Origin of the sequence: Olsenella profusa F0195, assembly GCF_000468755.1 — a bacterium.
GTDB classification, from domain to species: domain Bacteria; phylum Actinomycetota; class Coriobacteriia; order Coriobacteriales; family Atopobiaceae; genus Olsenella_F; species Olsenella_F profusa.
In genome coordinates this window covers 1-41,872 of the sequence record NZ_AWEZ01000056.1, presented here as the reverse complement: position 1 = coordinate 41,872, position 41,872 = coordinate 1, and the positions used below count along the sequence as shown (strand labels likewise).

Annotated in this window: 37 protein-coding genes; 27 read left to right on the top strand and 10 right to left on the bottom strand. The window is 62.2% G+C overall.

The annotated features are described in order from the left end of the window. The coding region (locus HMPREF1316_RS08160) for an IS1634 family transposase (RefSeq protein ID WP_021726475.1) at positions 1 to 1,688 on the top strand (1,688 nt) is incomplete at its 5' end. A gap of 384 nt (positions 1,689 to 2,072) precedes the next feature. On the opposite strand, the gene HMPREF1316_RS08155 is transcribed toward HMPREF1316_RS08160, so the two are convergent. The 4 genes from HMPREF1316_RS08155 to HMPREF1316_RS08140 all read right to left on the bottom strand — a co-directional run bounded on the left by HMPREF1316_RS08155 (position 2,073) and on the right by HMPREF1316_RS08140 (position 4,881). After that, positions 2,073 to 3,011, bottom strand: coding sequence for a 1-phosphofructokinase family hexose kinase (locus HMPREF1316_RS08155; RefSeq protein WP_021726496.1), 939 nt, complete (start codon positions 3,009 to 3,011; stop codon positions 2,073 to 2,075). A gap of 9 nt (positions 3,012 to 3,020) precedes the next feature. After that, on the bottom strand, positions 3,021 to 3,545 hold the full coding sequence (gene lacB / locus HMPREF1316_RS08150) for a galactose-6-phosphate isomerase subunit LacB (protein ID WP_021726493.1): 525 nt from the start codon (positions 3,543 to 3,545) through the stop codon (positions 3,021 to 3,023). 62 nt (positions 3,546 to 3,607) lie between these two features. Then, a complete protein-coding gene (gene lacA, locus HMPREF1316_RS08145) occupies positions 3,608 to 4,030 on the bottom strand; it encodes a galactose-6-phosphate isomerase subunit LacA (RefSeq protein WP_021726481.1) in 423 nt (140 codons plus the stop codon). A gap of 83 nt (positions 4,031 to 4,113) precedes the next feature. After that, complete coding sequence (locus HMPREF1316_RS08140; protein ID WP_021726489.1) at positions 4,114 to 4,881, bottom strand: DeoR/GlpR family DNA-binding transcription regulator; 768 nt, start codon at positions 4,879 to 4,881, stop codon at positions 4,114 to 4,116. A 594-nt stretch (positions 4,882 to 5,475) separates the two neighbouring features. Between HMPREF1316_RS08140 and HMPREF1316_RS08135 the strand changes: the two genes are divergently transcribed. The 7 genes from HMPREF1316_RS08135 to HMPREF1316_RS08105 all read left to right on the top strand — a co-directional run bounded on the left by HMPREF1316_RS08135 (position 5,476) and on the right by HMPREF1316_RS08105 (position 12,626). Further along, the gene (locus HMPREF1316_RS08135) at positions 5,476 to 5,787 is read left to right on the top strand and encodes a PTS lactose/cellobiose transporter subunit IIA (RefSeq protein ID WP_021726508.1); all 312 of its coding nucleotides are present in this window, start codon (positions 5,476 to 5,478) and stop codon (positions 5,785 to 5,787) included. A gap of 66 nt (positions 5,788 to 5,853) precedes the next feature. Next, on the top strand, positions 5,854 to 7,629 hold the full coding sequence (locus HMPREF1316_RS08130) for a lactose/cellobiose PTS transporter subunit IIB (RefSeq protein ID WP_021726476.1): 1,776 nt from the start codon (positions 5,854 to 5,856) through the stop codon (positions 7,627 to 7,629). A 1-nt stretch (position 7,630) separates the two neighbouring features. After that, the gene (gene lacG / locus HMPREF1316_RS08125; protein ID WP_021726488.1) at positions 7,631 to 9,052 is read left to right on the top strand and encodes a 6-phospho-beta-galactosidase; all 1,422 of its coding nucleotides are present in this window, start codon (positions 7,631 to 7,633) and stop codon (positions 9,050 to 9,052) included. Positions 9,053 to 9,458: 406 nt separating this feature from the next. Then, positions 9,459 to 9,947, top strand: coding sequence for a PTS sugar transporter subunit IIA (locus tag HMPREF1316_RS08120; protein WP_036576379.1), 489 nt, complete (start codon positions 9,459 to 9,461; stop codon positions 9,945 to 9,947). Between the two features lie 107 nt (positions 9,948 to 10,054). Continuing rightward, positions 10,055 to 10,366 carry a PTS sugar transporter subunit IIB gene (locus HMPREF1316_RS08115; RefSeq protein WP_232204484.1) on the top strand — a complete coding sequence of 104 codons (312 nt, stop codon included), beginning with the start codon at positions 10,055 to 10,057 and terminating at the stop codon, positions 10,364 to 10,366. A 34-nt stretch (positions 10,367 to 10,400) separates the two neighbouring features. Beyond that, positions 10,401 to 11,882: a PTS galactitol transporter subunit IIC gene (locus tag HMPREF1316_RS08110; RefSeq protein WP_021726509.1), complete on the top strand. Its 1,482-nt coding sequence runs from the start codon at positions 10,401 to 10,403 to the stop codon at positions 11,880 to 11,882. A gap of 81 nt (positions 11,883 to 11,963) precedes the next feature. After that, positions 11,964 to 12,626: a DUF4867 family protein gene (locus HMPREF1316_RS08105; protein ID WP_021726514.1), complete on the top strand. Its 663-nt coding sequence runs from the start codon at positions 11,964 to 11,966 to the stop codon at positions 12,624 to 12,626. A 331-nt stretch (positions 12,627 to 12,957) separates the two neighbouring features. Here HMPREF1316_RS08105 and HMPREF1316_RS08100 read toward each other — a convergent pair whose 3' ends face one another. Beyond that, positions 12,958 to 13,809, bottom strand: a complete 852-nt coding sequence (locus HMPREF1316_RS08100) for a class II fructose-bisphosphate aldolase (protein ID WP_021726491.1) — start codon at positions 13,807 to 13,809, stop codon at positions 12,958 to 12,960. A 286-nt stretch (positions 13,810 to 14,095) separates the two neighbouring features. Here HMPREF1316_RS08100 and HMPREF1316_RS08095 point away from each other — a divergent pair, with 286 nt between their 5' ends. Further along, entirely contained in the window at positions 14,096 to 14,875 is a 780-nt protein-coding gene (locus HMPREF1316_RS08095) for a DeoR/GlpR family DNA-binding transcription regulator (RefSeq protein WP_040651907.1), read from the top strand. Positions 14,876 to 14,898: 23 nt separating this feature from the next. On the opposite strand, the gene HMPREF1316_RS14910 is transcribed toward HMPREF1316_RS08095, so the two are convergent. Together HMPREF1316_RS14910 and HMPREF1316_RS14905 are read right to left on the bottom strand one after the other, a co-directional pair. Then, positions 14,899 to 15,030 carry a ribose-5-phosphate isomerase B family protein gene (locus tag HMPREF1316_RS14910; RefSeq protein ID WP_021726490.1) on the bottom strand — a complete coding sequence of 44 codons (132 nt, stop codon included), beginning with the start codon at positions 15,028 to 15,030 and terminating at the stop codon, positions 14,899 to 14,901. Positions 15,031 to 15,051: 21 nt separating this feature from the next. After that, complete coding sequence (locus tag HMPREF1316_RS14905; RefSeq protein WP_269594518.1) at positions 15,052 to 15,210, bottom strand: hypothetical protein; 159 nt, start codon at positions 15,208 to 15,210, stop codon at positions 15,052 to 15,054. Positions 15,211 to 15,543: 333 nt separating this feature from the next. Here HMPREF1316_RS14905 and HMPREF1316_RS08085 point away from each other — a divergent pair, with 333 nt between their 5' ends. The 5 genes from HMPREF1316_RS08085 to HMPREF1316_RS08070 all read left to right on the top strand — a co-directional run bounded on the left by HMPREF1316_RS08085 (position 15,544) and on the right by HMPREF1316_RS08070 (position 20,049). Continuing rightward, a complete protein-coding gene (locus HMPREF1316_RS08085; protein WP_021726504.1) occupies positions 15,544 to 16,614 on the top strand; it encodes an ABC transporter substrate-binding protein in 1,071 nt (356 codons plus the stop codon). 12 nt (positions 16,615 to 16,626) lie between these two features. Continuing rightward, positions 16,627 to 18,069 carry an ATP-binding cassette domain-containing protein gene (locus tag HMPREF1316_RS13310; RefSeq protein WP_198009629.1) on the top strand — a complete coding sequence of 481 codons (1,443 nt, stop codon included), beginning with the start codon at positions 16,627 to 16,629 and terminating at the stop codon, positions 18,067 to 18,069. Between the two features lie 107 nt (positions 18,070 to 18,176). Further along, entirely contained in the window at positions 18,177 to 18,344 is a 168-nt protein-coding gene (locus HMPREF1316_RS14105) for a hypothetical protein (RefSeq protein ID WP_021726497.1), read from the top strand. A 155-nt stretch (positions 18,345 to 18,499) separates the two neighbouring features. Then, entirely contained in the window at positions 18,500 to 19,054 is a 555-nt protein-coding gene (locus HMPREF1316_RS08075) for an NADPH-dependent FMN reductase (protein WP_021726495.1), read from the top strand. Positions 19,055 to 19,107: 53 nt separating this feature from the next. Then, on the top strand, positions 19,108 to 20,049 hold the full coding sequence (locus HMPREF1316_RS08070; RefSeq protein WP_021726478.1) for a 3-hydroxyacyl-CoA dehydrogenase: 942 nt from the start codon (positions 19,108 to 19,110) through the stop codon (positions 20,047 to 20,049). 292 nt (positions 20,050 to 20,341) lie between these two features. Here HMPREF1316_RS08070 and HMPREF1316_RS08065 read toward each other — a convergent pair whose 3' ends face one another. Continuing rightward, positions 20,342 to 21,931, bottom strand: coding sequence for a RecQ family ATP-dependent DNA helicase (locus tag HMPREF1316_RS08065; protein WP_084620906.1), 1,590 nt, complete (start codon positions 21,929 to 21,931; stop codon positions 20,342 to 20,344). Positions 21,932 to 22,129: 198 nt separating this feature from the next. Here HMPREF1316_RS08065 and HMPREF1316_RS08060 point away from each other — a divergent pair, with 198 nt between their 5' ends. Next, the gene (locus HMPREF1316_RS08060; RefSeq protein WP_021726503.1) at positions 22,130 to 23,500 is read left to right on the top strand and encodes an ATP-binding protein; all 1,371 of its coding nucleotides are present in this window, start codon (positions 22,130 to 22,132) and stop codon (positions 23,498 to 23,500) included. 26 nt (positions 23,501 to 23,526) lie between these two features. Here the strand turns inward: HMPREF1316_RS08060 and HMPREF1316_RS08055 are convergent, their stop codons facing one another. Continuing rightward, entirely contained in the window at positions 23,527 to 24,486 is a 960-nt protein-coding gene (locus tag HMPREF1316_RS08055; RefSeq protein ID WP_021726505.1) for an aldo/keto reductase, read from the bottom strand. Between the two features lie 158 nt (positions 24,487 to 24,644). Between HMPREF1316_RS08055 and HMPREF1316_RS08050 the strand changes: the two genes are divergently transcribed. Then, positions 24,645 to 25,718: a metallophosphoesterase family protein gene (locus tag HMPREF1316_RS08050; protein ID WP_021726500.1), complete on the top strand. Its 1,074-nt coding sequence runs from the start codon at positions 24,645 to 24,647 to the stop codon at positions 25,716 to 25,718. 973 nt (positions 25,719 to 26,691) lie between these two features. After that, entirely contained in the window at positions 26,692 to 28,383 is a 1,692-nt protein-coding gene (locus tag HMPREF1316_RS08040; protein WP_232204486.1) for a sulfatase-like hydrolase/transferase, read from the top strand. A 51-nt stretch (positions 28,384 to 28,434) separates the two neighbouring features. On the opposite strand, the gene HMPREF1316_RS08035 is transcribed toward HMPREF1316_RS08040, so the two are convergent. After that, positions 28,435 to 30,435 (bottom strand): DUF6541 family protein, encoded by a 2,001-nt coding sequence (locus tag HMPREF1316_RS08035; protein WP_156901036.1) that lies wholly within the window; start codon positions 30,433 to 30,435, stop codon positions 28,435 to 28,437. A gap of 345 nt (positions 30,436 to 30,780) precedes the next feature. On the opposite strand from HMPREF1316_RS08035, the gene rffA reads away from it, so the two are divergent. The 10 genes from rffA to HMPREF1316_RS07985 form a co-directional block, all read left to right on the top strand. After that, positions 30,781 to 31,911 (top strand): dTDP-4-amino-4,6-dideoxygalactose transaminase, encoded by a 1,131-nt coding sequence (rffA, locus tag HMPREF1316_RS08030; RefSeq protein WP_021726487.1) that lies wholly within the window; start codon positions 30,781 to 30,783, stop codon positions 31,909 to 31,911. Positions 31,912 to 31,924: 13 nt separating this feature from the next. Continuing rightward, entirely contained in the window at positions 31,925 to 32,314 is a 390-nt protein-coding gene (locus HMPREF1316_RS08025; protein WP_021726483.1) for an EamA-like transporter family protein, read from the top strand. After that, positions 32,307 to 32,657: an EamA family transporter gene (locus HMPREF1316_RS08020; RefSeq protein ID WP_021726506.1), complete on the top strand. Its 351-nt coding sequence runs from the start codon at positions 32,307 to 32,309 to the stop codon at positions 32,655 to 32,657. Before HMPREF1316_RS08025 ends, HMPREF1316_RS08020 begins: the two co-directional genes overlap by 8 nt. Positions 32,658 to 32,872: 215 nt before the next feature. Beyond that, a complete protein-coding gene (locus HMPREF1316_RS08015; RefSeq protein ID WP_021726510.1) occupies positions 32,873 to 33,823 on the top strand; it encodes a glycosyltransferase family 2 protein in 951 nt (316 codons plus the stop codon). A gap of 9 nt (positions 33,824 to 33,832) precedes the next feature. Next, positions 33,833 to 34,852 carry an NAD-dependent epimerase/dehydratase family protein gene (locus HMPREF1316_RS08010; protein WP_021726482.1) on the top strand — a complete coding sequence of 340 codons (1,020 nt, stop codon included), beginning with the start codon at positions 33,833 to 33,835 and terminating at the stop codon, positions 34,850 to 34,852. Positions 34,853 to 34,872: 20 nt separating this feature from the next. After that, complete coding sequence (locus tag HMPREF1316_RS08005; protein WP_021726484.1) at positions 34,873 to 36,015, top strand: ATP-grasp domain-containing protein; 1,143 nt, start codon at positions 34,873 to 34,875, stop codon at positions 36,013 to 36,015. 83 nt (positions 36,016 to 36,098) lie between these two features. Next, positions 36,099 to 38,924, top strand: coding sequence for a YfhO family protein (locus HMPREF1316_RS08000; RefSeq protein WP_156901034.1), 2,826 nt, complete (start codon positions 36,099 to 36,101; stop codon positions 38,922 to 38,924). 177 nt (positions 38,925 to 39,101) lie between these two features. Next, on the top strand, positions 39,102 to 40,256 hold the full coding sequence (locus HMPREF1316_RS07995) for a glycosyltransferase (RefSeq protein WP_198009626.1): 1,155 nt from the start codon (positions 39,102 to 39,104) through the stop codon (positions 40,254 to 40,256). 3 nt (positions 40,257 to 40,259) lie between these two features. Beyond that, entirely contained in the window at positions 40,260 to 41,315 is a 1,056-nt protein-coding gene (locus tag HMPREF1316_RS07990; protein ID WP_021726480.1) for a glycosyltransferase family 2 protein, read from the top strand. A 216-nt stretch (positions 41,316 to 41,531) separates the two neighbouring features. Beyond that, a partial coding sequence (locus HMPREF1316_RS07985; RefSeq protein ID WP_021726516.1) for an IS256 family transposase occupies positions 41,532 to 41,872 on the top strand: 341 nt, incomplete at its 3' end.

The following is a 41,872-nucleotide window of genomic DNA, read 5'->3' as shown; positions in this document are numbered from 1 at the left end:
GATACCGGGACGAGAACGGCAGGTCCAAGTCCAGGCACGTGCGGTCGCTGGGCTACCTCGACGAGCTGGAGAAGCTCTACGACGACCCGATCGTCCACTTCAAGGCCGAGGTGGAGGCCGAGAACGGGGCCGCGCGGGCGGAAGTGGCGCCCATGACGGTGACGCTGCGCCCGCTCAGGAAGATCGACAAGCGCCGGGAGAGCCGCGTCGAGATGGGGGCGGCGGTGCCGAGCGCCTACTTCCACCGCGACCTGGGGATATGGGACTTCTTCGAGAGGAGGAGGACGGCGCGCGGCTTCGCCTTCGACCCGTGCAGGATACTCGAGCTGCTCGTGTGGGACAGGGTGGCCCACCCCTCCTCGAAGTCGGCGGCGTGGGAGGCAGGGGACGCGTTCCCGAGGAGGTGCGCCTTCACGCTCGACGACGTCTACCGCAGCCTCGACTACCTCGCCGAGAGGGCCGACGCGCTGGTCAGGCACATGAACGCCTCGATCGAGGCCGCCCGCGGCCCCAGGGACCGCACGCGGCTGTACTACGACGTCACGAACTACTGGTTCGAGATCGACGGCGAGGACGAAGAGGGGCTGCGCAAGAGGGGCGTGTCTAAGGAGCACCGCCCCGAGGCGATCGTGCAGATGGGGCTCTTGCTCGACGCGGGCGGCGTCCCGCTCGGCTACGAGCTGTTCCCCGGCAACGCCGACGACATGTCGACCATGCTCCCCATGATGGGGAAGGCGGGCCTTCGCGACGCGTCCGACCCGGACGGGGGGCGCGTGGTCGTGGTGGCCGACAAGGGGCCCGACACCTCCAGCAACATCGCCGCCTGCACGCTCGACGGGAACGGGTTCGTGTTCAGCCAGTCCGTGCGCAGGGCGACCAGGGGGCTCAGGGCCTGGGTGCTCGACGACGAGGGCTACAAGGAGAGCGGATCCGGGCGCTTCAAGGTCAAGAGCAGGATCGCCGACAAGGCCGTCTACGTGACGGGCGAGGACGGAAAGAGGAGGCGGGTCATGGTGCCCGTCAAGGAGGTCGCCTTCTGGAGCCGCGACTTCTTTGAGAGGAGCCGCCGCGAGCGCGCCAAGGTGGTCGAGAGGTCGAGGGCCGCCATCGAGCGCGGCGACTGCTCCGGCGCCGCCTCCCGCAGCTCGGTCAAATACGCCAAGGACGTGCCCGTGGTGAGGGCGACCGGGGAGAAGGCCGACCACAACTGGGTTCTCGACGAGAGGAGGACAGCGGCCGACGCGGCCATGGACGGCTACTACTGCATCGTGACCTCCGAGCAGGAGTGGGCAGAGAAGGAGATCATCGAGGCCTACCGGGGGCTGGCGAGGATAGAGGACTCGTTCCGCGTGCTCAAGGGCACGATGGATGCGCGTCCCGTCTACGTGTGGACCGAGCCGCACATCCGGGCGCACTTCCTCGTCTGCTACGTCGCGCTCACGATCATGCGCCTCATGCAGGCCGACGTGGAGCGCATGACGGGAACCCGGCCCTCGGCCGAAGCGGTCGCCGAGGCGCTCTCCAACATGACCGGCCACCGCCTGGACGCCAACGTCTACCACTTCGACTACCGCACCGACCTCACCGACGCTCTCTGCGGCGCGGTCGGGATCGACCTGTCCCGCGAGGCCATGACGAAGTCCCAGATGAACAAGGTGATGTCGGTTGTGAAGAAGCCGCGTAACTAGGCTGTTGCACTACAGGGAGTGTCACTGGAAAAGATGCCGTTTGCCCAGTTCATACAGGGCAAACGGCCTCCCCCTACTGCCAAAGTCAGGTTGTACCAAGGTGACGGGCGCCCTCCGGTCGTGCTCGGTTTCCCACCCATCGTGCTAGGTTTTTTGGCCGATATTGTCTCGCATGCGGACTCAAGTCAGCACGCGAGGCAGTTTTGGCGAGAAAACCTCGCACGACGGGAGGGGAGCCTCGCACGACCGGATCGGGTGGCGTCCGCCGTCACGCCTTCGGCCCCCTGTGCCTGCACGACCAACTCTGGGGCTTGGGTTGCCCCAGGATGGCCGCAGGCCCCGCCCAAAACGGGACGGGACCTGCGAGAGGGCACGAGGATGATCCTAGCGGACGGGTTCCACCACCGTCCGGGCGAGCAGGTCGTCTGCGGTGTCGGCATCGAAGCGTCCCGTCTCGGGGGAGAGGCAGTTGGCCGTTGCCCTGCTCATGGCATAGCGCAGGCGCTCCGGGGCAGGGAGCCCACGCTCCATGGCCACGGCATAGGCGCCGACGAGCGTGTCGCCCGAGCCAACGGGATTCAGCACCGTGATGGAGGGCGACGACCCACGGAACGCCCCCTCGTCGGTGACGAGGACGGCCCCGTCTGCGCCAAGGGAGACGATGACGTCGCGGATGCCCTCGCCGTGCAGGCGCCGTGCCGCATCGACGACCTCGGGGATCGACGCGATGCGATGGCCGACCAACTGGGAGATCTCGTCGACGTTGGGCTTGATGACGGTGGGCTTGGTGGCTGCACGCACGGCGCGCTCCAGGGATGCGCCCGAGCTGTCCAGGATCACGGGCACGCCCTCGGCGCGCACGGTGGACACGAGCTCTGCCCAGGCGGTCTTGGGAAGGCCCGCGGGGACGCTGCCGCTCATGGTGACCACGCCGGCACGCCCCGCCTCCTCACGGACGAGCATGACGAGCTGCCTAAACTCCTCGCCGGTCACGGAGGCGCCAGGCTCGAGGAACTCCGTCGAGCGCCCCTGGCCCTCGAGCACGTTTATGCACGAGCGGGTCTCGCTCCCCACGCGCACGAAGCGCTGGGGAATGCCATCCCGCCCCAGGAGGTCCAGGAGCAGGCTCCCGTTGTGGCCGCCGACGAATCCCGTCGCCAGTACGGTCGCCCCGCACGAGGCGACGGCGCGCGAGGCGTTGAGCCCCTTGCCACCAGCGCTGTTCGAGCAGCGGGCGACGCGCATCACGGTGCCCGCCTCCAGGGCACCGTCGAGCTGGTAGGCCTTGTCGATGGAGGTGTTGAGGGTAACGGTGAGTATCATGGTCGTGCCCTAGTCGTGGTACTCGCCGCGGTCCCACTTCTCGAGGAACTCGTCAAAGAAGCGGGGGTCGGACTGGTTGGGGTCGGCGTGCTCGACGGCATCGATCTTGGCGACGAGCGCATCGGACTGTGGCGTGGGCTCGTACTCTGCCTCGAGGAAGGCGTTGGCGATGTCGTTGATGAGAAACTCCCCGGTGATGCGCCCACCAAAGCCGCAGACGTTGGCGCCCAGGTGCCTGCGGGCGAAGAGTGCGGAGGTCATGTCGCGCACGAGGGCGCAGCGCGCGCCGGGCACCTTGTTGACGGCCTCGCTGATGCCGATGCCCGTTCCGCACAGCACGATGCCCGCGTCCGCCTTCCCGGAGGCGACGAGCTCGCCCACCCTCTTGCCATAGATGGGGTAGTGCGTGCGCGTGGTGTCGTACGTGCCACAGTCGATGACCTGATAGCCGTGCGCCTTGAGTGAGTCGGACAGGTGCATCTTGGTGTCCGTGACGATGTGGTCACAACCGATGGCGACGATCTTTGTAGCCATGGTGCTCCCTTCTCTGGGGGATGCCCCCAGCTGCTGGTGATGGGATGGTTTCGAGCGTGGCGCTATGCCATCTTGTCGAGCATGTCCACGCGGATCTGGTGACGGCCGCCGTCATAGTCGGCCGCGAGGAACTCGCGGGCGATGCTCTTGGCAAGCCCCGGTCCCACGATCTGGGCGCCAAGGCAGATGACCTTGGCATTGTTGTGCTGGCGGGTCATGTAGGCGGAGCGCTCGTCGGAGATCTCGGCGCATATCATGCCCTTGACCTTGCTGGCGGCCATGTAGCTTCCCGCACCATAGCCATCGACCACGATGCCCCTGCTCGCGGGGTCGTCGAGGACGGCGTGGGCAACCTTCAGTGCGGCGTCCACGCAATCCGCCTGCTCGCCTTCGTCGGCCACCTCGTGGCCCTGCTCCTCGAGGTATGCCGCAATGTCGTCCTTGAGGGCGGAGCCCTCGGGGTCTGAGGCCAGTACGACTCTCATCGTGCCTTCCCTTCTCTGTCTTTGCTGTCAGATGCTCGTTCGCGCACGTCCGGGATGCGCGGTGGGGAGTTGTGCGAGGGCGGCTATCCCGTCACGACCTTGGTGTACTGGGAGAGGTCGGCCTCCTGCTCGGGGGTGATGAGTCGGTCGGTCATGAGGGCGTCCACGTTGACAAGGTCGTAGAACCCATAGAAGTCCCGTCGGTCCAGCTTGCTGGAGTCGGCCAGGAGATAGCGGAGGTTGGCGCGGTCGAGTGCGATGCGCTGCAGCCTGCCCTCCTGGGTGTTGGAGGTGGAGGCGGTGTGGTCGAAGATGCCGTTGAGCCCGATGAAGGCGGCGTCGATTCCCAGATGAGAGAGCACGTCCTCGGCGATGGCGCCAACGAAGGCGCCGGTGCTGGGCCGGTAGGTGCCGCCGATGCAGCAGAGGTCGATGCCCTCACGGTTGCAGAGCGCATCGACGACGGGCAGGCTGTTGGTGATCACCCTGAGGCGGATGAGGGGCAGCAGCCGGGCGAGCAGCTCCACGGTCGTGCCCGTACCAAGGAAGATGGTGCCGCCCTCATCTATGTAGGCGAGCGCCGCACTCGCCACCTGCGCCTTCTCATGCTCGTGTGCGCTCATCTTCTCATGGTGGGCGAACTCGCGCGGGATCGCCGTCCCCCGTGCGCCCAGGACGCTGCGTGCCCCTCCATGGACGCGCACGATCCGTCCCATGTGGGCAAGGTCGGCGAGGTCGCGTCGGACCGTCATCTCCGAGACCGCAAGCGCGCTGGCGAGCTCCACCGTGGTGATGGTGTTGCGCTTGTCCACCAGCTTGCAGATGGTTTCGCGTCTCTCGGTCTTGAGCATGGCGTCCTCCTCTGTTTGCGCGAACGATACCGATGGTTACGCGTGCGCGCAAGGTCTGGGAGGGAGCGTGTGGCCCAGACGTGGGGCGACTGTCAGTCGAGTGAACAGTTGGCTGCTTCTGACAACGCGGATCCTGTTCGAACCGACCATGCAAACGAACAGGGCGCGCTGCCGTCCGGGGACCATCTCCCGTGTCCGTGACACCTGGAAAATGGGGTGGGGCCCTGGCGCCTCACCCCGCGCACCCGCGACCCTGTCGCCCCAGCCTGCGTGCGCATGCGCGGGGTTTCCCGCCCTCGTGGAATGATGGTGACGGCCCTGTTGCCCCTCCGAACGGGGCGGCTCCCTTCGTGCCCGTTCCCGTGGGCGGCGCTGTGCGTTTGGGCCTTTCGTTCGATCAGCGCAGCACATGGCCCCACCATGTGCTCTCGCGCGCGAGGATGTTCGCAGCAAACAGAAAACCGCATATCACCGCACGCTACCTGTGGCTTACCACCACATCCGTGGCCTAGTCGGGGATCAGCGGAAGGCCCCTACCGGGAGGGGACGACCGTCTCACATAGCAGGAGTTGAACGCACGAGAGAGGAGTTCGTATGGACAAGGAGCAAGTTGCCAACATCGGGTTCGAGATCGTTGCCTACTCAGGTGATGCACGGACCAAGCTGCTCTTGGCGCTCAAGGATGCCAAGGCGGGAAAGTTTGACGAGGTGGACGCTCTCGTCGAGGAGGCGAAGGGCCTGCTCAACGACGCGCACAAGTCGCAGTTTGACCTGCTGAGCCGCGAGGCCAAGGGGGAGAGCGCGGAGCTGGGCTTCATCATGGTCCACGCCCAGGACCACCTCATGACCACGATGCTCCTGGCAGACATCATCAACACGCTTCTGGACATCTATCGCACCCGCTAGCACAGCTCTGGGGCGGACATGCGCCGCGTGTCCGCCCCCCACTCACCGTCACAGGAAAGGATTGTCATGGAACGCCTGATCGCGCTCATTGAGAGGGGCAAGCCCTTCTTTGACGCCGTCGCACGTAACAAGTACCTCAAGGCCATTCGCGACGGCTTCATCTCGGTCATGCCAATCATCATCTTCTCGTCGCTCTTCCTGCTGATAGCCAACATCCCCATCATCTTTGGCTACCAGTGGCCCCAGGAGGTCAACGACTTCCTCATGAAGCCGTACAACTACTCCATGGGCATCGTGGGCCTGCTCGTCGCGGCAACCACGGCCAAGCACTTCACCGACGGCCTCAACCGCGAGATGCCCAAGACCAACCAGATCAACTCGGTCTCCACGATGCTCGCGTCCGTCGTGGGCTTTGCCATCCTGGCGTCGGGCGACATCGTGCAGCAGCTGGCGGACGGCACGTCCCTCACGGGTCTCGACACCTCCTATCTGGGTTCGAAGGGACTGCTCACGGCCTTTTTGACCGCGTTTGTGGTGGGTGGCATCTACAAGGTGCTCATCAAGAACAACGTGACGCTCAAGATGCCCGAGCAGGTGCCGCCCAACATCGCCCAGACGTTCAAGGACATCATCCCGTTCGCTGCCACCACGATCGTGTTCTGGCTGTTCGACCACCTCTTCCATGGGGTGTTCGGCTTCTGCTTCGCCGAGGGCGTCATTCGTGCCTTCCAGCCGCTCTTCTCGGCCGCCGACACCTATGCCGGCCTGGCGGTCATCTACGGCGCCATCGGCCTCTTCTGGTTCGTGGGCGTGCACGGCCCCTCCATCGTGGAGCCGGCCATCGGCGCCATCGCGTTCTACAACGTGGCCAACAATCTCACGCTCGTCCAGGCGGGGCAGCATGCCTCCAGCGTCATCACGCCTGGCACGCAGTACTTCGTGGTCACCATGGGCGGCACGGGCGCCACGCTCATGATCACGCTCATGATCGCCTTCATGGCACGTTCCCAGCAGCTCAAGGCCATCGGCCGCGCCTCCGCGGTGCCCGTGCTCTTTGGTGTCAACGAGCCCATACTCTTTGGCGCGCCGTTCGTGCTCAACCCCGTGTTCTTCCTTCCGTTCGTGCTGGCGCCCGTCTTCAACGTGTGGGTCTTCAAGGTCTTCGTGGACGTCCTGGGCATGAACAGCTTCACCTACGTGCTTCCCTGGGTGACCCCTGCGCCTCTGGGCATCTTCCTGGGATGCGCCATGCAGCCACTCTCGCTGCTCTACGTCGCGGTGGCCCTTGGCGTCGACTTCGTGGTGTACTACCCGTTCTTCCGCGTGTATGACCGCCAGCTGCTCGACCAGGAGGACGCCGACGAGGCGGCGCTCGAGGCGGCACGTGGGGAGGCGCCGGCAGCCGAGGGCGCAACGCCCGCTCCCGCACGCGAGGAGGCGGCTCCCGCCCCCGCGCCTTCCCCCGCGCCCACCGCTTCTCCCGCACCCGCCGCTCCCGCGGCTGCGGGCGCATCCCTCGACGGCAAGCGCGTGCTGGTGCTCTGCGCCGGTGGCGGCACGTCGGGCCTGCTGGCCAACGCGCTTGCCAAGGCGGCCGAGGAGCATGGCGTGGACCTTGAGGCGGCCGCCGGTGCCTATGGCGCGCACCTGGACATCATGGGTGACTACGACCTCGTGATCCTGGCGCCGCAGGTTGCCTCCTACCTGCCCGACCTCGAGAAGGACGCCGCGCGCATGGGCGTCGCCACGGCGGCCTGTGGGGGCAAGGAGTACATCGACCTCACGCGCGATGGCGAGAAGTCACTGCGCTTCGTCGCCGACGCCCTCAAGGGAGGCGAGTGACATGACGCAGGAGGACGCACGCTTTCCCAAGGACTTCGTGTTTGGCGCGGCGACGGCGGCCTACCAGTGCGAGGGCGAGACGCGCACGCACGGCAAGGGCAAGGTTGCCTGGGACGACTACCTGGACGAGAAGGGCCTGTTCTCCGCCGACCCGGCGAGTGACTTCTACCACCGCTATCCGGAGGACCTGCGGCTCTGCCAGGAGTATGGCATCAACGGCATCCGCGTCTCCATCGCATGGTCGCGCATCTTCCCCAACGGGGACGATCCCGTGCCCAACTCCGAGGGCGTGGCATTCTACCATCGGCTCTTCGCGGAATGTCGCTCCCGGGGCGTGGAGCCGTACGTGACGCTCCACCACTTTGACTCGCCGGATGCGCTCTACCGTGAGGGGGACTTCCTCAACCAACATGCCATCGATGCCTTCGAGCGCTACGCGCGCTTCTGCTTCGCGGAGTATCCCGAGGTGACGCACTGGTTCACGTTCAACGAGATCTGGGCCGTCGTGTCCAACATGTACATCGAGGGCACCTGGCCGCGTGGCCAGCGCTATCGGCTCGACCTGGCCTTCCAGGCCATGCACAACATGATGGTCGCCCATGCTCGTGCCGTGCTCGCCTTCGAGGAGCTGGGCCATCCCGGGTCCATCGGCGTCGTCCATGCCCTCTCGACCAAGTACCCGGATGACCCCGCAGCAGCGGGCGATGTCGAGGCGGCCCGTATCGACGACGTGCTCAACAACCAGTTCCTGCTGGAGGCCACGTTTGACGGAAGGTACTCCGAGGAGACGCTGGACTGTGCCAACAGGCTCGCCGCCCTTGCGGGCGGGCGGCTGGAGTTTCTGCCCGAGGACCTCGAGCAGCTCGCTGCCGCGGCGCCGCACAACGACTGCCTGGGCATCAACTACTACCAGAGCAACTTCCTCAAGGCATACGACGGTCCCAACGACTGCCACCACAACTCCACCGGCGAGAAGGGCACGGAGCGCCATGCGCTCCAGGGCATCGGCGAGTACGTGGCACGCCCCGAGATCCCGCGCACCGACTGGGACTGGATGATCTATCCCCAGGGACTCTACGATCTGGTGATGCGCATCTGTCGTCAGTGGCCCCACTACAAGGAGCTCTACGTCACCGAGAACGGCATGGCCTCCAAGGACCGGCTGGAGGAGGGGGCGGTGCACGACGAGGAGCGCATCCACTACATCCGCGAGCACCTGCGCTGGGCGCTCAAGGCCATCGCCGAGGGCGCACACCTGCGGGGCTACTTCGTGTGGTCGCTCATGGACGTCTTCAGCTGGAACAATGGCTACAACAAGCGCTATGGCCTCTTCTACGTGGACTTTGACACGCAGGAGCGCATTCCCAAGGACTCCGCGCGCTGGTACGCCAAGGTGGCCCAGGAGCGCTTCCTGGATACGTAGGCACGTAGACGCATCGCAGGGGGGCGGCGCCGCCGGGCCTTGGGGCCGGTGGCGCCGCTCTGTGGGCAAGACGCCTTCGGGTACCGACGTCCCCTGTGACCGTCGGGTATGCAGCGACGGGGTCCGCCCGTCCGTGCGCTTTGTATGCACGCCCTGTTTGCCGCACGAACCGCGCGTGCCGTCACTGGCTGGTACCAGCGCGTGCGTCGTTCCCGAGCCATGGCACGCTGGCCTCACGCGTTTGGCCCACGAACAGCATCGGTGCAGGTCTGTGGGTGTGCCATGTCGTACGAGCATGGGTCGTGTGGACATGGACGGACCGTTTGTGGAGGGGTTCGCACGTCCGTTCGAGGTGTGAGGACGCCATCCGGCAGCGCTCACGGCGCAGGGGGCAGGAGTGATGGGCATGGGAAGTGCATTTGGCGAGCTCTTCCTGCGTGACGCGGTCTACGTGATCGACGCGCAGAGCCAGGAAGAGGTGTTCGACCAGCTGGGTGAACGGCTGATGGCCGCCGGACTCGTGAGGGAGGGGTACCTCTCCCATGTCAAGAGGCGCGAGGCGACCTATCCCACCGGGCTGAGCATGGCCCCTGTCGACCCGCGCTTTCCCAACATCGCCGTGCCGCACACCGAGACGGAGTACTCGACGTGCACCTGCCTTGTACCCGTGAAGCTGGTCAACCCCGTCACCTGGCACGACATGATCGATGTGGACAGGACCTTCGAGGTGGGCTTCCTCTTTGCCATTCTCAACGTGGACAAGAGCAGCGAGGCGGGTCTGCTCGCCGTGGTCATGGACTTCATCAACAGCAACGACCCAGACGAGCTGGTCGACTTCTTTGCCCTGGACGACCCCGGTCGCATCTACGACTTCCTCGTGTCGCATTCCGTCTAGTTGGATCGAGGTGCCCGCCTGGGCTGGGCCCACGCGCGGGCGCTGCGCTCTGTCGGCAAACGACCCGCATGGGCGGGTCTTGGAGGGGCACGTCCCCAGATAGGAGCATGGAAATGATCAAGATCCTTGCGGCGTGCGGAGCTGGTGTCAACTCGAGCCACCAGATCAAGAACGCCCTGGAGAAGGAGCTCAAGGCACGCGGCTACGAGGTGAGCTGCGACGCGGTGATGATCAAGGACATCACGGAGGAGATGCTCGCGCACTACGACATCTTCGCACAGATCGCCAAGACCAAGTTTGCCTTCACCCCCCAGATTCCCGTCATCGACTGCGGTCCCATCCTGTATCGCGTGCCCGCCATGGCAAAGCCCGTGTACGACAGGATCGAGCAGACCATCAAGGAGCGGGGCCTCAAGTAGGTTCGCGTCCCCTCGCGTCAGAAAGGAGTGTTTCGTGGATCAGATCATCGGCTTTGCCAACGCGGTCTTCACGCCCATCATCAACATGGGCGCCGCGCCGATGATGGTCATCATCCTCACCGTCATCGCCTGCTGCTTCAAGGTCAAGTTCTCCGAGGCTCTCATGGGCGGCCTCAAACTGGGCATCGCCATCACGGGTATCAGCGCCGTCATCGGCCTTCTGACGACGGCCTTCTCGGATGCCATGACCAAGTTCGTGGCCTCCACGGGCATCCAGCTCACCATCACCGACCTTGGCTGGGCGCCTCTGGCCACCATCACCTGGGGCTCTCCCTACACCCTGTTCTTCCTGCTCATCATGGTACTCGTCGACATCGTCATGATCGTGCTGGACAGGACCAACACGATCGACGTGGACGTGTTCGACATCTGGCATCTGGCCTTCGTGGGCCTGGCGTGCATGTACTTCGGTGCGCCGCTGTGGGTGGCCACGTTGCTCGTGGTGTTCATCGGCATCCTCAAGATCATGAACTCCGACGTCATGCGCCCCACGTTCAACGACCTCATCGACGCGCCGGGCAACCCCATGACCACCACGCACATGAACTACATGATGAATCCCATCATCATGGTCTTCAACAAGTTCTTCGATCGCTTCCTGCCGGGCCTTGACAAGTATGACTTTGACGCCGCCAAGCTCAACGAGAGGGTGGGCTTCTGGGGATCCAAGTTCTCCATTGGCATCTACCTGGGCATCTTTGTGGGCCTGCTCGCGCACGAGGACATCAAGAGCATCTGTACGCTGGCGTTTACCGCTGCCGTCTGCCTGGAGCTGTTCTCGCTCATCGGCACATGGTTCATCGAGGCCATTGAGCCACTCTCCCAGGGCATCTCGAACTTTGCCAACGAACGGCTCCAGGGCCGCGCGTTCAACGTGGGCCTCGACTGGCCGTTCCTCGCGGGCCGAGCGGAGATCTGGGCCGCAGCCAACGTGCTCGCGCCCATCATGCTCCTTGAGTCACTGGTGTTGCCGGGCAATGGTCTGCTGCCCCTAGGCGGCATCATCGCCATGGGCCTCACGCCCGCCCTGCTCGTGGTCACACGCGGAAAGATGCTGCGCATGATCATCATCGGCACCATCGTGCTTCCCGTGTTCCTCTGGGCGGGCACGCTCGTCGCGCCCTTTGTCACGCAGATGGCCCTGCAGGTAGGGGCGTTCCCCAGTGGCCTTACCGCGGGGCAGCTCATCTCCGATACCACCATGGAGGGGCCGGTGGAGAAGTTCTTGGCGTTCCTGCTGGGCAATGGCTGCACCAACCTGCAGTACTTGCTGTTCTTCGTGCTCGCCCTCGCGGCGTACTTCCTGCTCTTCATGTGGTACCGCCGCGAGATGCAGAGGCGCAACGCCGAGGACTACGTGAAGGCGGGCATCTGCATGCCCGACCGCCTGGTGACGGGCTCGTTTGCCGCGGCTGCGGGTGACTCCGACACCGGTACCGAGGCTTCGCCCGAGTAGCCGGCGAGGTGTGGAGAGGCACGGTATGCGAGGAGACGCGCCCCTGTCCGGGCGCGTCTCCTCCGTCGAGGGGAGATTGCCATGAATGTCGCCCCAGTCACCGATCCCAGCTTCGCGCGCTATGGCGGGGTGTGGGATGACATACCCTATGAGGTGCGCGACCAGATGGTCGCGGCGCTCAGGGAGAGCGTGCCGCTTCCCAAGGAGGGCACCGCGTACGTGGCGGACGTTCCCGCTCTGCACGGGGTTCCTGCGGCGCACGACCTGGAGCTCCTCTTCTTTGCGGGGCTGCCCACGGAGCTGGGGTGCGTCTGTGGGCACAACACCAAGCTGAACAGCCTGGAATACCACCGCTCGAGCGAGTTCAACCTGCCGACGGACGATGTGGTGCTGCTCCTTGCCAAGCGGGAGGAGCTGGATGGCGACTTCTGCCTGGACACGTCCCTCGTACGGGCCTTCCTGGTCCCTGCCGGAACGCTCATCGAGGTGTATGCGGACACCCTGCACTACACGCCCTGTCACGCTCATGCCGACCGGGGCTTCAGGATGCTGGTGGCGCTGCCCGAGGGAACCAATGGGCCACGTCCCGCTGATGCGCCACGCTATGGCGACGCTGCGCTGCTCTGGGGCGCCAACAAGTGGGTGATCACACACGAGAGCACAAGGAAGGCGCGGCAGGGCGCCCATGTGGGGCTCATGGGCGAGAACATCGACGTGAGCGAGGCGCTGGCGGACGTTCGGTAGGCTTCGCTGGGTCAGGTCCGCCAGCCGTGATGGGGGGGCGGCTGAGCGGACGGGGCCGCCGATCGCCACGCATAAGGATCCGTCGATCGCCACGTGTGGGTGCTGTGGGTGCGATCCTCCACCCGTGTGGGTGCGAATCGATTCATGTGGGTGTCAATCTCCCGGCTTGGCCTCTCGTGACCTGCGGTTTTGTCGACCCTCTCCGGGAGAAAAGCACCCACACGCAGCAAAAGGCACCCACATGGATGAGAATCGCACCCACAGAAAGGCACCCACACGGCACAGCGGGCACCGTGGTGCCCGCCGCTGGTCCGTGCGTGTCGTTCGTGGCCTACGCCTTGCCCGTGGACCCCAGGTTGTCCATGTGGCTCTCGACGACGGCCTGGATCTCGTCCATGCCGGGGATCGACGGCTTCTTGGGGTCGAAGCACGACGGGTTCTCCGCCATGTGTCCCATGAAGCCGCGCATGAAGGCCTGGCGCAGCTCGGTGGCATAGTTCACCTTGCAGATGCCGTTCTGGATGGCCTCGGCCACCTGGTCGTCCGGGACGCCCGAGGTGCCGTGCAGCACGAGCGGCACGTCAACCCTCCTGCGGATCTCCTTGAGGACGCCCTGCTCGATGTGAGGGGTGCCCGTGTAGACGCCGTGGGCGGTGCCCACGCCCACGGCCAGCGACGTGCACCGCGTGCGCGCCACGAACTCGACGGCCTCGTCCGGATCGGTGTAGGGGCTCTCGCCCTCCACGGCCGGGCCGTCATCCTCCTTGCCGCCCACCTTGCCCAGCTCCGCCTCGACGGGCAGGCCGATGGGGGCTGCGACCTTGGTGACGGAGGCGGTGAGGTCGATGTTGTCCTCGAAGGGGACGTGGCTGCCGTCGATCATGACGGAGGTGTAGCCGGCGCGCATGGCCTGGACGCAGCGGTCGAAGCCGTCGCCATGGTCGAGGTGCAGCGCCACGGGCACGGAGGCGTCCTCGGCCGCAACGCGGGCCATGGCCACAAAGTAGTCGAGGCTCGCGTACCTCACCGTGCCCGGCGTGGTCTGCATGATGACCGGCGACCTCCTCTCCTCGGCGGCCCTGATGACGGCCATCACGAACTCGAGATTCTCCACGTTGAACGCGCCGACGGCGTAGTGGCCCTCCTGTGCCCGCTCGAGCATGTCCTTGGTGGTGACAAACATGTGGTGCTCCCTTCTGCTGGGGTCGTAACGTGGCCCCAGCGTAAGCAGGGGGCGAGAGACTTGTCTTTTAGAAAAGGCATAAAACAGGCAGGTATAAGGTATGAAGAGACAGAATTCCCCTTACACGTGCTTTTCTCACCTCCAATTGGGGAGGACAGGATCATCTCGAAACGCAAAAGGAAAGGAACTGCATTGCCGTATACTTGCGAGAAAGAAAGATAAAAGCAACACAATTCCAATGGCACGGGGCATCGGGCACAGGTCGGAGGACGTCGGAAGGACGGATATGGCAGTCACGCACCTTGGGGCGCTGGAGCGGCAGAGGGCGATCCTGGAGCTTCTGGAACGTGAGTCTGCCGTGCGCGTCGACCAGCTTGCCCAGGCGTTTGGCGTGTCGCGCGTGACGGCGCGGGCGGATCTCGATGCCCTGGCGCGCGACGGCAAGCTGCGGCGCACGCATGGCGGCGCCGCGTCGCTCTCGCGCAGGCTCACGGTCTCGGTGCAGGACCGTCGCGTGAACGTGAACGCCAAGGCGAAGCAGGTCATAGCGGCGCGCGCCGCCCAGCTCGTGGGGGACGGGGACACGCTCCTGGTGGACTCGGGTACCTCGACCCTCGAGCTGGTACGCGCCCTCTCGCTGCGCGAGGGGCTCACGGTGGTGACGGCGGACCTCACCATCGCCGAGCACATCGATCGCGCCATGCCCAGCTGCGACGTGGTGATGCTGGGCGGGATGCTGCGCAAGGCGCACCGCTACACCACCGGCCCCCTCGCCATGGCGGCGCTGGCCGAGTTACACGCGGACAAGGTCTTCGTGTGCCCGAGCAGCTTCGTGCCGGGGCGTGGCCTCATGACCGACTACCAGGCGATGGCGGAGCTGAAGCGCGCGATGCTCGGGGCGGCCGACAGGCGGTACTGCCTCATGGACGCCAGCAAGGTCGGGGCGAGCGGCCTCATCCGCTTCGCGGGGCTTGTGGACTTCGATGCCGTCGTCATGGACGTGGATCCCGAGGGCGTGGTTGCGGCAGCGTTGAAAGGGTCGGGTACGCGCCTGATGTTGGAGTAGGCATCAGACATGTGGATTCGCCTCTAGGCCCCATTGACCACCCTGAGACGCTGAGTCTCCTCGATCTCGGAGATCGTCTCGATGCGCGCCTGGTGGCACCCGCCCTCGTATGTGGCGCCCAGCCAGGCGTCGACGATGTCCCTTGCGATCTCCATGCCGGTCGCGCGCGCCGAGGGCTACGACGTCAGTGTCGCTGTGCTGGCGGCTGAGGCGGGCGGGGTAGGGCCCCGAGCGCACCACGGCACGGATGCCCTCACCTTGTTGGCCGCGAGGCTGATACCCACGTCGGTGCCGCAGATGAGCGCGCCGCCGTCCGCCCCGCCCGGGGCAACCATCCGTGCCACCCTAGCCGCCTATGGGGTAGTTGAAGCGCTCCGCAGAGGCGTGCTGTGATGAGTTGCGCCCCTGCGCCATGCCGGCGGAGGATCGCTTGGAGGCGCCTGCGGGAAATGCGGCGGCCTGCGGGGACGCCTGTGGCCCCGAAGGGGAAGGAGCGCGTCGGCGTGTCCGCGTGCAGGCCGGCCGTGTCAGCTAGAATGGGTGGCCCAACGCAAGGTCGCAAAGCCGGCCGGACGGAGGGCGCCCTCAGTCGGCCGTGCGACAGCGGCCACACCACAGACGAGAGGCGCCGGCATCTTGCAGCGTCGACAACATGTGAGGAGAAAGCCATGCTCAGGAACAGCAACATCACCCGTCGTCAGGCGCTTGCCACGTTTGGCTCCATCACCGCTGGCCTCGCGCTCGCCGCCTGTGGAACCAGCCAGACGCAGTCCACCGACGCCACCGCCACGAGCTCCGCCGCCAGCGAGGACGTGACCGTCCGCGTGGCGTCGCTCAAGGGTCCCACCACCATCGGCCTGGTCTCGATGATGGACGCCACCTCCGGCGTCCCCACCGAGGACACCCCCACCGAGCCCGCCGAGGGCTCGACCGGCATCACGTACTCCTACACCATCTCCGGCGCCGCCGACCAGGTCCTGCCGCTGGTAATCCAAGGCGAGACGGACATCGCCCTCGTGCCCTCCAACGTGGCCTCCGTCCTCTACAACAAGACCCAGGGCGGCGTGCGCGTGATCGACGTCAACACGCTGGGCGTGCTTTCCGTTGTCACCGGCGATGCCACGGTCGGGCAGTTCGAGGACGTCGCCGGCCACACCGTCTACCTCTCCGGCCAGGGCGCAAGCCCCGAGTACACGCTCAACTACCTGCTCGGCCAGGCCGGCATCAAGGACCAGGTGACCGTCGAGTTCAAGAGCGAGCACAGCGAGTGCGCCGCGGCCATCCAGGCAGACCCCACCGCCGTCGCCATCCTGCCCGAGCCCTTCACCACGGCCACGCTGGCCAAGGACCCCTCGCTCTCCGCGCCCGTGAGCCTCACCGACGTCTGGGACCGCTACGCCGGCGGCTCGGGCAGCCAGTTCGTGATGGGCGTGACCATCGCCCGCTCCGAGTTTGTGGACGCGCACCCCGCGGCCGTTGCCGATTTCCTCTCGCGTCACGCAGAGTCCGTCGCTGCCGTGAACGGCGACCCTGCCGCCGCGGCGCCGCTCGTGGTGAAGGCCGGCATCGTGGCCAGCGAGGCCATCGCCGAGAAGGCCATCCCCAAGTGCAACATCGTGTGCGCCACGGGGGAGGAGATGCGCTCCGCACTCTCCGGCTACCTGCAGGTTCTCTACGATGCCGACGCCTCCTCGGTGGGTGGTGCCCTCCCCGGCGACGACTTCTACTACGTGAGCTAGCCCAACGTAGGCGTGGCAGGCGAGAGCAGCAATGCACCCATGACCCCGCACGGCGTGCTGCGCCGCGCGGGTGCCGTGGCGTTCTGGCTCGTGGTGTGGCAGCTGGCGAGCATGGCCGTGGGTTCCGAGCTGCTGCTTGCCGGCCCCATGGCAGTTCTCGTGCGGCTGGTGGAGCTCATGTCCACGGCGGGCTTCTGGTCCACCGTGGGCTTCTCGCTGGCGAGGATAGCCGCAGGCTTTGCCGTGGCGTTTGTGCTGGGCCTGGTGCTCGGCCTTCTCGCACACCGTTGGCGCACCCTAGCCGAACTTCTCGCCCCGGCGGTGAGCTTTCTCAAGAGCGTGCCCATCGTCTGCGTGATCGTGCTGCTGCTCATGTGGGTGGGTTCGGTGAGGGTATCGGCCATTGCCGTCTTTCTCGCCGTGTTCCCGGCAATCTATTTCAGCGTGCTTGAGGGGCGCAGCGCGGCCGACCCCGGCCTGGGCGAGCTTCTGCGCGTGATGGGCGTGCCTGGCTGGCGGCGCTTCCTGGCAGACACGTGGCAGCAGCTCCTCCCATACCTTGTGGCAACGTGCAGGAACGCCTGTGGCATGGCCTGGAAGGCCGGCGTTGCCGCCGAGCTTATCGGCAGCCCGCGCGGCTCCATGGGTGAGCGCATCTACCAGGCAAAGCTCCTGCTTGAGACAGGCGACCTCTTTGCGTGGACCATCGTGGTGGTGGCGCTCTCGTGGGCGTGCGAGAGGGCCTTCCTCGCGTGGCTTCGCTCCACGGGTTGTTGGGCGCTTGGCGCCAGCGTGCCACGAGCTGCGGGCGAGCGGCGCAGGGTCGCGGCACCTGTGCCAGCGGGGATTGCTCTTGAGGGCGTGACCTTGGGCTACGGCGATGTCGCTGTTGCTACCTGCGATTTGGTGCTGGCGCCGGGGTCGCGCGCGGTGCTCGCCGACCCGTCCGGGGCAGGGAAGACCACGCTGATACGAACCGCGTGCGGGCTTCTTGCCCCGCTTGCTGGACGGGTCTTGGCACCGGACTGGGGCGGGCTCTCCGTGCAGTTCCAGGATTCCCGGCTGGTAGAGGCTATGACTGCCGAGCAAAACGTCCTGCTCTGCTCGGCGGGGGCGCTCTCTGGGGGCGAGGCGCATGCGCTTCTGGCGGAGCTTCTCCCCGAGGATGCGCTGGGCAGGCCTGTTGCGGAGCTTTCCGGTGGGCAGCGCAGGCGGGTAGAGCTGGTACGGGCGCTCGCGCATCCCGGCGCGGCCGTCGTGCTGGACGAGCCCTTCTCCTCACTCGATGCTGTCTCGCATGAGGCCGCGGCTGCCTTCGTCACGCGCCACCTCGGCGGGCGCACGCTGCTCGTGGCCTCGCATGTGTCCGGTGACGTGGAGCTACTCCATGCGGCTCCAGTGCGGCTTGGCCCTGCGCGGCGCGAGGAATGGCCGAGACCGTCCTCGGCAGAATGACCCTTTGGGAGGGCCTCGTGCCGGGTGGGGCCTCCTTCGAGTCCGCAGCGCGCCGCTCGCCACGGAGATGACGTTCATGTGTCGCTTGTGGTAGGAGAACGCTCGGCATGCTTGGGGCCGTGCCCAACTCCGTGGCCGTGTCCACTGTCGATAAGGTCGTGGTGCAGGTTGCCCGCTGGCACATCGGTGCCACTGCCGACGATGCCGTCGTAGCCGCGATGAAGGATATCGCCGTCGCCAGTGCGGCGGGGAAGCTGTCTGCCTGGATGTGGTGACATCCCCGGCAATCGGCCTTCGGTCGGTGATCCGTACGCCCATGTCCCGTGGTGCATCTGTGGTGGTGCGGTCTCAAAAGCTTCCCTCCCCGCATGGCCGACGACGCGACGGGTAGGAATGACGTGACCGAAAATTGCTATAGTAGGAGTGACATATGAAGCAGATAGCATTCGTCTTGGGCTCCAACAGGCAGGGCTCGTTCAACGCCCAGCTCATGACGGTAATCAAGGACGAGCTTGCGGGGAGGGCAGACATCGTTGACCTCGATGCCCAGAAGCTGCCGCGCATGAGCCAGGACCTCGAGTGGCCGACCCCCGAGGCGGTTGCCGACGCACGCAAGGTGATCGAGGGCGCCGATGGCCTCTGGATCGTCTCGCCCCAGTACAACTGCAGCTATCCCGGCTATGTGAAGGACTTCGTCGACTGGATGAGCCGTCCCGTGAGGCAGGGGAGTGCCGCCACGGTCATCAAGGACAAGAAGGTCACTCTGAGCGGCATCGGTGGTCGCACCGCGACGGCCGAGATGCGCGCCCAGCTGGGCTCGCTGCTGTCGTTTGTGGGTGCGGACGTCATGGGCGGCGCCGAGGCAACGGGCGAGGGGTTCTCGCTTGCCCCGGCGGCATGGGGCTCCGGCGTCGTGGAGCTGGACGACGGGCAGCGCGCCCGCGTTCGGCGACAGGTGAGTGACTTCCTGGCGTTTATCGCATAGCATCAGGGGGCAGACCACACATCCATTCAGCGTGCAACACGAAGGAGCATCCCATGGACTTCAAGAACATCACCGTCGCCGGGGGCGGCGTGCTGGGAAGCCAGATTGCCTTCCAGGCCGCCTACTGTGGCCTCAACGTCACCATCTGGCTGCGCACCGAGGCCTCCATCGGCCGCGCCCAGCCCAAGGTCGACCGCCTGCACCAGATCTATCTCGATACGCTTGAGGCCATGAAGACCGATCCTGCGGCCTATGCCTACGGTCTCATCGCCAGGGAGGACGTCACGCCCGAGGCGCTCGACGCCTGCAAGGAGCGCGTCGAGGCTGCCTACCGGAGCCTCAGGCTCACCACCGACTGGGACGAGGCATTTGGCGATGCCGACCTCGTGATCGAGGCTGTCGCCGAGGCCCCCGACGCCAAGACCGCCTTCTACACGGAGCTGGCCAAGCACATTCCCGAGAGGACCGTCATCGTCACCAACTCCTCCACGCTGCTGCCCAGCAGCTTCGCCGCCTCCACCGGTCGTCCCGAGAAGTTTCTGGCCCTGCACTTTGCCAACGAGATCTGGAAGAACCCCACCGGCGAGGTCATGGGTCATGCCGGCACCGACAAGCGCCACTTCGAACAGGTCGTCGAGTTCGCCGCGGCCATCCGCATGATCCCCCTGCGCGTCCTGAAGGAGCAGCCGGGCTACCTCCTCAACTCCATGCTCGTCCCCTTCCTCAACGCCGCGGAGGGCCTGTGGGCCAACGGCGTGGGCACGCCCGAGGACATCGACCTCGCGTGGACCTTGGGCACCGGCGCACCCGCCGGCCCCTTCCGCATCCTGGACATCGTGGGGCTCACGACCGCCTATAACATTGCCGCCATGAGCCCGGCCTCCAAGGATCCCGACAGCGTCGAGCATAGGATCGCTGCCCTGCTCAAGGAGAAGATCGACGCCGGCGAGACGGGCGTCAATGCGGGCAAGGGCTTCTATGACTACCGCAAGTAGGCACGTAGGAGGATTGCTCGCGCGACCGTGTGCCGGTTGTGCACCTGGTCGTGCGAGGGCCCATGCGATTATGCGAGGTCTCACCTATATCGTGCTAGGTTTTATCGCCCCAAATGTCTCGCGTGCTGACTAAAGTCCGCATGCGAGACAACATCAGCCGAAAAAGGTCGCACGGTCTACAGGAGACCTCGCACGATCAACAAGGCACCCCACACGATGGGGGTGAGGGCAACGGCGAACAGGACGCCGTCCGAACGTGGCATGTCGACCCCTGAAAGCACCGTGCCGGACCCTACGCGCTTCGAATCTCCGAGAGGAACTCGTCGCCATAGCGCCTGAGCTTGGTCTTTCCCACGCCCGATACCTGCAGGAGCTCGTCGCGGGTGCGAGGGCGCGCGGTGGCCATGCCGCGCAGCGTGGCGTCCGAGAAGACCACGTAGGGAGGCACGCCGGCCTCGTCCGCAAGCTCCTTGCGCAGGCGGCGCAGCCTTTGGAACAGGGCCTCGTCCTCGTCGGAGGCAAGCGTGCCGGGGTTGGCGCGCTTGGTCGGCCGCTCGATGGCGCCGCGCAGGGCGTGCCCTCCCACGTAGTCCGCCGCCCGCTGTCCCAGGCAGACGCTGCAGGCATCGCATGCGCCCACATCGCCCTGTCCCGCTTGCCCAAAGTACGTGAGCACGCGCTGGTGCAGGCAGCCGTCGCTCGTCGCATAGCCGATCATGGCTCCCAGGAGGCTCTCGCGATGCCTCGTGAGCGTGTGGCATTCCTCCTCCGAAAGTTCCGGCGCAAACTCGGCGTTGTCGATGAAGTAATGGCAGGTGCGGATGTCGTTTCTGCACCACAGCAGCATGCAGGTGGCGGGCTCGCCATCGCGTCCGGCACGGCCGGCCTCCTGGTAGTACTCCTCAAGCGTCTGCGGCATGCCACAGTTGAGCACGAAGCGCACGTCAGACTTGTCGATGCCCATGCCAAAGGCATTCGTGGCCACCATCACGCGCGCGTCGTCGCTCACGAAGGCGCGCTGGGCGGCCGTGCGGTCGGTGGCGTCATATCCCGCGTGGTACGAGACAACCGAGACGCCCTCGCTGCGCAGTGCCTCCGCGAGGCGGTCCACCGCCTTGCGCGTGAGCGCATAGACGATGCCCGACTGGTCGGGGTGCGAGAGGCAGAAGTCCACGACGAAGGCCTCGCGTCGCCTGGGCGTGAGCTCGAAGGAGGCCAGCGTGAGGCTAGGCCGGTCGAAGCCCGTGACCACCGTCTGTGGGTCACGCAGTCCCAGGAGCCTCACCACGTCGTCGCGCACGCGCTGGGTCGCCGTCGCCGTCAGTGCCACCACGGGTGGGCGCTTGGGCAGGTGATCGACAAAGGATGCGATGCGACGGTACGCCGGACGGAAGTCCTGCCCCCATTGGGAGATGCAGTGCGCCTCGTCCACGGCGACGAGCGGCACGTGCGCCTGGGCGGCAAACTCCGCGAAGTGCGGCTCGGCAAGCCGCTCGGGTGCCACGTACATGAGATCGTACCAGCCGGCGAGGGCGCGCGCCATCACAACCCCCTGCTGACGCTGCGTGAGCGTGCTGTTGAGGTACGAGCCACGTATGCCCGCCTCCTTGAGGCCGCGCACCTGGTCCCCCATGAGCGAGATGAGCGGACTCACTACGATCGTGAGGCCTTGCCTTCCCAGCAGCGCCGCCGGTATCTGGTAGCATGCGGACTTCCCGGCACCCGTGGGCATGACGGCGAGGGCGTCGCGCCCGGCGAGCACGGCGGAGATGACCTCCTCCTGGCCGGGACGGAAGCTCTGGTAGCCAAAGCATTCGGCAAGCACCTCACGGGCACCGTCGGGCGTCGGTGACGCGGTGGTGGGACGAGAAGGCGCATTCATGTGTTGGCCTCCATCATCCATCGGTCCGTCCTCCTGGTCCTCCTGTACACAAACGCGCGTCATTCAGTGCAGCTTATGGCAAAACGTGCGCGCTCCCCAACATAACGTCACTCCATGAACATATTTCATGTACTCAGAGTACACGAAATAATTAATTTCATGTACTCTGAGTACATGAAATATGAAAAGGAGCGACACATGCAGAGGCAGATCGAGTCTACAATAGAGAAATGGATACAGGAGCACAACGCACGCCCCCTGCTCATCAGAGGCGCCCGTCGTGTGGGCAAGACGTATGCTGCCGAGTCGGTGGGCCGCCGTATCGCCGGCAACGAGTTCATTAAGCTTGACTTCCAGACCGACCTCGACATCATCGCACCGCTTTTCAATGGTCCAACCGATGACGTGGACGGCATCATGCAGCGTGTTGCCGATTATAAGCGGGTTCCCATTCACAAGGAGTCCGCCATCGTCCTCTTTGACGAGGTGCAGCTATGCGAACGCGCGCTCAATTCCCTGAGGTTCTTCTCGGGGTCTGGGTGGCGCATCCTGGCGACGGGCAGCCAGTTGGGCGTCGCGACGCGTCACAGGAAGCTGCCCTTTCCCAGTGGGGTCGAGCAGCTTACCCTACACCCTATGACCTTCGAGGAGTTTCTTTGGGCACTGGACGAGCGGCAGATGGCCGATGCCATACGGTCCCACGCACAGAGCCTCGAGATCTACGCTGCCCATCGGGAGGCGCTGAGATACTTTAGGCTGTACCAGGTGATTGGTGGGATGCCCGCTGCCGTTGCCGCATACGTTGACACCCGCTCGCTCGATGAGGTGCGCGTGCAGCAACGAGAGATCGATGAGACGTACACGGCCGACATGAGCGATCCCGAGAGTGGCATCAGCGGTATCGCGGCCCGCAGGATATGGGGGAGCATCTCCACTCAGCTGCTGAGGTCTTCCACAAAGAAGTTCAAGTATGCGGAGGTGGAGCGAGGCGGTCGCAGGGCCAAGCTCATAGAGCCTCTCGAATGGCTGGAGGGTGCGGGTGTCATCTCCATCCATGGCCTCACCACGTGCACGCACCCCCCGCTCGTGCCCTATGACGAAGGGGAGGGCAGCTTCTTCAAGGTGTATCTGGCGGATACGGGAATCATGTTCTACAAGCTTTCCGTCGATCCCAGGTTGTGGCTCGATGCCGAGGAGCGTCGCTCCATCATGGCCTCATCCGACTTCCGGGGTGCCTTGGCCGAGAATTCCGTGATGCAGGCGCTTGCGTCACACGATGCGCGCACCTACTACTGGGTGCCTCCCACCTCATGGCACACGCATGGCGAGCTGGACTTCCTTCTGCAGACCAACCGTGCGGAAGTCATTCCCATCGAGGTCAAGTCATCGCGCAACATCAGGGCACGGACGCTAGCACGATTCATGGACAAGGCTCACGCGCCCCATGCCTACGTGCTCTCTGAGAACGATTTTGGCAGCGACACGAGTTCCGATGGAAGGCAGGTGAGGCGGCTCCCCCTCTATGCCGCCCAGCACATCGCTACGGGCGGCATGCCAGAACCCCTCTGATCGTGCGAGGACTCCTGCCAGTCGGGTTAGGCGCTCCTGCCGAGGTCGTCTCGCGTACCGGCCCCAGTCCGCACGCGAGACATGAGCCGCCGGAAAACCTCGCACGATCCAGAGATGCCCTCCACGCCGCAGAGTTCGGCCGCCTGTTCCAGCAGTTCGACCTCCGTGTGTGTGAGCCCCACACGCGCAGCGTCCGCAGCCTCGCGCACGTGTGCGGGCCTGCGACACCCCACCATCGGCACGACTCCCCGCGTGCGGCAGTAGGCGATGGCCACCTGCGCCAGGTTGATGCCGTGGTCGTTGCCCACCGTCTCCATGACGCTGTAGAGCCGTGCGAGCCGCTGCTCGCGGTCCCTCAGGGAGGCCAGGCGAAGGCTGGCCTTGGCGAGCAGGCCCTCCTCGAGCGTCGCCCAGCCCCAGTACCGGACGTCCTGCTCCTGGCACCAGGCGAGCGTCCGAAGCTCCTCGGGCCCATGCGAGACGAGCGAGAAGTGGTTCTGCACGCCATAGAGGGGAACGTCGAAGCGGGCAAGGAACTCCTGTGCCAGCTGGCACTCCGCGAGGCTGAAGTTCGAGACGCCGATGTGGCCGATCAGGCCCACCTGCCTGAGCGCCACGGCCTCGAGCAGGTTGCCCTCGATGTCGCTGGGTAGGTGCAGCCAATAGACGTCGAGGTAGTCGCGGCCGAGGTCACGCGCGTCGCGCTCGAAGGAGTCGATGAGCCTGCCCGCGCGATGGCGACCGATGGGCGTGAACTTGGCCGAGACATGCGCCTCGTCGGGCAGCACCCTGCCCATGATCTTGGCACATGCGCCTAGGCCGTAGGCACGTGCCGTGTCGAAGAGCGCGACATCTTGGTCGAGCGCCTCCTGGACGGCTGCGGCGAGGGTGCCCTCGTCCACGGCAGAGCCGCGCACGACCTGCTCGTACAGGGGCGATCCCCAGGAGTTGGTGCCAATGACGATCTTGGGATGCATGATGTCCATGACCGTATACCACCCTCCTCATGAGTTTTGAGACAAGTATACGTAACGGCTATGAGTGGTCCAACCCAGCGTCCCGGGGGCCATTCGTTCGCTATAATCTCCAAAACCTGGGCTCAACTGCACATTTGCTGGCGCCAAGGCATGAATGGGAGGGTGAGATGGGACACGACATGAATCGTAGGAAGTTCATCAAGATCTCGGGGGTCACGGTTGGCTCGCTTGCTGCGGCTGCGCTTGCGGGATGCGACGTGTCCCCTGGCCTCCCGTGGCAGAGGAGGGGATACCCCCGCTACAACGGCCCCCTCAACCAGGCCAAGAAGATCGACAACCCACCAGACGACTCCGAGGCGCTGGCAAAGTTCGTGGTCATCAGCGACACGCACGTCGACCTCGACAGACAGGGCTATGTCGACCGTCTGCAAAACACGTTCGAGGACATCTCCCAGTTCTGTCCCGAGAACGCCTCCATCATCGTCAATGGAGACATCACCAACAACGGCGAGCTCACGGAGTATCAGAAGTTCGCCGAGTTGGCCGAGGCCGCGGGCTTCTCGTATCCCGACCACTTCGTGCTGGTGATTGGCAACCATGACCAATACGACTCCAACGAGAGCGAGGAGGCGGTCTCCAACCTCACGGATCGTTTCAGGGATCAGGTGGGCATCGCGGATCAGCCCGATCCCTACTACGACCGCACGGTCAGCGGCGTCCACCTCATCATGATGGGTCCCGACCGCTACCCAAAGGGAAGTTGGAACAACTTCTCCGTGTCGGGCGGTCAGATTCGCTGGCTGGAGAGCCTGGTGCATGCCGACAGGGACGCGGGGAAGGTCTCGCTCGTGCTTCTGCATGAGCCCCTGCACGATACGGTACGCAACACGGAGCCCGGTGACTTCGGTCACACGGACTCGCTTTCCGACGAGGACAACGATAACCTGCACAAGCACATCGCTGCCTACGACAACGTGGTCTTCCTCTCGGGCCATACGCATGCGTTGCCCGACACACTGCAGCTTGAGGGAGAGGGACCGCTCTATGTGGGCACCGGCTCGACCGCCTACTGCATCGACAACGTCGACGACGACACCACGGGGGCGGCCGACATCAGCACGTACGGTTCCCTGGGCTGGGAGATGACGGTGTGGGAGTCCTGCATCCGCTTCCGCCTGCGCAACTTCCTGACGCGTTCCTTCGAGGACGACTTGGGTGGCGCGACCTACCAGTTTGCGTAATGTCAGACGCTTCGGGCGATGAGACGGGGGATGACGCATGGCCATCACGATGAGCCTGTACTACAGGGGCGCAGATGGCACGGCTAGGAGGCCATTGACCGCCACCACGCCTCGCCGGCGATGGAGGCGATTGCCAGGCTGCGTGACAAGCACGATCTGCACATGCGTGCCAAGCGCCACGTCTCGGACGAGGTGGGCGTCCCCGCCAAGGACCAGGGCTTCCTGAGGCAGTAGGGCACGTGACGCGAAGGGCCCCCTGCCCGCTCTGGCCGGGGCCCTTCGCATGCGGTCCTGTCCTACAGGTTGTGCTTGGCCATGCGCTGCTCGAAGATGTCGTTCACGATGAGGCTCATCTGGGACGTGGCGTCTCAGGGCAGCGATGTGGGGCATGTCCCTATGGCACACGGTGCTATCCTGAAGCGTGATTGTGCTACCGAGACTGTGTTCCCGATGGTAGAAGGGCTGCCACTCCATGAGTCTGCTTGACGTGTCATTTGCCATAATCGTTGAGCCACTGCGAATGGCGTTTGTGCTCTGTGTAACGCTCCTCAATCGACTGATCCATAGCCCCATCGCTCTTTGCTTCGTACTTGGTATGGCCATCGCGGTAATGGTGGTCATGGGAACCTTCCATAGGATGGGGGTACTGCATTCGGGTGACTCCATCAGGAAGGTGCAAGCAAAGAAGAGAGATGCTACGCCTCCAGCTCACGATCGCGGAAGTCGTCCTCTATCCCGGGTCATCTTCTTGGCGAGCTGCCTTGTGCTCGTGGTGTTGACTGGCGTGGTCATACCCGTGGGCCTTATCGAGGTCATGCCTCAAGCAGTCAAGTTCGTTGGCAGTGCCACAGACTCATCACAGATACTCGCGCTTGTCGAACGCCCCCTGTGTCTTGCGCTTGGCACGTTCCTGCTGTGGCCCATCATCCTTTATGCACTTCCTGGCAGGCGGCATAGATGTCTCTTGGAAGTCATGCTGGTGGCGCTTGCCTGCGTTGCCATCATCGACTATCGATTCTTTGGTACCAATGGTGAAGCCGTTTCGATGCTATATGCCTCAGACTTCACGCCAGCCATGGATCTCACGCTCATTGTCGCCAACATTGCTGCGGTGTTGGCCACTTGTGTAGTGTCAGGGTTCCTGAGTCGCCGGTTCCCGCGGATTACGCTCGGTATCCTTACTGTGGCTACCACTGCTATGGCAGGATCAACAATCCTGCATGCAACTGCCCTTCCCGACAAGTTGGCAGCCGCGGAAGACGAAGTCGCTGCGCAGAAAACCGAGCAGCCTCAGTTCACGTTGAGCAAGACGGGTCAAAACGTAGTGGTCCTCATGCTCGATCGCGGAATGAGCGAGTACATTCCCTATATCATGAACGAGAAGCCCGAGCTCAAAGAACAGTTTGCTGGCTTTACGTACTATCCCAACACGATGTCATTCGGCGGCTTCACCAATTTTGGTGTACCAGCGCTCTTTGGTGGCTATGAGTACACGCCTGTGGAGATGAACAAGCGTAGCACCGAGAGGCTTCAGGACAAGCACGACGAGGCACTTACGGTGATGCCGGCCATCTTTGACCAGGGTGGCTATGACGTGACGGTATGCGACCCTCCGTATGCGGGCTACCAGTGGGAACCTGACCTCTCCATCTATGACCCCTACCCCAATGTCCACACCTATAACACCATGGGGTACTTTACGGGCATGGCGTCAGACAGCCAACAGATAACGGGCATCAGCTGTGACCTGTTCTATCTGGCCGTCGCGCGCGTCTGTCCGCTGCCGTGTCGTCAGCCCTTGTACGCGTCTGGCGTTACGTACACGTATGGTGACGGTGACGCTTCGGGGACGGGCATACCTCTTAACGTGTCGACAGCATCTGGCCAGACGGTGTCCGATGACGCATTGACCGCAGACGGCGGGACGGATGCGTTCCTACAGTCGTACTATGCGCTCAACCACCTGACATCGATGACACGCATAGACGATTCCATTACCGGCTCGTTCCTGATGATGGCGAACGATGCCACGCACGACCCCATGATTCTGCAGGAACCCTCCTACACGCCGACACAGCATGTGGACAACACTGCATATGAGGCACAACACCATGGTCGCTTTACCGTGAATGGGGAGCAGCTCATCTGTGAGAACAGCGATCAGTACATGCACTATCAGGCAAACATGGCTGCGCTCATGCAAGTTGGCCGTTGGCTGGACTACCTGCGCGAACAGGGCGTGTATGACAATACGCGCATTATCATCTGCTCCGATCATGGTCGTCCGCTGCATCAGCTCGCCAGTCGCATTCTGCCGGGAAACAATGGCCTCTACGATACGGAATTCTATGCTCCCCTGCTTATGGAGAAGGACTTCGATGCCACGGAGTTCACGACAGACGAAGGCTTCATGACGCAGTCAGACGTTCCGACGATGGCTACGCGGGGTGTGATTTCCAACCCCACCAACCCCTTTACCGGTAAGCCCATCTCTAATGCAGAGAAATATGCACACGACCAGTACATCCTGGCTTCATGGGACTGGGACATCAGCGCCAACAACGGGACGACCTTCCTGCCAGGCGTATGGTTTGCAGTGCATACTGACATGCGCGTCATGGGCAACTGGCGTGAGGTGCCGGATCCTGGCGGGCAGGCCACCTAACAACCGACCGCGCGCCGCCCAGAGACGGCTCCATGGATGAGCCTAGGCATATCAGTCATCTATCCGATAGAGACGACAGGGTCCATCCATGAGCATAAGGGTGAATCCTGGCGTCTTGTCGGTGATGCGCCTGATGCCGTCCCATCCACCTGGAATGCGTGCGGAACGCGTGAATGAGCCATATGCGCCGCTCTCGTCGAGTGCCATGACATATCTTGCACCAACGGCATCTACCGCTGCGCGCACATCAGGGTCATAGGCAATCTGGTCAAGACGAGTGCGGATAAGGATGCTCTCAGGCGTCTCCTTCTCAGTGCCGTAGCCAGCGAAATAGCGGTAGTACACCCTCATGCCATACAGGCCATAAGTGTCAATGCTGCCATCATAGGGATCGTTGATGATGAGGTCGTTTCCCGTGGCTGCCGAGACCTTGGCCAAGAAGCCCTCATAGGGATTGGGGAGATACGACTCCTGCACAGGTGGGGCGAATGCTGCCAGGGGGGATTGTACGAGACGATTGCCCGGCAGCGATATGCCAGGATACAAGCTGAGGGCAAGATACGCCACGCCGCACACGGCAGGTACCAGATACGACCTCTCATCGAGGCGCCTCCGCGAGAGGCGCCTTTCAGCGAATGCCAGCGTGCTGGCTGCGCCAAGGCACAGGAGAGGAATGGCGGCGATTGCGGCCATGGCGGAGACGCGGAAGGCGTCCGTATACCAAAAGCCCGTCAGCAGGCTACGTAAGGTACCCGTGGCCGTAGCGGTGACCGTTACGAGTAGCGCGGCAAGCAGGTATGCCACTAGGAGCCAGCGATGCTCTCTGGTGTGGGCGCAATGGACCGCTCCAATGGCTACGAGCGCTGCTGGAACGATATGAGCAGGCAGGACATAGTAATGGCCCTTGGTGTAGGAGAGTTCGAGAATGTTGATGAGCTCTTGTCTAGGCGTGGCATAGGGTGGCCAGACGTAGGTGACGGTACTTTGCAAGGGGGGAAGCCTCCATGCCAAGAACCATGCCGCACAGCACAACAACAAGAAGGCCAGGGTACAGATGGGGCTTGGAATGGTACCTGCGAAGCTACGATAGCTCCTCTGCTCCAACATGCGATGCGCTAGCCAGGGGACTGCCATGAGACCGAGAGAGAATACTATGTTGGGATGCAAGGTGGCAATGCCCACACAGGACATCAGGAAGAGCGTACTATGGCCCAGGCGTTGCCGCAACTGTTGATTGGCTCTTGTGGCCGTGACAAGGAGGGCAACACCAGTAGGCAGCAGACAGAAGCCTGCCATATTGGGGAATAGGGGGCCCCAGACGAACAGAATCCATGGGAACGAGAAGATGCTCAGGCAACCGATGGACCCAAAGACGATGGCCCTGGTGTTATCGGGAGCGATGGTTTTGAGGAGCAGGAGCATGCCCATGGGAAAGACCATGAAGGCAAAGGTAAAGTTGACGGCATTGATGGCACACCCAACGGTGGCATCGGTCGTCATGACCACAAGAGCGCACGCGAGATGCCATACGCTGGGATAAAAGCCGCCTGGCGATGGCATGACGTCGAATGCTTGGTCTTGCAGTACATAGAGGGTGCTGTGGAAGGGGTCGAGCACATGCGATTCGACCATCGAGCGTACGGAGCCATAATGTGCCGTGACGTCGTACGCCTGGGCCGCGACATCGGGGGAGGGCAGCAGCCTCAGGAAGAAGAATGCTCCCATTGCGATGCCCACGATGAGGTACAGGGCAAGAACGCCCAGGAAGCCCAGCCAGCCTTTCCCGGCATCGCCGTTCCTTGCTGACGTGGCTTTGTGGCTTCTCGATTTGATAAGGAGCCCAAGCGCGAGTATGCCGCTGGGCAAGACGGCCATGTTCCAGGGGGTGGCGTCTACGTGTAGATGCGTACAGACAAGGCCCATGACCACATAGATGGCAAGTGAAATAGGTGGTGCGGCAAGAAGGGCGGTCTTGCTGTCCACAGGGAGTATGCGAGCCGCAAGGAACCCCGGAACAACAAGGAGCGCAAGAGTGACAAGCAGTGCAAGCATGAAGAGTGACCACATAGGTAGGACATGCCTTTCTAACGGCCATGCTGCAGGAGGACATCGTGCATTCCTGTACAGAGCATGCCCATCATACAAGACCTCCTCGTATGGTCATTCTGGGCGAGAATGAGCACCACCGATTTGTGCATGAGCCATCTAAACGTGCAAGCGGGGCTCATGCAGTCTTGTCCCAACCGATGTGGCTGGCTTGTATCGATGACGGGGGTGTCACCTCATGTGTCCCTCTGACGCAAAGGCGCAATCATTATCAAAAGTACAGTAAGCTCGTACGAAGCTGTACCATCTATGCTGCCAAGGGCGGTGTCTGAGCTGAGAGGGGAACTGCACATGATCAACTTCAATGTCCCACCACTGGTCGGCACCGAGATGACATATGTCCGCGAAGCCGTTGAGGACAACCATAAGATCTGTGGGGATGGTCCCTTCACCCAGCGCTGCGATGCATGGATCGAAGAGCATTTCAACGCTAGGAAGTCTCTTCTCACGACGAGTGGTACCACGGCACTCGAGATGGCGGCCATCCTGTGTGGCATCAACCCGGGCGATGAGGTCATTCTCCCGAGCTTTACCTTCTCCTCTACAGCGACTGCCTTTGTGCTTGTAGGGGCCAAGCTCGTGTTTGTGGACATCCGTCCAGATACCATGAACATCGACGAGTCCAAGATCGAGGCAGCCATCACCGCTCGCACGCGCGCCATCGTTGTCGTGCACTATGCGGGTGTGGCTTGCGAGATGGATACGATCATGGACATCGCTCATCATTACGACCTCAAGGTGGTCGAGGATGCCGCTCAGGGGGTCATGAGCACCTACAAGGGCAAGGCCCTAGGGACCATTGGCGATTTTGGTTGCTACTCGTTCCATGAGACCAAGAATTACTCCATGGGCGAGGGTGGTGCCATCCTGGTGAATGACACGTCATGTGTTGAGCGAGCTGAGATCATCCGTGAGAAGGGTACCAACCGTTCGCGCTTTCTGCGCGGTCAGGTAGACAAGTACACATGGGTGGATTACGGCTCCTCCTATCTTCCAAGCGACATCAATGCCGCGTATCTGTGGGGCCAGCTTGAGGTGGCAGAGGCAATCAATCGGGATCGGCTGGCCACGTGGCGGAGCTATTGGGACGGTCTCAAGCCATTGGCTGAAGGGGGCAAGCTGGAGTTACCCCTCATCCCTGAGGGATGTGAGCACAACGCCCATATGTTCTATGTCAAGCTCGAAGACCTCCAACAGCGTACGGAGTTCATCTCCTACCTTCGGGACCATGGCGTGCAATCCACGTTTCACTACATCCCGCTCCATAGCTCTCCAGCAGGCAAGCACTATGGGCGCTTTGCGGGTATGGATGAGTTCACCACCAGGGAGAGCAACCGTTTGACACGTCTCCCCATGTACTATGGCCTTTCCAAGGAGGATCGCGCTACGGTTGTCGATGCCATCAGGAGTTATTTTGCCTAGTAGGGAGCACGGTATGGGAAAGGGTGCCCCGGGCGGGCGCAAGGCCGTACCGAAGGTGCTTCTCCTGCTGCATGGTGTGCTGCTGGTGCTCTCGCTTTCGGGTGTGGCTAGCAAGCTTGCCTCGCGGCAGGAGTTCCTCTCTCTGCCGTTTTGTATGTTCTACGGTGTAGTGCTTCTCATTCTGGCATTCTATGCGCTTGCCTGGCAGCAGGTAATCAAGCGCCTCCCCTTGACCTTCGCATATGCCAACCGTGCCATCACCGTGGTGTGGGGCATCGTTTGGGGGGCACTGTTCTTTGGTGAGCGCGTGACAGCGCTCATGTTGACTGGTGCCATCATCATCATCGTGGGCATCGTGCTCTATGCGCTTGATGGAACAGAGGGGGATGAGATTCATGAGTGAGCTCATCCCCTATGCTCTCCTGTATCTTTTTGGCACCTTTATCAGTGCCGTTGCGCAGGTACTTCTTAAGAAGTCTGCACTCAAGACGTATGAGAGCACCATCAAGGAATACCTCAACCCGCTCGTTGTCACGGGCTATGTCATCTTTTTTGCGGCGACATTCTGCACACTTTTTGCCTACAAAGTGGTGCCACTGTCGTTGGGGCCCGTGCTCGAGGCAACGAGCTACGTGTACGTGACCATCTTTGGCGTCATGTTCTTCAAGGAGCATGTCTCAAGGCGCAAGGTGCTCGCTTTGGCGCTCATCATTGGTGGCATCTGCGTGTATGCGCTTGGGGTATAGAATCTTCATCGTGTTTCTTCTTGCCCGATGCTGTCTGTTCTTTGCGTTGACGTCGTGGACACGGTCTGGGACTGACTGAGCTGGATGATAGGCGATGATGCAGAGAGGGTGTGCTGGAGGGTATGTGGTATGCTTCAGCTGCCCATCAGTGGACGCCGTGCGATGCTTGGGATTCTTGCAGGCACCGGTCGAATATGGGCGGAGCTAGGAGAATAATGGACATATCAGTCGTCATTCCTGTCTACGGTTGCCGCGCAGCTCTTCCCGAGCTGCATCGCAGACTCGTCGATGCTCTTGAGGGTATGGGCAGGAGCTTTGAGATAGTCCTTGTGGATGACTGCTGCCCGCAGAACTCCTGGGAGGAAATCGTCCGGATCTGTGGTGAGGATCGACGTGTGATTGGCATCCACCTGTCACGTAACTTCGGACAGATTCGCGCTATTACCTGTGGTCTTGATGCTTGCAAGGGGGATTGGGTCGTGGTTATGGACTGCGATCTCCAAGACCGTCCCGAGGCGATTCCCCAGCTGTACGCCCAAGCACAGGAAGGTTACGATGCCGTGTTCGTACGGCGCGTCAATCGTAAGGACAAGGGTTCCACCAGGTTGCTGTCTCGATTGTTCTACAAAGTGTATGAGTACTTTACTGACGGGGCCTACGACAATACGATTTCAAACTTTTCTATCGCCTCGCGACAGGTCATCGATGCCTACTGCAGACTGAGGGAACACAATCGCGGTTACACCACCTTCATTAAATGGCTGGGCTTTTGTCAGACGGCAATTGAGGTTGAAGGTGATGAGCGTTTTGAAGGTGAGTCTTCCTATACCATGCGTAAGAAGTTGCGCATGGCATTTGAGCTCATTACCTCCCAATCAACAAAGCCCCTCAAGCTTGCCACGAGGACAGGCTTCGTGATTTTTGGCATATCACTCGTGTTTCTCATTGTGCTTCTGATCTACAAACTAGTGATGCCAGGCGTGGCTGTGGGGTGGACGAGCCTTATCGGTGCCATGTTCCTGTTGAGTGGTCTCAACATTGGTATCGTTGGCGTCGTTGGTCTCTATGTGGGAAACATCTTTGACGAGGCCAAGAATCGCCCGCTCTATGTGGTAGCTCGAGTGCTTAATGATGCGGGTGGCTTCGATGGCAAGCGTGATGGATAGGGAGGCGCAATGATCATCGTCATTGGTGCGACGGGCTTCATTGGCATGTACACGGTTGACGAGCTGGTACGCAATGGTAAGCAAGTCGTGGCGACGGGCCGCAACGATGCACTTGCAGTGAAGCTCGAGGACATGGGTGCCCAGTTCGTGCACCTTGACATCACCAAGTCGGAGGATTTCGATAGGCTACCTACCGAGGATGTGGAAGGAGTCATCCTGCTTGCGGCGCTTCTGCCAGCAAATGCGAAGGCCGATCTCAAGAGTCACGAAAACGCTGCGGACTACTTCCGTATCAATTGCATAGGTACGGTACATGTACTTGAATACTGCCGCAGGAACGGCATCAGGAAGATTATCTCAAGCTGCAGCTATGGGGACGTTTCTGGTGCGTGGGGCAAGGGTTATGCCATCACCGAGGACGAGCCGCGTAATTTCTCCTTTGCGGGCGACCATGCCATGTACGTCATTACGAAGAACGCTGCCAACGATACGATTGAGTACTACAACCAGCAACATGGCATGCAGGGTGCGAGCTTTCGCTTCCCACCGGTTTATGGGGTGGGTCCCCACGGAACCATCCTTGTCAATGGCAAGCCATACAAATCGGGCATTCAGACGTTTATTGAGAACGCCGAGGCTGGAAGGGATATCGAGCTGTGGGGTGACCCTCACATAAAAAGGGACATCATCTATGTCAAGGATGTGGCGCGGGCGTTTCGCATGGCGCTTGAGAGCGACAAGACATACGGCCTATACAATATGACAAGCGGGACACAGCTTGATCTCGAGGAGCAAGCCAAGGCGGTCATCGAGGTCTTTGGCAAGGACAAGGGATCCAAGATTGTCTATAGGCCGGAGAAGCCCAACAATACGCCCTCGTTCCTCTTCAGCATGGAGAAGGCCAAGCGCGATTTTGGTTTCGTGCCTGAGTATACGAACTACCTTGACATGATGAGGGACTACAGACAGGAACTTGAGAGCGGCCGCTGGTCCGACCTCGAAGATTCTGCCGGTTCCCGAATCGAGTAAGGTACGTCTAGGAGTGGCATATGCAGAAGCTGGCCATCATTGGCGCAAACGACTTTCAGAACCCCCTCATTCTCAAGGCGCAGGAAAAGGGCATCGAGACACATGTGTTTGCCTGGCAGTGCGGTGACGTTGGTGAGCGCACGGCCGATGTCTTCTATCCCATCTCCACGGCAGAGAAGGATTTGATCTGCGAGAAGTGCCGCGAGATCGGCGTCGATGGTGTGGTGACCATCGGCTCGGACTTCAATAACATCACGGCTACGTATGTGGCAAACAGGCTAGGACTGACGGCCAACTCCGATGAGGCAGTGCTGCGCTCAACCAACAAGCACCTCATGCGCGAGACGTTTGCTATCAATGGTGACCCCTCTCCCAAGAGCATTCTTGCTGTAGCAGGAGAGGAGGCGCCTGATATCTCCGACATGAGCTTCCCGCTCATCGTGAAACCGACCGATCGCTCGGGCTCACGCGGCATTCGGAAGATCACCGATGAAGGTCAGCTGCACGCAGCCCTTGGGGCAGCATGGGAATGTTCATGGGAGCATAAGGCCGTGGTGGAGGAGTTTCTGGAGGGCGAGGAGTTCTCCGTTGAGTTCATCTCCTGGAGGGGAGAACATCACTTCCTGCAGTTGACCAAGAAGTTCACGACGGGTGCCCCGCACTTCGTTGAGACGGGACACATCGAACCTGGTCAGGTTGCTCCTGATGTGCTTGAGCGCATCAAGGTGGTCGTGTCCCATGCGCTTGATGGCCTTGGTGTGCGCTACGGTGCGTCGCACTCCGAAATCATGGTGGATGTCCAAGGTAATCCCCGCATCGTGGAGATTGGTTCGCGCATGGGCGGGGACTGCATCGGCTCTGATCTCGTGCAGCTTTCTTGTGGCATCGACTTCGTTGGTGCCGTCGTTGATGTGGCCATGGGCAGGGAGCCTGATTTGACACCTACGCGCCCAGGGCGTTTCGCGGCCATACGCTTTGTCGTTGGGCAGGACGATCTTGACGCTCTCGTGCGCCTTCGCGCGAACGATTCAGGCCTTTTGGTACGTGAGTCTGGTATCGAGGCGTTCGATCACGGGATTACCGACAGCTCGTCGCGGTGCGGCTTCTTCATCATGAGTGCACCTTCGCTTGGATACCTGATTCCCTATCTGCCGCCTCGTTAGGCAGAGGCAAACCTCAGTATAGGGATCATGCTATCTCATCCGCCTGCCTTTGCCAGCTCAAGCTGAGGTAAGCTACTTGTAAAGTGATTGGCGACTCTATAGCCTTCCAGAGGGGACACGTGGTGTGCGGAGACCACATGAATCAGTTGACTTGCGGTAAGAGGCTTTTGCATTATGTCAGACATCCGACTTCTAAGCATCGTTACATCATGGTGTACTGTGCCATGTTTGCCCTCATGTTCCTCTGTTTTGCAGGCCCTGCCCTCGTCGTTCACAGAGGCTTCATCTACGCTATTGATGGGACGAGCCAGCAGTACCCCTTCTTTCTGCTTGAGGGCGAGTGGTTGCGCAACCTGCTGTACAACGTCTTCGTTCTCCATACCTTCCAAGTGCCCCAGTGGACGATGCTCTTGGGCTACGGAACCGATTACATCACGGCACTTTCCTCGTATACGGGCAACCCCTTTTACCTCATTTCCGTGTTCTCCACTCCCGAGAATGGCGAGCTCCTCCTATCGCTAACGATTCCCCTGCAGCTTGCCTGTGCGAGCGGTATCTTCACCAGGCTTTGCCGCTATCACGGCAAAGACCGTTTCATGGCCATGGTCGGGGGGCTCAGCTATGCCTTCATGGGCTATTCGGTAAACGCCTACACACAGACACCCTTTCTGCTATGGGTAGTGGCCGCACCACTTGTCCTGCTTGGAGTGGATGAGGTGATAGATGGCAGGAGTCCCGTGACGCTCATCGTGGCTACTGCCCTCTGCTTCCTCAATTCGATTAGCCTCTCATATCAGGTGTGCCTGCTGCTGGTGCTCTACTGCAGCGTGAGGTTTGCCCTTACCTTCGCACGTCGTACGCCTAGGGAGTTTATCCTCCTTTTCATGCGTGTGGCCATTCCGTTGGTCTTGGGGGCCATGATAGGGATGGCACTTTTCCTTCCCGTCGTCATGAGCATCGTGGGGCAAACCAGGCTTGGCGTGGAAAGGGCCCTGTCTCTCTGGTTCTCCCGTGGCTACTACAAGCTGCTCGTGACCTCATTTCTTTCGGTCTCTTGGCCGGGAGTGGATGGTACCCCCATTGGTGGTCTGGCACTTTCGTCCTTGTGTGCCATTACCCTGTTTGCCCTCAGACGACGGGAGCATCCGTCTGCCAACGCCGAACTACGGGTTGCTCGCGTGCTTTCGATCGCCTTCATGATCGTTCTCTTCTTTCCCGTACCGAGCAGTGTCCTCAATGGCATGTCCTACCCAAGTTTGCGGTGGACATGGGCCGTGTCACTCCTGCTGGCTTATGTGACGGTGCTGGTGCTGCCTCTGCTGCCACGGCTCTCTCAGGTGGAGCGTGCTCGGTTCGTGGTCCTGTGGCTTGTCTACGGTGCCATGGCACTGTGGGCTACGCATAGGGCGCCATCATGGCCTCTCATAGCCGCGTTGATTCTGGTGGTTGCGCTTCTTGTGGTTATGTGCCAACCGCCGCGGGGCCTGCTCGTGAGGAGAGTCATGACGTGCGGGGCGTTGGTTGCCTCCTGTCTTGCCCTCTTCGGACCGTACTTCTGGGCGGAGGGATATGGCCAGACGATACCCTTCAACAGTGCCTATCCGAGCCTCTACGCCCATACGCCACTTTCCCTCCTAGGTGACAGGAACCTGTCATCCAGTGATAGGTACACCTTGCGTGGGATGGGACCAGAGAGAAACACGAGCGTCATCGTTGGGGCACCAGGTGACACCTTTTATAATAGCTTGTACAGCAACGAGACAGACGAGCTGTTGAGCTCTTTGGGCCTTATAAGTCACACCAACAACTTCTCATGGACTGGGTTCGATGCGCGCCTTGGACTCGAGGCGTTGAGTGGTGTCGATTGCCTCGTGGCGCCTGTGGGGGACTCCAGCTATCCCTATCCAGCCATAGGCTATATGCTGAGTCAGGCGGATACCTACCATAGTGGCTCACAGACCTTTGGCTGCTACGAGGCCGAGGCCCCCGTGCGCCTGGGCACCCTGCATGCCGTCACGTACCCCCGCTCGCTCTATGATGCCCTCAATATGGTGCAGCGCCAGAACCTCCTGATTTCTGGTGTGGTGCTTGAGCATGGGGTAGGTGCCGTCGCTCCGGCCTCTCCCGGCGTTCCTGCACTGGGCATTTCCGATGCGACACCCATCGCTCTCGAGGCCTCCCAGCCATCTGAGACCGCTGTGGTGGGGGAAGGCGAGGTGGACGTTGCCGACGGTGGGGCAACGGTAACGCTTCCGGTGGACATCCCTGCCGGAGAGAAGGCCTATCTCATGTTGCGCGGCCTCTCCTTCCAAGGAAGGTCTGCCCTTGATGCGCATGCGTTCGTGCGTGTGACATCCGGGCAGGCAAGTGAGTCTGTCATGCAGGCCAATGCACTCGAGACGTGGTATGGCAACAAGCATGATTGGGTTATTGACCTTGGAACGGACTCCCAGCAGCGCTCATCAATCGTGCTTACCTTCAGTAACGCCGGGCAGTATGGCCTGCAGGCAATCGAGACCGTCTTTGAAAATGAGGCTATGTCAGCCCAGCTTGTGAGAGACTTTGCCAATGAGGGCCCAACCGATCTCGCCTTCGATTCTCAAGACGGTAACCTCATGCAGGGGTCAATGGAGGTTACCGCAGCTGAGGGACGTACGCTCCTTGTGCGCGTTCCCTATGGGAGGGGATGGTCGGCGACGGTTGATGACACGCCAGTCGACATTGATCGTGCGGATGTGGCGTTCATGGCCATTCATCTGAGTCAAGGATCGCATCGAGTGGTGTTTAGGTACCAAACGCCCTATCTTGCTGTGGGGGCCTGTGTGAGTGGGGCGGGGCTTCTGCTGGCACTCCTATACGTCAAGCTATTCATCAAGAAGCTTGCGCGTGTTTCTGGCAAGCACGAGTGATGCGATGGGAGCGACGAACGGCATGAGAGGCGAGATACATGCACTGAGCTGCTGTCGCATCGTGACATTCTCCTCACTCTGGAGATATGGGGAGTGGGGCCTGTGACCTTTTGGTACACTGAACCGGTCTCGGTGGCATCATGTCATCCGGTCTGCGTCGTGCTTCGGAGGTCTCACTTGAATTCATCACAGCAGCCGCTGGTGAGCGTGCTCGTACCCATCTGCAACGTCGAGCGCTACCTTGACCAGTGCCTTGGGTCGCTTGTGACCCAAACCTATGACAATCTCGAGGTCATCTGCATCAATGATGGCTCCACGGATGGCTCCAAGGCGATCATCGACGGCTTTGTGAGCAAGGATTCCCGCTTTACCTGCATCGACAAGCCCAACAGTGGCTACGGCGACTCCATGAACAAGGGCCTCGAGGCCGCCTGCGGCACCTACGTCTCCATCCTTGAGTCCGACGACTTCCTCGATCCGGAGGGCATTGCCTATATGGTGGATGCCGCCGAGACCCAGGACCTCGAGGTCTTCAAGTGCAACTTTTGGCTGCATTGGACCTGCGGGCTACCCGAGTATTCCTATCGCAACAACGTCTACTTTCCCTTTTCGTCGCCCGAGATGGTGGGCATGGGTCCGCACGCGCCGCGTGACTATCCCCAGGTGTTCTGGGGCAAGGCCTCCATCTGGTCCGCGCTCTACCGCAAGAGCTTACTGGATGAGAACAACATCCGCTTCCTGCCAACGCCCGGCGCCTCCTACCAGGACTCCAGCTTCACGTTCAAGGTGCTCTCCTGCTGCGTCCGCATCGCCTACTCCGAGCGCGCCTTCCTGCACTACCGCCAGGACAACGAGCACTCCTCCGTCAACTCCAAGGGCAAGGTCTACTGCACCTGTGACGAGCATGCCGAAATGAGTCACTTTCTCGACGAGGATCGCCCCGATCTCAAGCCCGCGCTCGATCCCGTACGTGCCTATGTGAAGTTCCTCAACTACGCCTGGAACTACGACCGGCTGGCGGATCAGTTCAAGCCCGAGTTCCTGGAGCGCTTCTCCACCGAGATGCGGCAGGAGATAGAGCGGGGCACCATCCCGCCCTGCGTGCTTGACGGTTCCGTCTTCAAGGACGTTGATGTCGCCCCCTTCCAGTACTTCTGGAAGGAACAGGTGGAAGAGCTGCGGGACGTTGCCTATAACAAGGAGTTCTATGCCGCGCAGCGCGCCTCGCGCGCCGGTGGTGGCAAAGTCGCCACCTTCAAGAACTACTGGCATGCGGGCGGGCTCGGTGGCATCGCCAAGCTGGTCGCCCGCAAGGCGCAGGGCAAGGCATAGCGTATGGGCAGGCTTTCCGTTGTCGTTCCCGTCTACAACGTGGGCTCCTACCTCGATGCCTGTCTGGAGTCCCTCGAGGCTCAGACGTTCAGGGACATCGACGTCATCTGCGTGAATGATGGTTCCACGGACGACTCCCTGGAGCGCCTGCACTCATGGGCCGCGCGCGACTCGCGCGTGAGGGTGATCAACAAGGAGAACGGTGGCCTCTCGTCCGCACGCAACGCCGGCATCCGAGTCGCCACCTCCGAGTTCGTGTGCTTTCTGGACAGCGATGACGTCTTTCTGCCCGAGGCGTGCGAGACGATCGTGCAGCAGCTTGCCGACACCAGGGCGGATGTCCTGACCTTTGGTGCCACCTACGTGCCCGCCGAGCCGAACGTTCCCTGGCTGGACGACGTCCTGACCCCGCGCGACGTCGTCTATGACGGCTTTTCGATGGACGTCCTCTTCAAGGAGAAGTCCCGTCCCTTTGCTTGGCGCATGGCCTGCAGGACACGCTTCCTCACGGAGCATGAGATCTGGTTCGACGAGGACGTGCCCTTTGGTGAGGACCAGGTCTTTTGCTTTGCCGTGTACCCTCGCGCCGAGCGTATCGCCTTCTGTTCGAAGAAGCTCTACGAGTACAAGGCCGCGCGTCCCGGGTCGCTCATGGATCGCATGAACAACGATCCGCGCAGGAAGATGCTTGCGCACGCGGACATCGTCGACCACATCCTTGCGGACTGGCGGCGCCTGGCACTGCTGGGCAGGTATGGTGCCGAGATGGTCTGCTGGGCGCTCGACTTCGTGCTGACGGAGATGCTGCGGGCTCCGCAGGGCGACTTTGCAGCCGTCGCCGATGGGCTGGCAGACGTCCTGGGCAGGTATTGGACGCCTGATCAGGTGAAGGTTATGAACCTGATACCGGCAGACCGCGCGCTGGCGCTGAGTCTGGTGGGGGGTCGCCGTTGTTCGCTCGCTGCGCGCAAGCGGGCGGCTCGTGCCTTCTACCTGGCACGGTATGGCCACAAGGCAACGTATCGCTGGCTGGTCTCAGGCTGGTACCTGCAGGAGTAGCGTAGCTAGCCGTCGCACGCCTCAAAGACATAGAGCTCCTTGGTCGTGGGCAGAGGCAGCGTCCTGAGCGCCTTCCTGTTTGCAAGGCCTATGAGGGTGGATGACGTACAGTTTCCTTCGCACTTTTGACAACCGGGTAGCCACATAGGGGACATGACCCCACCCCAGCACGATTGGAGGCGACCAAGCGAACCAATTGACCGGAGGAGCGGGACCATGCCACACGTGATGGTATCGTTCGATGGACCCAAGCTCAGGGAGCACCTCGGCGAGCTCGTCAGGAAGACCGTCGAGGATACGCTCAACGGGCTCCTGGATGAGGAGGCCGACCAGATCGCGAACGCCGGGTGCCACGAGCGCACGGACAAGCGGCAGGCGCACGGGCCCGGGCACTGTAGGCACGGCCTGACCACGATCTCCGGGAAGGTCGAGCTCAGCGTGCCCAAGCCGAGAGGCGCGACCTTTGCGTCCCAGGTGGTTGAGCGCCACCGCGGGCGGGAGACGTCGGCCGGGGAAGCGATGATGGAGATGTGCCTCGCGGGCGTCTCCACCCGCAG

Coding starts and splice junctions, on each gene's coding strand:
- HMPREF1316_RS08155 (WP_021726496.1), bottom strand. CDS start 3,011: ATGATACTCACCGTTACCCTCAACACCTCCATCGACAAGGCCTACCAG.
- lacB (WP_021726493.1), bottom strand. CDS start 3,545: ATGGCTACAAAGATCGTCGCCATCGGTTGTGACCACATCGTCACGGAC.
- lacA (WP_021726481.1), bottom strand. CDS start 4,030: ATGAGAGTCGTACTGGCCTCAGACCCCGAGGGCTCCGCCCTCAAGGAC.
- HMPREF1316_RS08140 (WP_021726489.1), bottom strand. CDS start 4,881: ATGCTCAAGACCGAGAGACGCGAAACCATCTGCAAGCTGGTGGACAAG.
- HMPREF1316_RS08135 (WP_021726508.1), top strand. CDS start 5,476: ATGGACAAGGAGCAAGTTGCCAACATCGGGTTCGAGATCGTTGCCTAC.
- HMPREF1316_RS08130 (WP_021726476.1), top strand. CDS start 5,854: ATGGAACGCCTGATCGCGCTCATTGAGAGGGGCAAGCCCTTCTTTGAC.
- lacG (WP_021726488.1), top strand. CDS start 7,631: ATGACGCAGGAGGACGCACGCTTTCCCAAGGACTTCGTGTTTGGCGCG.
- HMPREF1316_RS08120 (WP_036576379.1), top strand. CDS start 9,459: ATGGGAAGTGCATTTGGCGAGCTCTTCCTGCGTGACGCGGTCTACGTG.
- HMPREF1316_RS08115 (WP_232204484.1), top strand. CDS start 10,055: ATGGAAATGATCAAGATCCTTGCGGCGTGCGGAGCTGGTGTCAACTCG.
- HMPREF1316_RS08105 (WP_021726514.1), top strand. CDS start 11,964: ATGAATGTCGCCCCAGTCACCGATCCCAGCTTCGCGCGCTATGGCGGG.
- HMPREF1316_RS08100 (WP_021726491.1), bottom strand. CDS start 13,809: ATGTTTGTCACCACCAAGGACATGCTCGAGCGGGCACAGGAGGGCCAC.
- HMPREF1316_RS08095 (WP_040651907.1), top strand. CDS start 14,096: ATGGCAGTCACGCACCTTGGGGCGCTGGAGCGGCAGAGGGCGATCCTG.
- HMPREF1316_RS14910 (WP_021726490.1), bottom strand. CDS start 15,030: ATGGAGATCGCAAGGGACATCGTCGACGCCTGGCTGGGCGCCACATAC.
- HMPREF1316_RS14905 (WP_269594518.1), bottom strand. CDS start 15,210: ATGGTTGCCCCGGGCGGGGCGGACGGCGGCGCGCTCATCTGCGGCACC.
- HMPREF1316_RS08085 (WP_021726504.1), top strand. CDS start 15,544: ATGCTCAGGAACAGCAACATCACCCGTCGTCAGGCGCTTGCCACGTTT.
- HMPREF1316_RS14105 (WP_021726497.1), top strand. CDS start 18,177: ATGCTTGGGGCCGTGCCCAACTCCGTGGCCGTGTCCACTGTCGATAAG.
- HMPREF1316_RS08075 (WP_021726495.1), top strand. CDS start 18,500: ATGAAGCAGATAGCATTCGTCTTGGGCTCCAACAGGCAGGGCTCGTTC.
- HMPREF1316_RS08070 (WP_021726478.1), top strand. CDS start 19,108: ATGGACTTCAAGAACATCACCGTCGCCGGGGGCGGCGTGCTGGGAAGC.
- HMPREF1316_RS08065 (WP_084620906.1), bottom strand. CDS start 21,931: ATGAATGCGCCTTCTCGTCCCACCACCGCGTCACCGACGCCCGACGGT.
- HMPREF1316_RS08060 (WP_021726503.1), top strand. CDS start 22,130: ATGCAGAGGCAGATCGAGTCTACAATAGAGAAATGGATACAGGAGCAC.
- HMPREF1316_RS08055 (WP_021726505.1), bottom strand. CDS start 24,486: ATGGACATCATGCATCCCAAGATCGTCATTGGCACCAACTCCTGGGGA.
- HMPREF1316_RS08050 (WP_021726500.1), top strand. CDS start 24,645: ATGGGACACGACATGAATCGTAGGAAGTTCATCAAGATCTCGGGGGTC.
- HMPREF1316_RS08040 (WP_232204486.1), top strand. CDS start 26,692: ATGCTGGTGGCGCTTGCCTGCGTTGCCATCATCGACTATCGATTCTTT.
- HMPREF1316_RS08035 (WP_156901036.1), bottom strand. CDS start 30,435: ATGCTTGCACTGCTTGTCACTCTTGCGCTCCTTGTTGTTCCGGGGTTC.
- rffA (WP_021726487.1), top strand. CDS start 30,781: ATGATCAACTTCAATGTCCCACCACTGGTCGGCACCGAGATGACATAT.
- HMPREF1316_RS08025 (WP_021726483.1), top strand. CDS start 31,925: ATGGGAAAGGGTGCCCCGGGCGGGCGCAAGGCCGTACCGAAGGTGCTT.
- HMPREF1316_RS08020 (WP_021726506.1), top strand. CDS start 32,307: ATGAGTGAGCTCATCCCCTATGCTCTCCTGTATCTTTTTGGCACCTTT.
- HMPREF1316_RS08015 (WP_021726510.1), top strand. CDS start 32,873: ATGGACATATCAGTCGTCATTCCTGTCTACGGTTGCCGCGCAGCTCTT.
- HMPREF1316_RS08010 (WP_021726482.1), top strand. CDS start 33,833: ATGATCATCGTCATTGGTGCGACGGGCTTCATTGGCATGTACACGGTT.
- HMPREF1316_RS08005 (WP_021726484.1), top strand. CDS start 34,873: ATGCAGAAGCTGGCCATCATTGGCGCAAACGACTTTCAGAACCCCCTC.
- HMPREF1316_RS07990 (WP_021726480.1), top strand. CDS start 40,260: ATGGGCAGGCTTTCCGTTGTCGTTCCCGTCTACAACGTGGGCTCCTAC.